Source organism: Ruegeria sp. HKCCD4884 (genome assembly GCF_013110855.1).
GTDB lineage: Bacteria > Pseudomonadota > Alphaproteobacteria > Rhodobacterales > Rhodobacteraceae > Ruegeria.
Genome location: NZ_WVRJ01000016.1, coordinates 1 through 55,138 on the forward strand (window position 1 = coordinate 1; position 55,138 = coordinate 55,138).

Consider the following 55,138-nt stretch of genomic DNA (forward strand, 5'->3'; position numbering starts at 1 on the left):
CAATCGTGCCGATGTTGACGTGCGGTTTTGTACGCTCAAACTTTTCCTTTGCCATTCCTCAGGCGCCCTTTTGCGATTTGGGGGACCCTTGGTCCCGTGGTTACATCTGCGCGCGCGAGATATTTGGTTCAGGGGGGAAAATCAAGCACATCCTGAGGGAAATACGCCGATCACGCCGGATTTTGCGTGACCTCGACAGATTCCAGCGGTTGGATCAAGTCGGGGCGCTTGTCGAACCAGCCTTGCTCAAGGTGTTCTTCGGCCAGCCATTCCTCGACGCGATCAGCAACTTTCAGGGCCAGACCGCTCATTTGTTCTTCCTTGGTGCGCTCATGCCCCGACCCTTTCAACGCACTTCCACCTGTCGTGTCTTCCAACACCTGAAATTGCTTTCCTTTGGCCAGGAACTCTTTTTTCTTAACATCATAGACATTGACCAACACAATCGCCGTGCTTTTGGGATTGTAGATCACGGGTATGCCGGGCGGGGCCAGCATATAGCCTTCCAGACTGATGCCGATGTCGTATTCCTGAGCCCCTTCATAACGTCCCAGGCGAATATCAACCGCATTCTGAATCGCCGCGGTCCATTCGTCCGGGGTAGCGTCCCGGCTGACCGGTCCCTGAACGGCCTTATCAGCGAACGCGTAGTTGACTCGCAGCTTGAATTCGCCCAACGACTCGGGCTCTTCGTATAACTGCGTCTGCGTGCAAGCGCCCATCAGGGCCAATCCGGTGATCAAGGTCAGAATGCGCAACATGGTCTCGTCTCGATGGGCCTGTTTTTCTTTGATCTAGCGCACCGATGCGGCTTGTGCCAACCCGTATCGGCAGATTTCCACTTTTGCGATCACGAGAACTTGTAATCCCGCGGGAAGCCGTAGGGCGGTTTTTTACCAACGCTGGCACGTTTCGACAGCCATTGGGACATGTCGGCCTCGTGCCGGGTTTTGTCGCCACCCATGGACCATTTCAGCCCCTCTTCCCAGTTGAAGGTGGTTATGTCGGACAACCCTCCATCCAGCTCCAGCGTACCCTGCCGCCCGCGCGCCATGTTGTATTTCTGCAGGCGCACGCCCTTGCCACGGGTCATCTCGGGCAGTTCTTCTGTTGGGAACACAAGGAACTTGCCGTTCTGAGACACGACAGCCACGTGATCTCCTGCGACCGGCTTGCAGATCATCGCCGTCTCGTCGCCTTTTACATTCAATACCTGTTTGCCGTTACGGGTCTGTGCCAGCACGTCATCTTCGGGCACCATGAATCCGTTGCCCGCATCCGAGGCCACCAGCAGCTTACGCCCCGGCTTATGGATCAGGATATCGATGATCTGCGCCTCGTTCGGAAGATCTACCATCAGGCGTAGTGGTTCGCCCATGCCCCGTCCACCGGGCAGATTGGCCGCACTGACAGTGTAGAATCGCCCATTCGAGGCAAACACCAGCAGGCGATCTGTGGTTTCAGCGTGGAAAATGAAACGCGGGCCATCACCATCTTTGAACTTCAATTCGCGCTTCAGGTCGATATGGCCTGTCATGGCGCGAATCCAGCCCATCTGAGAGCAGACGACCGTGATCGGCTCCTTATCGATCATTGCCTCAAGCGGAACTTCTTCGACTTGTCCGGCCTCGGCGAACATCGTGCGACGCGCGCCGCCGTCGTAGTCTTTGCCGAAGGTCTTCTTCGTCTCTTTCAACTGCTCGGCTATTTTCGCCCATTGCAGGGCGGGATCGGCCAGCAGGTCTTCAAGATTGGCGCGTTCCAGCATCAGCTCGTCGCGTTCGCGGACCAACTCCATCTCTTCCAGACGGCGCAAGCTGCGTAGGCGCATGTTCAGAATGGCGTCGACCTGAACCTCAGACAGTTCGCCCTCACCCAGCTTGGGCGTGACGTAGTCAGACTCATCGGTGGCACGGACGTGGTCGATGCCCCAATCCTCGCGCATCAGCGCGGCTTTGGGGTCGTCGTCATAGCGGATGATGTCGATCACACGATCAAGGTTCAGGAAGGCGACAATAAAGCCCTCCAAGACCTCCAACCGATGGTCGATTTTCGCCATGCGGTGACGTGAGCGTCGGATTAGCACCTCTTGTCTGTGATCAAGGAAGGCACGCAGCACTTCCTTCATCGAGCAAACCTTAGGCGTTACCCCGTCGATCAGCACGTTCATGTTCAGGCTGAACCGCACTTCAAGGTCCGAATTGCGATAGAGCATGCCCATCAGCACCTCGGGGTCCACGTTTTTAGATCGAGGCTCTAGGATCAACCGGATGTCATCTGCAGATTCGTCGCGCACATCGGCGAGAATCGGGATTTTCTTGGTCTGGATCAGCTCTGCGATCTTTTCGATCAGCTTGGATTTCTGAACCTGATACGGAATCTCAGTGACGATGATCTGCCACTGGCCGCGCCCCAGATCTTCAACCTCGTATTTGCAACGCAGCCGGAATGAGCCGCGCCCGGTGCGATAGGCCTGCGCGATGTTCTCGGGCGGCTCAACAATGACGCCACCGGTCGGAAAGTCCGGTCCAGGCACGTAATTCAGCAACGTATCGTCGCGGGCATCCGGCGTCTTGATCAGATGCAGGCAGGCATCGCACAGCTCCGCAATGTTGTGCGGCGGAATGTTCGTCGCCATACCCACAGCGATTCCGCTGGCACCATTGGCCAAAAGGTTGGGGAATTGCGCAGGCAACACCACCGGCTCGGTCAGCGTGCCGTCATAGTTGTCGCGGAAATCGACAGCGTCTTCGTTCAACCCTTCAAGCAGCGCTTCGGCGACGATGGTCATCCGCGCCTCGGTGTATCGCGAAGCAGCCGGGTTATCCCCGTCGATATTGCCGAAGTTCCCTTGCCCGTCGACCAACGGGTAACGGACGTTGAAGTCCTGCGCCAATCGCGCCATCGCGTCGTAGATCGCAGCGTCGCCATGTGGGTGATAGTTACCCATCACATCGCCCGAGATCTTGGCGGACTTCCGAAAACCTCCGGTTGCACTGAGTCGCAATTCCCTCATCGCATAGAGGATTCGCCGGTGAACCGGCTTCAGCCCGTCGCGCGCGTCAGGCAGGGCGCGATGCATGATGGTAGAGAGCGCATAGGTCAGATAGCGCTCACCTATCGCGCGGCGCAGCGGTTCGGCTACCTCGCCCCCACCTTCGGGGGCCTCCATGTTGGGGTCGTCGATGGTATCGTTCATATATGATGTGATACGACGCAAGCGCGCCTTGGTAAAGCAAGCAGCAAGTATTTTGCTGGGGACAAGTCGCGCTTTTTGCAACAGGGGGAGGCAAGTGTGTGTTTTCCCCGAATTTTCGACTCGGCGTTACAATTATGCTACCATTCCAACAATTGAATAATTGCTGCCTAATATTGTTGTTACGATTACCTTGGGGGACGGCCACTATGCGCCTGATACTTGTTACTTTTGCCGCTCTCGGCTGGACCTTTTACGTGATGAGCGGAGGTCCGGACTTTGAACCGCGCGGTGTGCGCGACGCCAAGCCGGAACGTGTTGCTGTTGCACCGAAACCGGCTGCGCCGGCGGTCGAACCTGCGCCTGTTGAAAACCTTGTCACACAAGCGGTCATCAAATCTGAACCTGTCGTGCCGGCGACTGCCGAGGCGGTGCAAGTGACTGCCGAACCTGTCGCCGAGCTGGGCGAAGAAGAAACCAAAGCGCTGCTATCGCAGGTGGCTGCGGGTCTAAAGGCAAACCCATCGTTGTTTAGCGACGAGAATGTTACTCTTACCTTGGCGTCGCTGGAACAAGGCGTCGCCTCGCTTGAACAGGTCACCACAGATGCCGAACTGCCAACAGTGGACCTGTCCTCGACCGTTGAAACACCCAAGGACATTCGCGAGATTTCGGGCACCCGCGTCAACCTGCGGGACGGCCCCGGAACAATCTATCCGATCATTGGCAAAGCCGGTCTTGGCCAGCAAGTCGAGGTATTGAGCGAATCGGGCACCGGCTGGCTGCGCCTGCGCGTGTTGCCGGGGCAACAGGTTGGGTGGATTTCCGCATCACTGGTCCGGAAAACAACAAACTGACGCCAGAGTGTCATTGCCCTGCCGCAAACCCCGCCATAGCTATTGGCGGTGTAAAGGTGCGGAAGGCTTATGCAGAAATCGATTCTAATTACGGGATGCTCTTCGGGCATCGGCCTGGATGCGGCACACGGAATGCGTGCACGTGGATGGCGTGTCTTCGCATCTTGCCGCCAGCAGCGCGATTGTGATCGTTTGCGCGCACAAGGCTTTGAAAGTCCGAGAATCGACTATACCGACCACCAGAGCATAACATCAGGTGTGTCATCCATACTTGAGGAGACGGGTGGTACTCTGGATGCGCTGTTCAACAACGGTGCCCACGGCCTGCCCGGGGCAGTCGAAGACGTGCCGACCGATGGATTGCGCCATATCTTCGAAACCAATGTCTTCGGATGGCATGAGCTGACGCGCCAAGTAATTCCCGTTATGCGGGAACAAGGTCACGGCCGAATTGTTCAATGCTCTTCGGTTTTGGGCCTTGTCGCCTTTCCCTGGAGAGGCGCTTATGTTGCAACTAAATATGCCATCGAGGGTCTGACCGATACGATGCGGCTGGAATTGCGCGACACCGACATCCATGTGGTTCTGATCGAGCCCGGACCCATTACGTCGAAGCTGCGGGAAAAGGCGATTCCGATGTTCGAAAAGTACATCGACTGGGAAAACTCGGCTCTGCGGTCAAAGTACGAAGCCTCTTTGCTGAAACGTCTTTATGAAAGCAGCGGACCCGACAAGTTCGAGCTACCGGCCTCTGCTGTGACAAACAAACTGGCCCACGCGGTCGAAGCGCGACGCCCCAAACCCCGTTATTACGTGACGACGCCCACATATGTGGCCGGAGTTCTGCGGCGGATTTTGCCCACAAAAGCCACTGACCGGATCCTCTCAGATATCTGAGGTGAAATTTCCCGTTCGCTTTTTGACCTCTCAACGCTAGATGGGTCATAATCGAAAAAACCGGACGGTGACTTAAAATGGACCTTTTGATGGTCGTACTGCTTTTGGCTATGGCGGCGGTTGTCGTTGTGCTGACCTTGGGCATTGCGAATTTCGGCAAAAGCGGCATGGAAGCCGCAAAGAAAAGCAACAAGATGATGCGGCTGCGTATCCTCTTTCAGTTCATTGCCGTGGTGCTGATCGTTCTATTCGTCTATCTGCGCGGACAAGGGGTGCAATAAATGGTCGTTCTCAACAAGATTTACACTCGCACGGGCGACGACGGCAAAACGGCTCTGGGCAATGGCGAGCGCGTTGCCAAATACGCAGGCCGCGTTGCCGCATATGGCACAGTAGACGAATTGAACGCCTTTGTCGGTGTAGCCAGAAGCGAGGCTGAGGGCGAAACGGACGCGGCACTATCGCGCATTCAGAATGACCTGTTCGACCTGGGTGCAGATTTCTGCCGCCCGGACATGGATAAGGACGCCGAGGCCGACTACCCGCCCCTGCGCATAGTGCCATCTCAGATCGATCGGCTCGAAGCCGAAATCGATGTAATGAACGAACATCTCGAACCGCTGCGCAGTTTCATCCTGCCGGGCGGATCGCGTCTGGCTGCACATTTGCACGTGTGCCGTACCGTGTCGCGCCGCGCAGAACGGCTGGCAGTTGAATTGACGAATATGGAGCCGGTCAACGACGTTGCGGTCAAATACCTCAACCGCCTGAGCGACTGGTTCTTTGTCGCCGCACGTTGCGCAAATAACAACGGCAAAGATGACGTTTTGTGGGTTCCTGGCGCGAACCGCTGATCCCGAATTGCAGAGGATTCAGGCGGCAGCGCCCGCCCCTCTGCGAAAAAAACCGCAAAACGCGACGTCCCAACGCCATGACGTGACGATTTTGCTCTGTTGTGCCACTGCCGCAGGCGCTATCTAGTCCGTCGAGAGCATTGGTGGAGTCGCCACAGCGGCTTGCCGTTTTTTTGAGGAGCATACGCAAAAATGAAGGTACTGGTGCCTGTCAAGCGCGTGATTGACTACAACGTTAAGGTCCGCGTGAAAGCGGATGGGAGCGGTGTTGATCTCGCCAATGTGAAAATGTCGATGAACCCGTTCGACGAGATTGCTGTCGAAGAAGCGATCCGCCTGAAAGAAGCGGGCAAAGCCGACGAAGTTGTTGCCGTTTCGATCGGCGTCAAGCAAGCACAGGAAACGCTGCGCACCGCGCTGGCGATGGGCGCAGACCGCGCGATCCTGGTTGTGGCCGCTGATGACGTGCACACCGACATCGAACCTCTGTCCGTTGCCAAGATCCTGGCCAAAGTGGTCGAGGAAGAGCAGCCGGGCATCGTTCTGGCGGGCAAGCAGGCGATCGACAACGACATGAACGCCACCGGTCAGATGCTGTCGGCTCTGCTGGGCTGGTCGCAAGGTACCTTCGCGTCCGAGTTGGACATCGAAGGCGACAGCGCCAAGATCACCCGTGAAGTGGACGGCGGTCTGCAGACCATCAGCGTCAAGATGCCGACCATCGTAACCGTTGACCTGCGCCTGAACGAGCCGCGCTATGCGTCGCTGCCGAACATCATGAAGGCGAAGAAAAAGCCGCTGGATGAAAAAACCGCCGCCGATTACGGCGTCGACGTCACCCCGCGTCTGGAGATTGTCAAAACTGACGAGCCACCGGCACGTGCCGCTGGTATCGTCGTGGGCTCGGTCGACGAGCTGGTCGAGAAACTCAAAGAAGCGGGGGCTGTGTAATGGCTGTACTTCTGCTGGCTGAAGTTAACAATGGTGAGCTGTCGATGGACGCCACCGCCAAGGCCGTCAACGCTGCGAAAGCTCTGGGCGATGTGACCGTTCTGGCCGCAGGTGGTTCCGCTGCCGCTGCCGGTGAGGCCGCCGCCAAGATCGACGGTGTGTCGAAGGTTCTGGTCGCCGAAGATGCCTCGCTGGGTCACCGCCTGGCGGAATCGACTGCGGCGCTGATCGTGTCGCTGGCTGATGGCTACGAGCACATCGTGGCCCCTGCGACCACCGACGCCAAGAACGTGATGCCGCGCGTTGCCGCGCTGCTGGACGTGATGGTGATCTCGGATGCGTCCGGCGTAGTTGACGGCTCGACCTTCGAGCGTCCGATCTATGCGGGCAACGCGATCCAGACCGTGAAATCCTCCGACGCCAAGAAGGTTGTCACCCTGCGGACCGCAAGCTTTGACGCCGCAGGCGAAGGCGGCTCGGCCCCGGTCGAAACCATCTCGGTTCCGGCCTCCGAAGGTCTGTCGTCGTGGGTCGAGGACAAGGTTGCCGAGAGCGATCGTCCTGAATTGACCTCGGCAGGTGTTGTTGTCTCGGGCGGCCGTGGCGTCGGCTCGGAAGAGGACTTCAAACTGATCGAAACCCTGGCCGACAAGCTGGGCGCGGCAGTTGGCGCCTCGCGCGCGGCTGTGGACTCGGGCTATGCCCCGAACGACTGGCAGGTGGGTCAGACCGGTAAGGTTGTTGCCCCCGATCTGTATGTCGCTGTCGGCATCTCGGGCGCGATCCAGCACCTTGCTGGTATGAAAGACTCGAAGGTCATCGTTGCGATCAACAAGGACGAAGAAGCCCCGATCTTCCAGGTCGCCGACTTCGGACTGGTCGCAGACCTTTTCCAGGCCGTCCCGGAACTGACAGAGAAACTCGGCTAAAGCCAAAGTTTTTCGTCGACACATCTTTGAAGGCCCGCCAATAGGCGGGCCTTTTTCAGTTCAAGTCCCGCAAAACAGGCAATAGTTTCCCGGCAATCTCTCTGTGCGCGGACGGGCCAATGACATGCTCGGCCATCGGCTGCTGCAGCGTCCCAAACAACACATCCTCTAACGTGTCTGACACTGCCGTCACGCAAACCGGACATTCAACGACGCCGCTACAGAAGGGTCGAAGCCGTTCGATCATCGCGGCATCCGGCAAGACAGGATCGCTATGCATACCGGCTTGCCTTTGCACATGAAGCCAAAGCAGTATGACCGGCGGCTCTATGCGGCGCACCAGCTTTGAGCAAGCGCGCAAAGAAGATTCTTGCAGCTCTTGCACGACAATTTCGAAACGAGCGTCTTGTTCGGCGCGCAGCCGATCCAACAGATGCCGCACGAAGTGGATTTCCGTGAAATCGACCTCTGGATATAACTGTACCAGATCGAACGTAGGTTCCACGAAACGATCATTGCGGCGCGGATGCACCCGGTAGAATCGGTTCGACTGGCACGGCAGATCGGGGACCTGCAATACGCAAACTTCAGACGCATTCACCAGATCCAAAAGCGCCGGGTCACCCAGCATGGCCTCAACACCACAAAACAGGCTGCCGAAATTGATGCAGGGCAGCTTTAACCGCTTGCCAAGCTCAACTGGAAACGGACTCTCAACAAACCGGCCAAAGGTTTCCTTTCCGCCCAGACAGGCCACATAGGGCTTGCTCAGATCGCCCGGCGGGCCTCGAAACCACAGTTTGGACCCCATGTATTGACAGGCGGCGTCTCCCCCACCGCCAGATTGATGAAAGCTCATATCAAGCCCCCCATTTTCTCACCCGGTTGCCATCTTGCGGCCGCAGATGTTGAGAATTTCCTAATGCGCGCATTTGAAGCAAAATTGACAGGTTCGATCCCCTTGCCGCCTGCCCCGCTCTGCCGATACTGTCGCGATAACCTTCAGGGCAAAGGCAGCTGGACATGGAAATCAAATCGGTCGGAGTTATTGGCGCGGGTCAGATGGGAAATGGGATTGCCCATGTCCTGGCCTTGGCGGGATACGAGGTCTTGCTGAACGATGTCAGCCAGGGCGCGCTGACTAAAGCTGTGTCTGTTATCGAAGGCAACATGGCGCGCCAAGCCTCTCGCGGTAAGATCACCGACGACGATATGCAGGGTGCCTTGACACGTATCACGACGACGTTGGAACTGCCCCGTCTTGGTCAAACAGATCTGGTCATCGAAGCCGCAACCGAGCGGGAGACGATCAAGCAGGCAATCTTTGAGGACCTGCAGCCGCATCTGCTGCCGCATACAATCTTGACGTCGAATACGTCATCCATCTCGATTACGCGCCTAGCCAGCCGCACCGACCGGCCAGAGCGGTTTATGGGCTTTCACTTCATGAACCCGGTGCCGGTCATGCAGCTGGTAGAACTGATCCGGGGCATCGCCACGGACGAAGAGACATTCAGCGCTTGCAAGGCAGTGGTCGATCGCCTTGGTAAAACCGCCGCAAGCGCCGAAGATTTCCCGGCCTTTATCGTTAACCGGATCTTGATGCCGATGATCAACGAAGCCGTTTATACCCTGTATGAAGGCGTCGGCAGCGTTCAATCCATCGACCAGTCGATGAAGCTGGGCGCGAATCATCCGATGGGGCCGCTGGAACTGGCGGACTTTATCGGGCTGGATACCTGCCTGGCGATCATGAACGTCTTGCACGACGGTCTGGCAGACACCAAATACCGCCCCTGCCCGCTGTTGACGAAATATGTCGAGGCTGGCTGGCTGGGCCGCAAGACCGAGCGCGGGTTCTATGACTATCGCGGAGAGGTTCCGGTACCAACACGTTGAAAGGGGGCCAGCCCCCTCGCCCGGATTTCATCCGGGCTCACCCCCGAGGTACTTTTGGCCAGATGAAGACGCGGATCAGGCTTTGTTTGACTGGCCCAAGGACATTGTGCGATCCCGTAGCCATGCCATGAAGCCGCGTGGGTCGCGCTCGAGCAGTTCCATGTCTTCATCACCGATCGGCTCGCCGATAACCGGCGATTGCGGTTTGTTGCAGGATCGGACGATTTCATGCAGCAGCAAACCCTGGCGCAGGATCGGCGACAGTTTATTGGCAATCTGGTACCAGCGCGAGTTGCTGCCCGGAAAGAAAATCGGCAACACTTGCGCGCCCGAGCGACGGATCATTTTGGCGGTGAAAACGTTCCATTCCCGCTCGATAGCTGGACCAAACCAGTCATCCGATGACATCACCACGCCTGACGGGAACAAGGCCACTACACCGCCATTCTTCAGGTGCTCCATGGCCTTGCCGCGCATCTCCAGCATCTTGGCTTGCGCCTCGGGGTCGTGCGGGAAAGGCACCGGGATCATGAAGGATGTCGCGGCCTCATCCAGCCCGGTTAGAACTGAGCGGGTTAGAATGCGGTAATCGCTGCGGACCCGTCCAATCAGCTCGGCCAGGATCATACCATCGACCATACCGTGCGGATGGTTGGCAACCACAACGACGGGACCGGTTTTGGGAATCCGGGCAATCTGTTCCTGAGGTGTGGTCAGGTCGATTCCCATAGTCGTAAGGGCACCGCCCCAGAACCGCTGGCCGCGATAGTATTCGTTCTTTTTTTCGAATTTGTTGACCATGCGCAGAATGGTCAGCTTGCCAGTGCACCATTCGATGGCCCGAATGGCGGTCGAAGTCCAGGCATCGTCAAACGAGTTCGCATAGGTCAGGGTTCTACGGTCGTAGATTTCGCCCTCATCCGCGGTCCCATCCACCACCGGGCTTGTCTTGGTTTCGTGCGTCGTTTCCGCCAATTCCTGGTCTTCCCGTTTTCATGTCCCGGCGGGGCGGATTAGAACCCCTCTCCGAACTTGTCATTCACAAGCGCTTCCAGAGCTTCCGCCAATGCCTCAGCATCCGGCCCCGACGTCTCGACGTCAATAGTTGTTCCGCGCGAAGCTGCCAACATCAAAAGACCCATAATACTGTCGCCTGAGGCAGAAAGTCCGTCTTTTGACACCTCGGCGCGAGCATCGAACCCTTCTACGACCTCGACCAGCTTTGCCGAGGCGCGGGCATGCAGGCCCTTTTCATTGATAATTTTAAGGCTTCGGTTGGTCATAGTCGTCAATCCGGTCTTATTCCAATGTCACATTTTGTGCATTTATGTATTTCCGTCCAGCCTCCATCGCCTGTCGCACGGCATCGCCGATAGGCAGGTGGCGGCTTTTGGCCAATTTGATCAGCATAGGAAGGTTGGCGCCATAAAGAATGCGCCGGTCCTGAGGCGCACAGGCCCTCAGGCTGAGATTCGACGGGCTTCCGCCGAACAGATCGGTGACAACAACGACACCATCGCCCATGTCTACGCTGTCCGCTGCCTGGCAGATCTCGGCCTGTTTGGCATCACGATCGTGTTCAGCTTCGATTGCAATGGCCACCAGACCGGGTTGCGGCCCGACGACATGCTGTGTGGCTGACAGGTATTCCTGAGCCAACCCCCCATGCGCAACGATCACAATTCCGATCAATCCGACCTCACATTCAACGTCCGGCGTTCCATTTCGCGATGCCTAATTGCCACTTGCTGGCCACCTTCGGCAAGGGCCTTTGCCACGGCTTCGGCCATTGCAACAGAGCGGTGTTGCCCCCCGGTACATCCAAAGGCCACAGACAGATGCGCTTTACCTTCGGCCCGAAATGCGGGCAACAAAAGATTTAGCAGATCCATGACACGTTCAAAAAACGGCAAATAGGTCGTGTCCGATTGCACATAGTGCGCGACATCCGGGTGTCGACCATCCGCTGCACGCAACTCGGGGCGCCAGTAGGGATTGGCAAGGAACCGGCAGTCGAACACCATATCCAGCCCGCGCGGCAGCCCGCGCTTATACGAGAAAGATTCGATCGAAACCGCCAGGTGCCGCCCATCCTTGGGGGCAAACCAGGTTTCAACCTCTTCGCGTAACTGATGCACGTTCAAAAGACTGGTGTCGATCAGCGTATCGGCAATCTCGCGGATCGGGGCCAGAAGTTCCTTTTCACGCCGGATACCGGTTTCCGGGCTAGCATCTCTTGCGACCGGGTGACGGCGACGGGTTTCCGAAAACCTGCGCAGCAGAATGTCATCACTGCAATCCAGATACAGAACCGTCAGATCCACTTGCGCCATGCGGCCCAGTTTTTCGGCCAACTCGATAAATCCGATTGTCGAAAAATCCCGATTGCGGGCATCAACGCCCAACGCCATTGGACGGTCGCTATCGGCGCTATCGAGCAGGCGCAGCAACAACCCCATCGGCAGGTTATCAATCGCCTCGAAGCCAAGATCTTCAAGTACGTGGATCGCGGTGGACCGGCCTGCGCCTGATGGGCCAGTGACCAATACGATCCGCCGTTGTGAAGTCATGTGTTCGGCCATTCCGCGTCTACACGCCCATACTTTAGCAACTGCACTAATGCTGCTGCCAAATTGGGGACGCCAGCGCCCCGAAGCAAGGGAACAGTTTGCCTCAGGACTTGAACGGTGATCTGTTCGGGAAAACGCGCGGGCTCGCGCTGAGACAGATCCACGACATAAGATACCGTAGTTGACTCGACCGCCGGGGTCTTGAGCAGGCCGATGTGGCGCGCTTCGATCAAGCCGCGCAAGTGTGGAACGGCAGACGCAATGACCCGCTCTTCGACCATTTCAAGGATCACACGATCATCTGCAACCAAGTCTGTCCCAAAGGCCATCATCTGCAAGGCCAACCCGGATTTACCTGTTCCAGAGGCACCGATGATCAACACGCCGCGCCCTTCAACCGAAACACAGGAGGCATGAACGCACGCCTTGTCCAGGTTTTTGGCGTCTGACAGCAAGTTTGTTTGCATCGGTTAAACGGGCAGCCCCACCACAAAACGCGCGCCCAGAGGATCCGAGGTGATGTCGGCCTCGGTCGGGCGTATGTTTTCGGCCCAGATCACACCGCCATGGGCCTCGACAATCTGCTTTGAGATCGCAAGACCAAGACCCGAGTTATTGCCGAAATGCTCGGCCGGGCGCTGCGAGTAGAAACGCTTGAACACTTTGGTCAGCGCCTGTTCGGGAATGCCGGGGCCCGTATCCTCAACTACGACCAAAACGCGATTGTCGCGCTGACGAACCCAAACGCGAATGGCATCGCTTTCCTCGCAGAACGAAATGGCGTTGGTGATGAGGTTGACGAAAACCTGCGCCAGTCGGGCTTCGAGACCGTTGATGATGATCGGTTCAGATGGAAGGTCTGTGATGTAGTCGATGCCTTTGGAGCGTGCATCCTCGCCCAAATACTGACCCAGATTGCCCAGCAGCTTGAGAAGGTCAAAAGGTTGCTCTTCTTCTTTGACCAGCTCCGCATCGAGACGCGAGGCGTTCGAGATATCGCTGACCAGACGGTCCAGACGCCGGACGTCATGTTCAATCACATCCAGCAACTTGTCGCGCTGATCCTCGCGTTTGACCATACGCAGCGTGCCAACGGCGGATTGCAGGCTGGCCAAGGGGTTTTTGATTTCATGGGCCACGTCAGCGGCGAACTGTTCATTCGCGTCAATCCGATTGTAGAGCGCTGTCACCATACCCCGCAGCGCACGGCTGAGACGCCCAATTTCGTCCGGGCGCGCGCTAAGATCCGGAATGCGGATACGACCGGGGTTGACCCCTGTACCGCGGTCCTTGCCCATTTCAGCAGCCGCCGCCAGATCCGCCAGAGGGTTGGCGATTGTCGAGGCCAGCACAAGGCTCAGACCTACGGAAACCAGAAGGGCTACCACAAACATCTGAAGAATGCGTTCCTGTTCGCGGCGGGCCAGCGCGTCGATTTCCCCGGCTGGGCCGGTAATGGCAACCGCACCGGCTGGACTATCCGCATACAGGATCGGTGCGGCAGCAACGATCACCGTGTCCCCCGCGCTGTCTTGCACCGCTTGGACCTGCGCTTGCCCTTCCAGCGCCTGTGGAATAATCGCCTGAACCCGCTGCGCCAGCGTCGGAGATTCCGTCTCGGTCGACCAGTTGAACAGGTTGGACAGGCCAATCCACACCGCATGCAGCGTATCGCTGATGACAGTGCTGCCAGTTTGCACTTCGGACTCCGAACGAAGAAGCACGGGCATGTCAGAGATTTGTGGTGCGCCACGCGTCCAACCGATCAGAGTGCCGCTTGCGTCATAGACAAAGACTTCGCCGCCTTCGGGAAGTGTGAGCCCTGAAAGCGTATCCTTGACGTCCAAGTTGCCGGCATTTTGCGCCGAGGTTTGAGCGCCCTGTCGCAGCTGAGTTTCAAAGACATTGCTGACCAGCTGCGCGTCGCCCAGCAGATTGCGCGCGGTCTGCTGCACCTTTTCTTTACGCGAATCGTCCAGATACAGCAGCCCGGTGACCAGAATCACCAAGGCGATCAGATTGAAGGTGATGATCTTGCGGGCCAAAGGCGATCCACGCAGAGAAAACAGGTTCCTCCGGGATCGCTTTTCCCTCAGCTCGGCAGACTCGGGATCCTGGGGAATGACCCAGTCATCCCCAAGAACGACGTCGCCGTCGCGCAGTTCTCTGGCTTCTTCGGTGTCGCGCACGAGAGCCCATTACCTCTTGCAGGCGTCGCGCCTATTCTTCGTTGTACCGGTAACCGATACCATACAGGGTTTCGATCGCCGAGAACTCGGGGTCGGCTGCGCGCATTTTCTTGCGTAGGCGCTTAATGTGGCTGTCGATTGTCCTGTCGTCCACATAAACTTGATCGTCGTAAGCCACATCCATCAGCTGGTCACGGCTTTTGACAAAGCCCGGACGCTGGGCAAGCGCTTGTAACAACAAGAACTCTGTCACGGTCAGGGACACGTCATTCCCTTTCCAGCTTACTGCATGGCGCAGAGGATCCATCCGCAGGTCACCGCGTTCCATAACCTTGGTGTCACTGCTGTTGGCGGCCACTGCGTCGCCGCTTGTTGCCTCTTGCCGGCGCAACAACGCGCGGATGCGTTCAACCAGCAACCGCTGCGAGAACGGCTTTTTTACATAATCATCTGCGCCCATGCGCAGGCCAAGAACCTCGTCGATCTCGTCATCTTTCGAGGTCAGGAAGATCACTGGCATCTGCGTTTTCTGACGCAGCCGCTGCAGCAGATCCATGCCATCCATCCGAGGCATTTTTATATCGAGCACAGCCATATCCGGCAGCTTTTTGTTGAACGCATCCAACGCGGCCTGGCCATCATTATAAGTTTCAACCTCAAAACCTTCGGCTTCAAGAGTCATGGATACGGACGTCAGAATGTTTCTATCGTCATCCACCAGTGCAATCTTTGACATCGGGCTCACCCCTATTCCTGCTCACTCGCGCAATAATTCGCTTATTTGTAAGGCATTGTTGGCGGTTTTAAGACGCCGAATCAATCCGTAACCTCGAATCGTGCCTTTGTTGCGGCAGGTCTGCGGCATATTTGCCTTTTTGCCCGCAAAAATCTGCCCGCTTTTCGAACATTGAATTTGTGGTGGCGCTAAACTCGGACTTGGTTGCGCTAACTGCGTCAACCCGCCTGTTCATGCCCCAAATGACCGTGATAAGACGCGCCCAGCCGCCGGTTTGCCCGGCTCACTGCCCCAATGGCGCTAACGGCCAAAGCCACGCGCCGCCACAGGAGAAGACACACATGACATCTGGACGGGTTAACCCGCAATTCCGCCTCGAAGATCAGGGCATCGAGGGTCTGGGCAATGTCTATTACAACTTCATGGAACCGGCGCTGATCGAAGAGGCGCTGAAGCGCGGCGAAGGGACACTTGGCAACGGCGGTGCGTTTCTGGTCACCACTGGCAAGTTCACCGGCCGCTCACCCAAGGACAAGCACGTCGTTAAAACCGACAGTGTCGTCGACACCATCTGGTGGGAAAACAACGCCGAAATGAGCCCCGAAGGCTTTGAAGCGCTGTACCAAGACATGCTGGCCCATATGAAAGGCCGCGACTACTTCGTGCAGGATCTCGTCGGCGGTGCTGACCCCGCATACGCGATCAACGTGCGTATGGTCACCGAGCTCGCCTGGCATAATCTTTTCATCCGCCACTTGCTGCGCCGCCCGGATCGCGAGGATCTGGATGATTTCACAGCCGACTTCACCATTATCAACTGCCCCAGTTTCCAGGCCGACCCGGCCAAGCACGGCTGCCGCAGTGAAACGGTGATTGCGCTGAACTTTGATCGTAAGCTGATTCTGATCGGTGGCACCGAATACGCGGGTGAAAACAAGAAATCCGTCTTCACTCTGCTGAACTACATGTTGCCGGAAAAAGGTGTGATGCCGATGCATTGCTCGGCCAACCATGCCGTTGGCAACCCGGTTGATACCGCCGTGTTCTTCGGACTGTCAGGTACAGGCAAGACAACTCTGTCCGCTGACCCCGCCCGAGTGTTGATCGGCGACGACGAACATGGCTGGTCGGATCGCGGCACCTTCAATTTTGAGGGCGGCTGTTATGCCAAGACAATCAACCTCAACGCCGAGGCCGAGCCGGAAATCTACGCGACCACCAGTAAATTCGGCACTGTCATCGAGAACATGGTTTTCGACCCCGAGACCAAAGAGCTGGATTTCGACGACGATTCACTGACTGCCAACATGCGCTGCGCCTATCCGTTGGAGTATATCTCGAACGCATCCAGCAGCGCTTTGGGTGGTCACCCGAAGAACATCATCATGCTGACCTGTGATGCCTTTGGTGTTCTGCCTCCGATCGCGCGGCTGACCCCGGCGCAGGCGATGTATCACTTCCTGTCGGGCTTCACTTCGAAGGTTGCGGGTACCGAACGTGGTGTGACTGAGCCTCAGCCCACGTTCTCGACCTGCTTTGGCGCGCCGTTCATGCCGCGCCGTCCGGAAGAATACGGTAATCTGTTGCGGGATAAGATCGCCCAGCATGGCGCGACCTGCTGGCTGGTGAACACCGGCTGGACCGGTGGTGCGTATGGCGTAGGAAGCCGGATGCCGATCAAGGCGACCCGCGCATTGCTGACGGCAGCCCTGGATGGTTCGCTGCGCGATGCTGAATTCCGCAAAGACGCCAATTTCGGCTTTGATGTACCGGTTTCCGTACCCGGTGTCGCCGAGGTGCTGTTGGACCCGCGCCGCACTTGGGACGATCAGGCCGCGTTCGACAAACAAGCCGAGAAACTGGTTCAAATGTTTGCCGAAAACTTCGAACAATACCTGCCGTTCATCGACGACGATATCAAAGCCGTAGCGATTGGCTAACGCGGTACCGGATACAGAAACAAGGGGCCTGCGGGCCCCTTTTTCAATTCAGAAACCGCTCGTACAATCTACTCTTAGTTGTATGTTGCAAAAAGCACATACAAGTGCGTTGTTTCAAATTGCGATCTGGGGTACCTGTTAGTTTCGATAAGACGAAAAAGCCCGGCACATCAGCGCCGGGCATTGACTGAAAGGACTTTGTGGAAGCTCACTTGCGTACACTCACAACGCTGGGTTGAGCAACCTAATCAGGCACCTAGTCTAGGTAAAAGGGGATGAGTGTCAACATGGGACTCGCTGGTTTCTGAAAGGACTGGTGTGGCTCATATGGTCGCAGACCGGCGGCAGTTGGCTCAGGAAATTGCAGGTAAGAACATGACAGAAATCTCGAAACTCACCGAACTCCGCAAATTGATGCAAAGCATGGAGCGGACGCTTGGCCTGGAAAAACTATCTCCGGTTGAGCGCGACATTTATTACGCAGCGGAAGAACTCTCAAAATCTGATCAAGAAGTACGCACATTCGGTTTGATCGAACACACATTGGTCCAAAGCGTGTCGCGCCCGACCTTTTTCCGCGCGCTGAAGTCACTGGTTCAAAAAGGCTATCTTTCGCAAAGCGGCAGCGCCAACCGGGGACGGTATATCGTTAATGCTCCCAGATGACGCCTGTTCAGCACGCACGGCCCAATAATGTCCGTGCGCGCTTGGGCAATTGATACATTTGCGGCCTCATCGGCCTATGTGGCGGCGTCATTCCTGACATTCGCCGTTCTGATGCCTCTTCAGAATATGTATTTCCCGGAATACCCAAGCCGGGCGAGCCTGCTGTTTCTGCCTCATGGCGTGCGGGTTCTTTCCGCATGGCTTTTAGGGTGGCGGGCGATCTTTGCCCTGTTACCAGGGGTATTCATAGTCTTTGCTTATCTGGGGGGCACTGACGTTTTCCTACCCAGCCGCCTATTGGCCATTGCCATAGCTGTCACCACAGTTCCGGCAGTGTTCTATCTGTGCAAGGCCGTCGGATGGGACCTGTTCCCGCGTCCTGATCGCAAACCCTGCTGGGCCTGCGTCATGGGTGTCGGCATCATCACATCTTTTCTGGTCTCGGGCCTGACCAATCTGGCTTTCGGCAGTGCAACCGTCGAGTACATTGCCTTTTTGATCGGCGATATCTCGGGCTTGTTCTTCCTGATGCTGGGACTTTACTTTGCGTTCCGCTTCGCCGACAAACGTCGCGGCTGAGACATCAGCCCATCAGCCCGCGTCGCAGCAAGTTTAGTCCAGCCACCAACAACACAAACAGGGTCGCCTTGCGAAAGCTGGCCTGATCGATTCGATCCTGCAGCCTGATGCCGACCCACATCCCCACCAAGGCAGGAAGGATCAGGATAGCGGAAAACGGAAGCGTTTCTGCCCGCAAGATACCTGACCCCAAATGAGCGGCCAGCAACAGCACTGCGCCAAGACCATAAATAACGCCCTGAATGCGGATCTGTTCCTTTTTGGGTGTGTTGAAAGCCATCAGATAAGCAACAGTTGGCGGCCCCCAAACACCGGACATACCGCCAGCGAAACCTGCAACTCCGCCCACAGCAGCCTCTATACGCGCGGATGGCTGGTTCAATACCAGCCGAACCCCCAAAACCTGAAACAAGCAAAAAACCGAAACCAAACCACCGATCAGAAGCAACGAAACCGAACTGGGGATCATGGTGACAAGCTGCGCGCTGAGAACCAACATGAGGCCCCCGACAATCAGAAAAACCCGAAAGCGCAGGATTGAAGAATACGCGGCCGTTGCGCCGCCGCGCAAAGCTTGCAGCCCGTTTGTCACGAGAGTTGGCAGGATAAGTCCGGCCAGGGTCAACTCGGGGGTCAGGAATGAATTCAACCCTGACACCATGACCATAGGCATGGCGAAACCAACAATGCCCTTGATCCAACCGGCAGCAAAAGCCACGGCCATAGCAAGCATCAGGTCTTGCGGAGAAAGAATGGAAAACAGGGACATACCCCCTAGATACCATTTAAGATTCCTTCTGCATTGCAAAAATGATCAGGTAATTTTTGAACTTTTTCGTAGCGTAATAAGTATTTTTGTTGCGCTGCACGTGCAGCATGATATGACCAGACGACCGAGGAAAGGACGCGATTCATGGCCCACGACGGACAAGATATGACCGAGATGACAAAAGCTGCAGTATTGCCCGATCTTCTGGAATTGACCCGTACCGCTGTGCCTGCGGTGGAGGCGGTATTTGAAAAAGCCCGCGAGTCCGTACGCTCTATGGTTACTGCAGATGGGCGCGTCTCTGGCGCGCTGATCGAAGCGAACCAGACGGCTGCGCATGGCCTGGCTTGGCTGGCCACCTACGCTCAATCGCTGCAACAGATGCAACGCTGGGCCGAAGCGCTGCAAGCCGAAGGTAAATTCGGCGAGGTTGAGCAGCTGCTGCACCAGGTCGCTTTTGGCGAATATCTGCATCAGGTCGCTGGCGGCATTCCGATGAACCAGGGCGAAGTTGTACGCCTTCAGGATATGGGGCTGGGCTGGGACGCGCTGTCGGGCTTTCAATCGACCGAAGTTCAAACCCTGATGGCGCAGGCCAATTCTCAGGCTGCGCGCAGCCGCCTGGTTGAACTGATGCAGGACCAGGCCGGTGCCACCATGTTCGGCGCCTCTGGTCTGGACGAAGAACTTGAGATGATCCGCGATCAATTCCGCCGCTATGCGCAGGAAAAGGTCGAACCGCATGCGCATGAATGGCACCTGAAGGATGAGCTGATCCCGCTGGAGATCATCGAGGAACTGGCAGAAATGGGCGTTTTTGGCCTGACCATCCCCGAGGAATTCGGCGGGTTCGGCCTGTCCAAAGCCTCAATGTGCGTGGTGTCCGAAGAATTGTCACGCGGTTATATCGGCGTGGGCTCACTGGGCACCCGGTCCGAGATCGCGGCTGAGCTGATCATCGCAGGCGGCACGGATGAACAGAAAGCCAACTGGTTGCCTAGACTGGCCAGCGCCGAGATCCTGCCCACCGCCGTCTTCACAGAGCCCAACACCGGGTCGGACCTTGGCAGCCTGCGCACGCGCGCTGTGAAGGATGAAAACGGTGACTATAAGATCACCGGCAACAAAACATGGATCACACATGCAGCCCGGACCCATGTAATGACTCTGCTGGCGCGGACAAACCCAGACAGCACCGACCACCGCGGCCTGTCGATGTTCCTGGCAGAAAAGACCCCTGGCACCGACGAGAACCCATTCCCCACCCCCGGTATGACTGGTGGAGAGATCGAAGTTCTGGGCTATCGCGGCATGAAAGAATACGAGCTGGGCTTTGATGGCTTCCACGTCAAAGGTGAGAACCTGTTGGGCGGCGAAGAAGGCAAAGGTTTCAAGCAGTTGATGGAAACCTTCGAATCTGCCCGCATCCAAACCGCTGCCCGCGCCATCGGCGTGGCGCAAAGCGCGCTGGATATCGCCATGCAATACGCGATCGACCGCAAACAGTTCGGCAAGTCTCTGATCAACTTCCCGCGCGTCTCGGGCAAGCTGGCAATGATGGCGGTGGAAATCATGATTGCACGTCAGCTGACCTATTTCAGCGCGTGGGAAAAAGACCACGGCCAGCGTTGTGACCTGGAAGCTGGTATGGCCAAGCTTCTGGGCGCCCGTGTGGCCTGGGCCGCTGCCGATAACGGGCTGCAGATTCATGGCGGCAACGGTTTTGCACTGGAATACAAGATCAGTCGCGTTCTGTGTGACGCGCGCATTCTGAATATTTTCGAAGGGGCTGCCGAGATTCAAGCGCAGGTCATCGCACGCCGGCTGCTTGGCTAACGGTTTACGGCACCCCGTTTCCCCAACTGACCCGGCCATTGTGCCGGGTCTTTTTCTTTGAGTGGTGACTTTCCTGACGACACCGTCCACAATTCTTCAATGAGCACAAAACGGAATGCATACGGCGCACCACCGCGCACAGGTTCACAACTCTGCAAACTTCCCCTTTGCATCTGTTTTGGTCGCCAGTAGAGCACCGATCGAAACCAAACCCATCCGAGTGAGAGTGAACAAAAAATGACCCAACGGATTTTTGCGCTTTGGGCGATCCTTGCGGCGCTTGTGCTGGGTGGTTGCACCGTCAGTCAGCCAACCGCCACCCAGAGCGATATCGATGCGCTGGCAGAAGTCATCCTTTCACTCGGGCCTCAGGTTAGTCCCGTCGAAGCGCAACAGGCCGCCGCGATCTCGTACACCTATTCTCAGCAGTTGGCGCGGGAATGGAATATCACGGATCCAGCCATCATCCACAACGCCAAGATCGCAAACGGCTTTCGCGAGTATGGCTTGTGCAATGACTGGGCGCAGGCCATGACCGCGCGGTTGCGGCAGGAAAATTTCGACTCGCTTGATTTGCATTGGGTCACGTCTCCGCCGACGCAGTTTCGCATTATACACCATTCGGCGTTGATCAGCGCCAAGGGGGATTCGATGCATGACGGGATCATCCTGGATCCCTGGCGAAACAGCGGCGCGCTGTATTGGGCACCCGTGCGTGAGGACACTAAATACAACTGGAGGCCACGCCTTGAGGTGCGACAGGAATTGTTGAGCGGCGCGATCCCCTATTGAGGTTTTCCCACCCAATAAAATTGATTAAGACCCCATAATGACCCGCCTTATCCTTACGTTGCCCCTGCTCGCCTTGTTCCAATGCGAAAAGGATGAAACCGTCGCCGCCTATGGCGCGGCGGGGCAAACATGGGTCCTGCAGGAAATCGATGGGCAGCCCTATGAAGCCAGCGCGTTGCTCCGGTTTCCCGAAGAAGGGAAAATCAACGGAAACGCACCCTGCAATAGTTACAACGGCACACTGAATGCGCCCTACCCATGGTTCGAGATCCAAGACCTGAGCGCTACGCGGGCCGCTTGTGCCGGGCTTGAAGCCGAAGGTATCTATTTTGCCGCCCTGATGGCCATGACCCAGTCCGAAGTATCGGGCAACGTGCTGATCCTACGCAATGAGGCGGGGCACGAGATGGTTTTCAAAGCCGCCGAGTGACCTGATCCACAAACCGCGCCCTGGCTTCGGGCAAAGGATTGTGCCCAAGCGACGGTGCAACACGATTTTCCAGGAAATAGCCCGTCGTGCGCAGGGCTTCCGCGACCTCAAGATCGGGTGCCATACCCTCGCCCCTTAGGCAGGGTGGCAGCGGCAAAAGCTTGTCTGCCCACTCCCCGGCCCCATTTGCACTCACAGCGCGGCCCGTCTTAGGTGATACGTAAACCAGACCTTCGGTCGCGCCAGTCACGGCACAGGCCGTCAGATCAAGGCCAAAACCCAGTTCGTCCAGCAACGCCAATTCCCATCTCAGATATGCCAATGGCCAGATCTCATCCTGACCCAGCAGGTCCATCAACAGTTCCGTCCTCGCATAAAGCTCCGGATGTGGTTCGCGTTCAGGCAGACAAAATGACAATAGTGAAACAACTGCATTGAGCCCGGACAAGGCTAGCCGCCCTGAAAACGCCGCCGCCGCGCGGGACCGCAAAGGTTCGACTTGAAAGGTGCCGATGTGTTCTTCCAAACGAGCGCGCCACAGTACGTCCAGTTGCGCGCCAGGTTGCAGGATGGGCGCGATCTTGCGACTGGTTCCGCCGCGCACCACACCGGCGTGACGACCGTGCGCCTCGGTGAAGACCTCGATTATCGCCGCTGTTTCACCATGGCGTCGAGAAGTCAGGAGTATGCCGTGATCGCGCCAGTCCAAAAATCGACCTTCCTTCTGGTTAAGTTGGACCGCAGAAAATCCCAAGCGGGAAAGGCACGCAAGGGCGTAAACTCTTCTAAATCTCCTGAGACGGATGTTCTTTTTTTCAAACCGCCATAGTTTTGCGACTTCGCGCCAGACGGCTTGTACGTGATCACCCACGCCCCACTTGCAGTTCAAACAGAAGGGGCCGCGCTATGACTGATGACGAACCACAACCCGTCGCCTTTTACGACGAACACAAAATCTGGACGCCTGATCCAACAGCTGCCGATATGCAGGTGTATGACACCTTTGCCTCGGCTGTTGTGGATCTATTGCAGGTGTTGGATGACAACAAACCCATGTTGTCGAGGGACGTCTACGCACGCTTTTTTGCGTCTCTTCTGCATCTGTCCAGAGTGTTGGGCGAATATGAAGATGGATGGAGCCGGGGAAAATAGCTCAGTCAGTGACATTGAATAAACTGTTGGGCTAATACCCAGGGTCGTACTGCGCCTGTGGCATTTCAAGAAACACGTTGCACCAGCGTAACTCGGGCATTAATGTTCTCTATATGTTCTATTAGAGGATTTCAGCAATGTCACTTAACTATGTCATGATCGGTTCTAACGACGTTGTTAACGCGCGCACGTATTATGACGCGGTAGTGTCCAGCATAGGCGGCAAAGTCGTCGCCGAATATATGCCTCATGCCGTCTGCTACGAACTGCGAGGCGGTGGATGCATGTGGGTAGCGACGCCGTTCAACCAACAGGCCGCCACTGTTGGAAATGGCAATATGATTGGCCTTGCGTGCCAAAGCAAAGAAGAAGTGAAAGAAGCACATGCAGCCGCTTTGGCCAATGGCGGAACAAACGAAGGTGATCCGGGTGATCGCCCGCGATATGGCCCCAATTTCTTTGGCGCCTACGCGCGCGACCCGGACGGAAACAAGATGAGTTTTGTTTACCTTGGTGAAGACGGCTGACTGCTCAAACCAAGTTTTGCATCGGCTTTACAGTCTGGCAGGGAGTTTACTCCAACCCATCTTCATCCAGTAAATGCCGTCCTTGCCGGTCTTCGACCTCGATCACCCAGAGGTCAGGATCAAAGCTGCGTTGTTTGGCAATGGCGGCATCCACATCCGTCTCAGTCCCGCTGGACAGTTCGACCCATTTGCGCGCGCCGGACATCAGGTCAAAGCTGCGTTGAAAAGCAATTGCCTGCCCGTCCAGCGTATTGAGCTTCACCAGAACGGCCCCAGCGGTGTCGTCACCATGGGCCACAACAAACGCCGGGATTTCCTGAAACCCAAGCCGCGCCAGATAGGCATGGACCCAGAATTCAGCAGTTAGCCGGGTCATGCGTTGCCGTCTTTGAAGTCCAGACCCATTTCTGAATACCGCTCGGACTCTTCCAACCAGTTGGGCCGGACTTTCACTTGCAGAAACAGGTGAATCTTACGGTCCAGGAATTCTTCCAACTCGGCCCGCGCCGCTTGACTGACCGCTTTGATTGTCTCGCCGCGCTTGCCCAGAACGATGCCCTTGTGGCCGTCGCGCATGACGTAGATGACTTGATCGATCTTTGCCGAACCGTCTTTACGCTCTTCCCAGTTTTCAGTCTCGACAGTCAGCTGGTACGGCAGTTCCTGATGCAGGCGCAGAGTCAGTTTTTCGCGCGTCATTTCAGCCGCGATCATGCGCAAAGGCAGATCGGCGATCTGATCTTCGGGATAAAGCCACGGACCTTCGGGCAGCTCCCCGGCCAGCCATTTGCGCAAATCGTCTACACCATGGCCCTTTTCGGCCGAGATCATGAAGGTCTCGGCAAACGGATAGCGGGCGTTCAGGTCGCTGGTCAGCGCCAGCAGTTTTTCGGACGGCACCTTGTCGATCTTGTTGATCGCCAGCGCGATGGTCCGGCCCTGCCCGATCTCGTCCAGACCTTCGAGGATGCGTTCAACCCCTTCGGTGATACCGCGATGCGCCTCGACCATAAGCACAACAACATCCGCATCCGCGGCCCCACCCCAGGCAGCCGCGACCATGGCGCGGTCCAAGCGGCGGCGGGGCTTGAACAGACCCGGCGTGTCGACAAACACCAGCTGCGCGTCACCCTCCATCGCGACGCCACGAATGCGCGCGCGCGTGGTTTGCACCTTATGCGTCACGATCGAGACCTTGGCCCCGACCATGCGGTTCAAAAGGGTGGATTTGCCCGCATTGGGCTCTCCGATCAGGGCGATAAATCCGGCGCGTGTGGTCATATATCTGGCGTTCCTGTGTGCAATTGCGCTCTGCTATAGCAGAAAGGGCCTGCGGGCCAGAGGGATTTGTCGCATTGCAGCCATGCATCAGTAGTGGCAGGACTTGCACCGACACCCAGCCGTTCCCAGCCCGGTGACACATCCGTTCAGTGAGGTCCTTATGAAACGTCGCGAGTTTCTTCTTGGAAGCGGTGCTGCCGCTGGCGTGGCCGGTTTAGGCGGTTTGTCCATGGCAGCCACTGGGTCCGCGGAAGAGCTGGTGCTGCAGCCTGCCAGCTACAGGTTGCGCGATCAACTGACCACCGGGATGGTCAGCTTGTCGCCGGACGCACCGCCACAGGTTCTTTATGGAAAGCAGGGTCAGAGGATGCGGCTGACGGTGCGCAATACTCTGCCCGACTATACCGCGATGCACTGGCACGGATTGCGCATCGCCAACGAAATGGACGGCGTGCCCTACCTGACCCAAATGCCCATCGGCGAAGGCGAGAGCTTTGCCTATGAATTCACGCCACCGGACGCCGGGACGTACTGGTACCACCCGCATTGCATGACGATGGACCAGATGGCCCACGGCCTGACCGGTGTCATGGTGATTGCCGAGCCCGAAAACCCCGGCTTTGACAGTGAGCAAGTGATCAATCTGCGCGATTTCCGGCTGGATGAAGAGGGTGCGTTTCTGCCCGCTTACACAGCGCGCGGCGCTGCGCGTAGCGGTACGTTTGGCAATATACAGACTGCAAATTGGCTGACAAAAGCCGTGTATGATCATGCGGCGGGCAGTCTTGTGCGGCTGCGCGTGGTCAACACTGACACAACCCGCATCTACAAACTGCATCTTGAAGGGGCTGAGGCCCGGATCATCGCATGGGACGGGCATCCGGTTGAGGTTGACCTGGCTCTACCCACAGCGGACGCGCCCCTTTGGATGGGGCCCGGACAGCGTGTGGATCTAGCGGTCCGGATGCCTGATGGAGAAGGTCAATCTGCAGCCTTGATGGCGAAGTTTCCCGGACAAAAGCCCCGAGCCATGGCGCGTTTGCGGGCAACAGGTCAATCAGAATCCCGCACCTTGGAAGAGCTGCATCCTTTGCCTGCAAACCCTGTACAACGACCCAATCTGGATCAGGCAAAACTGCACGAGTTCGTATTCGGTTGGACGCCCGAAGGAGGTGCCCCAAACGACGGGTTTTGCGGGTCGCTGGGTTATAGCTTTTGGTCCATCAACCGCACACCGTGGCCCGGGGATGCAGCACAGGGGACCGGACCTTTGGCCGTGCTGAAGCAGGGTAAAAGTTATGTTCTGCGAATGCGCAATGAATCACCGAACCTGCATCCGATCCACCTGCACGGGTTGGCGTTTGTGCCGTTGAAGTCGAACCTGCGCAAGCTGCCGCCATTGATGACCGATACGTTTCTTCTGTTGAAAGATGAGGTGGTCGAGATTGCGCTGGTTGCCGACAATCCTGGCGACTGGGCGTTTCATTGCCATGTGATCGAGCATCAGAAAACCGGGCTGGCCGGGTTCATCCGGGTGGTTTAAGGACAAGGTAAGTGTTGCCAGTCTGAAAGAAAAGGGGGCCAGCCCCCTCGCCCGGATTTCTTCCGGGCTCACCCCCGAGATATTTTTGGCCAGATGAAGTGGATCCGGTCAGGCGCGGCAGATCACTGCGGCAGGGAGGACAACAAAGCCTTAGCCGCCGCCTGCTCGGCTTGCCGTTTGGATCCCGCAGTGGCTTGTGCCTCGGTTCCGTCCTGAAGACGGGCAGCAATGGTGAAGATCGGCGCATGGTCAGGGCCGCTGCGTTTGATCTCGACATATGAGGGCGGTTTTTGACCACGGGCCTGCGCCCATTCCTGCAACGACGTTTTGGCGTCGCGCGCGTCAGCCTCGACCGTGTGGATCCGGTCGCCCCAAAGGGCCAGGATGACATCGCGCGCGGCCTCGAACCCTGCGTCGCGGTAAATTGCGGCAATCACGGCTTCCATTGCGTCGCCCAACAGGGCCAGTTTGCGGCGGCCACCGGATAACATCTCGGACCGGCCCAGCTTCAGCACCCCGCCAAGATCGATCTGGCGGGCCACATCGGCGCAGGCCTCTTTCCGGACCAGCGCGTTGAACCGGGGGGCCAATTGGCCTTCGGATGCCGTTTTGTCGGCCTCAAGCAAAGCCGTTGCCATGACAAGGCCCAGAACGCGGTCGCCCAGAAATTCGAGCCGTTGATTATCGGGCCGAGTGGACGACGAGACCGAACCATGTGTCAGCGCACGTACCAGCAATTCAGGATTGGCGAACTCATACCCCAAACGCTGCTGGAATGCCTTTATTTCAGCCGAAAGCTTCAATTGACCGCCTTGAAGAACCGGTCACCGCGCCAGGTCCAGAAGAACAGCATCGACCGGCCAGCAGATGAGAACATGATGCGATCAGCCCGACCAATCAGGTTTTCGTAAGGCACGTAGCCTACGCCACCCGCAGATTGGGGAAGGCGGCTGTCGGCAGAGTTGTCGCGGTTGTCACCCATAAAGAAGTAGTGGCCTTCGGGCACGTTGTAGATGCCGGTGTTGTCCGACCCCTGATTCCCGATATTCAGCACGTCATACGAGACGCCGTTGGGCAAAGTTTCAATCAGGCGCGATTTTTCGCATGCGCCACCAATGCCAACGGGCCCATTTTCACAGCGCGGACGCAGACGTTGCGGGCCTTGCGGCTCGGCAACTTCAGTGAAGACGCCATCGGGCTGCTGTGGAACCGGAACATCGTTCAGTATGATCTGACCTTCCCGAACCTGGATACGATCACCCGGCAGACCAATCAGACGCTTGATATAGTCGCGGCCCGTGACCGGATGGCGGAAAACGATGACATCGCCGCGCTCGGGCTCACCGCCCCAAATGCGGCTGTCACCGTCACCCTGCATCCAACCGCAGATATCTTCGGCATCCACATTCAGACCCACGCTGGGGATGATCAAGCTGGGACAGGACGCGTAGGAATAACCATAGGTCATTTTGTTGACGAAAAGGAAATCACCGATCAGCAGCGTTTCCTTCATCGAGCCCGAGGGGATCCAGAAAGGCTGAAAGAAGAGGGTGCGGAATACGCCCGCAATCAGCAGAGCATAGACGATGGTTTTAATCGTCTCCCAAACGGGATTTCCGGTTTTGGCTTCCTCGGCCATACTGCTCTCTCCAGTCTATGCGTGGTTGGGGTGCTACATGCGGGTCAGGTGGGGGCAAGTCAAGGCTGCGCGGGCGCTTCTTGAAGCGGACGGGCCTCGATCACCACAAAGGCTTGCGCCCAGGGATGGTCATCGGTCAGCGTCACGTGGATGATCGCCTCGTGCCCGTCTGGGGTCATTTCCTTAAGACGCTCGGCAGCCCAGCCGGTGACATGCATAACAGGCTGGCCTGTACGTAGATTGGTGACAGCCATATCCTTCCATGCGATGCCCATGCGCAGTCCGGTGCCCAGCGCCTTAGAGCACGCCTCTTTCGCCGCCCAGCGCTTGGCATAGGTGCCAGCTGTATCGTGGCGGCGCTCGGCTTTGCGCTGTTCGGTATCAGTAAAGACACGATTGCGGAACCGGTCGCCGAAGCGATCAAGCGTGCCTTGGATGCGGTCGATGTTTGCGAGGTCTGTGCCGATGCCAAGGATCATGACAACCGCACCGTCAATATCTTGTAGCTCGCCACCCCAAAGAAACCCGCAAAGGCGAAATCGAACCAGCGGCGGGCGCGGCGGTAGGCGCGGACCATACGCTCGGATGAAAACAGAAACGCGTACCCGATGAAAATCAGCAGCGATCCGGCATAAAGCATGGCGAAATAGCCCAGCAGCATCGACAGGCTGGCATCATTGGGCGCGACAATGGCATAGATGGAGCCCCAGCTTAGGATCGCTTTGGGATTGGTCAGGTGGATCGCAGCGCCTTTGGCAAAGATCGTCGGCAGTGAACCAGTGACCGGTTTGCCCAAAGCGACTTCGTCCGAGGTCATCGCGCGGCGCAGGGCCTTGAAGGCCAGCCAGCCAAGATAGGCCACACCGATGTACCGGATCACTTCGAACACCCAGACATTGGCCAGCATGATCGCCGACAAACCCAGCGCAGCGGCTATGCCCCAAGCGGCGGATCCGGCACAGATGCCCAGCGCAAAGACCAGACCGGCGCGGCGGCCTTCGTTCATCGCAGTTCCGGCAATACCCATCGTGGCAGGCCCCGGAGAGCCGCCAGCCATCAGCCAGGCCAGCCAGATGGCGACGAAGCCGGGCGTGATCACGCGCGGGCCTCGTCCATCAGGCGGCGCATTTCTTGAATGGCGGGGGTGAGGCCCAGAAAGATCGATTCACCAATCAGGAAGTGACCGATATTCAGCTCTTTCACCTCGGGGAAGGCGGCAATCGGTTGTACGGTGTCATAGGTCAGGCCGTGACCCGCATGAACCTCAAGCCCCAGAGAGTGGGCAAAGGTGGACATTTGGCGCAGCGCTTCAAGCTCGCGGGCGGCGTCTTCCATACGACCTTCGGCATGTGCATCGCAATAAGCGCCTGTGTGCAGCTCGATCACCTCTACACCAATGCGATGTGCAGCCTCGATCTGGCGTTGATCGGCAGCAATGAAGATCGACACGCGGCAGCCGACGTCGCGCAGGGGCGCGATGAAATGGGCCAGTTTGTTTTCCTCGCGCGCAACTTCCAGACCGCCTTCTGTGGTGCGCTCCTCGCGCTTTTCCGGGACGATGCAAACCGCATGGGGTTTGTGGCGCAGAGCAATTTTCTGCATCTCGTCTGTTGCGGCCATTTCAAAGTTCAATGGCACCGACAGAACTTCCATCAGCCCGTCGATGTCAGCGTCCGAGATATGGCGACGGTCTTCGCGCAGGTGGGCGGTGATGCCGTCGGCTCCTGCCTCTTCCGCCAGTTTGGCGGCGCGCAGCGGATCGGGATAAGCCCCACCCCGTGCATTTCGCACGGTGGCGACGTGATCGATGTTCACACCCAGACGCAGATCGTTCTCAGACATCTCTCGATTCCTTTTTCAGTTTCGCGGCGGAGCCTAGTGGCTTTGCCTCAGGAACGGCAGTCGATTTTTCAGCCAAACGTTTGATTTCCTCAAACTTCGCTTTGATCCTGGCGCGGCGGCGTTGTTGATAGGTAAGGATCAGCGGCAGGCTGAGGTAATAGCAAATCACACCGGCCACAATGCCGGGAATGATGCCGCCAATCATGTAGGGGAAAAAGACGTCATCGTAGAACTGGTCCAGCCCACGCCAGTCTGCCACGCGGTCGGTGAACAAGGCCAGAAAGTTGTTCTTGAGGTCACCGATAGCATCGGCGAACTTCCCCATCAGCCCCTGAGTGTCACCTTCTTCGTATTTGGTGCCCAAAAGAAAATGCCCGGTTTGAAGGCAGATGACACCGATTGGCACGTAAGTCAGTGGATTTCCAAAAAACGTACCGCTGAGCGCCGCCAAGATATTCCCTTTGATCAGGCGTGCACCAATGGCTGCGACCAGAAAATGCAGCCCATAGAACGGGGTAAAGGCTGCGAAGACCCCCGCGCCGATACCACGCGCAATTCGGTCAGGGGTGTCCGGCAAACGGCGGACACGATGTTTGACATAGTGAAAAGCGCGGGTCCACCCGCCACGCGGATAGACAAACTCCGACGCGACTTGGACAGCAGAGCGTCGGTCTCGGCGCTTGAATACCACGCGTGATCACCCCTTCTCAGCCAGCCGCGGTTGCGGTCTTGGTCCGGTCTCTGTGCCGTTCGACGGCTGCAACGTCGCTTTCTGCCTCAAGCATCAGCATCAGTGAGTGCAGCTGTTCAAGGTCGCGCAGTTCGACATTGATCAACAGACGGTAAAAATCCGGTTTGCGGTCAACAAATTCCAGGTTCGAAATATTGGCCTTTTTCTCACCGATCAATGTGCAAATTCGCCCCAGAACCCCGGCATCGTTGCCGATGGTCAGATCCAGCGTCGCCCCGTACACGGCTGGGTGGGTGCCCGAATGCCAGTGCAGATCGACCCAGCGGTCGGGTTCACCTTCGAATTCGCTTAGCCGGTTGCAGTCGATGGCATGTACCACCACGCCTTTGCCCCGGTAGGTGATGCCAACGATCCGCTCGCCAGGCAGAGGCTGACAACACGGCGCACGGTCGAATTTCTGCCCCGGCTCAAGGCCGATCACGGCACGACGCAGCGGAATGGCATCACCGTCGTCCTTGGCCAGTTCCGGATAGACGGCTTCGACCACCTCATGCGCCGTCAATTCCGCGCTGCCCAGACGGGCCAACAGCTCGTGCCGATCTTTCAGACGCAGGTGTTTGGCAGCCGTATCCAGCGCCTTGTCCGTTGCCTTGCGGCCAACATGTTCGAAACCGGAACGGGCCAGTTCCTTGCCCAACTTGATGAACCGCTCTCTGTCGACCTCACGCAAAGCGCGACGGATGGCAGTACGGGCCTTGCCGGTGACAGCGATCTCAAGCCAAGTGACCTGCGGTGTCTGACCGTCAGCCGTAATAATGTCCACCGACTGACCGTTCTTTAGCCGTGTCCACAGCGGCACACGAATGCCGTCTACCTTGGCCCCGACACAGGCATGGCCGATCCGGGTGTGGATGGCATAAGCAAAATCAATCGGTGTTGCCCCACGGGGCAGCTTCACCACATCCCCTTTGGGTGTGAAGCAGAACACCTGGTCGGAATACATTTCCAGCTTGACCGCTTCGAGGAAGTCTTCGTGATCTTCTTCGTTGTCGAACTGCTCAGTCAGGTTCGAAATCCACTTGGCCGGGTCGACCGCAAAAGGGTTCTCGGTGCGAACACCGTCGCGATAGGACCAATGCGCCGCAACGCCGGTTTCAGCCACGTCGTGCATCTGACGAGTGCGAATCTGAACTTCGACCCGTTTACCATCGCGCCCCGACACAGTGGTGTGGATCGAGCGGTAGCCATTTGATTTTGGCTGACTGATGTAATCCTTGAACCGCCCAGGCACCGCGCGCCAGCGCTGGTGGATCGCGCCGAGGGTGCGGTAACAGTCTTCTTCCGTCTGAGTAATGATGCGGAAACCATAGATGTCGGACAGGCGTGAAAAACCTTGGTCCTTTTCCTGCATCTTACGCCAGATCGAATAGGGTTTTTTAGCGCGGCCAAAGACCTCGGCCTCGATGCCTGCCTTTTCCAGCTCGTGCCGCATATCGCCGGTGATGCGGTGGATCACGTCACCGGTTTCGCGTTGCAGCGTGATAAAACGCCGGATGATCGACTGGCGGCCTTCGGGGTTCAGCACGCGGAAGGCAAGGTCTTCCAGCTCTTCGCGCATCCATTGCATACCCATTCGGCCAGCGAGCGGAGCGTAGATGTCCATCGTCTCGCGCGCTTTGACCACCTGCTTTTCGGGGCGCATGGCCTTGATCGTGCGCATATTGTGCAGACGGTCCGCCAACTTGACCAAAATGACCCGCAGGTCCTTGGACATGGCCATGAACAACTTACGGAAGTTTTCAGCCTGCTTGGTCTCGCGGCTGGACAGTTGCAGGTTGGTCAGCTTGGTGACGCCATCGACCAGCTTGGCGACCTCATCCCCAAACAGTTCGGCAACCTTGCCATAGTTGGCTTTGGTATCTTCGATCGTGTCGTGCAGAAGCGCTGTTATGATAGTCGCGTCATCCAAACGCTGTTCGGTCAGGATGGCGGCAACTGCAACGGGGTGGGTAAAATAAGGCTCGCCGGAATGGCGGAACTGCCCCTCATGCATCTGCTGGCCGAACTCATAGGCCAGCGTAATGCGATCAGCATTTGTCTTCGGATTGTAGTTGCGGACCAGCGCAATCAGGTCGTCTTCAGAAATCATCCGGTCCGCACCTTCGTTTTTAGGGCTTACCCCTGTCCCTGAGCCTCCATCAGAGCGCGCAGGAGTTTTTCTTCGGACATGTCGTCCATGGCAGGCTTGTCCGATTCGGCACCCATCAGCAGCGCCATCTGGTCTTCTTCCGGCTCATCGACCTCGATCTGGGTCTGGTTGGCCTCGATCAGACGCTCGCGCAGGTCATCCGCGCTTTGCGTTTCGTCGGCGATTTCGCGCAGGGATACGACAGGGTTTTTGTCGTTGTCACGGTCAACGGTAATCGCAGCACCAGCGGAGATTTCGCGCGCCCGATGGGCGGCAAGCATCACCAGCTCGAACCGGTTTGGAACCTTATCTACGCAATCTTCAACCGTCACGCGGGCCATGGGGCGCTCTCCGTTTCTGAATCCATGTCAGGAAGAGGTTTATCTAAGCGCGAATCCGCGCCTTGACAAGCAGGAAATGCTGCATTTGCAAGGATCACAGCGGCGTGACCGCCTCAACCTCAGCTAAAGGCAAGTCAGCGACCATCTGCGTAACCGAGCGCTCCAGAACCGGATGGCACCAATCCGGCGCGATATCTGCCATGGGAACCAATACGAAAGCACGGTCCTGCAGGCGTGGATGGGGCAGTATCAGTTGATCGGGCGCCTCATTCTGCTGTGCGTCAGAGGGTAATGTCAGCCAGCGATCAAACACAGCCTGATCTGGCAACACCAGATCGTCAAAGCACACAAGATCCAGATCCAGTGTCCGCATACCCCAGCGTTGGATCCGTTCGCGCCCGAACTCATGCTCAACTGCATGCAACACGCGCAAAAGCTCGGTCGGTGACTTTTCGGTAGCGATCAGAGCCGCCGCATTCACATAGTCAGGACCCGCACCCACGGGGAAACAGGGAGTTGCAAAAAATCGGCTGACTGACCGAATCACCACCTCCTGACGCGCAATAGCGTCAAGTGCATTTCGAAGTGTCATTGCGGGCTCATTTCCTCTCAAGTTGAGATTTGCACCCAGCGCAACAACGGCATTTGACAACGAATTGCTCATCTAGCACCCTATATTCGACACATTGCATACTTGCGATAACCGGCAAAAGTTCTAATTATAGACCGACAGAACGCGCCAATTCATCACTCACTCACTCATCTAGCGGTGCGGTCTGTATTATACCGGAAGGGACTATTTATGTTTTATAAGGACGAACGGCTAGCGCTGTTCATCGACGGCTCGAATCTTTATGCCGCGGCAAAAGCACTCGGTTTCGACATAGACTACAAACTTCTGCGGCAGGAATTCATGCGCCGCGGCAAGTTGCTTCGGGCTTTCTATTACACAGCGCTCCTGGAAAACGACGAGTATTCGCCAATACGCCCATTGGTCGACTGGCTGCATTACAACGGCTTCACCATGGTCACGAAACCGGCCAAGGAATACACCGACAGCATGGGGCGTCGGAAAGTCAAAGGAAACATGGACATCGAACTTACAGTTGATGCCATGGAACTTGCGCCGCGTGTGGATCATATCGTGCTGTTCTCTGGCGATGGGGATTTCCGCCCGCTGATCGCCAGCCTGCAACGCCAGGGCGTGCGTGTTTCCGTTGTGTCGACCATCCGCAGTCAGCCACCGATGATTTCGGACGAACTGCGTCGTCAGGCCGACAACTTCATCGAATTGGAAGATCTGCGTGACGTGATCGGACGCCCGCCACGTGAAATGCCGGCCGAGCCGCGCAACGTTGCGATGGCTGGCAACAGCTGATCAGGCATACGCCTTTTTTGATGGGGAAAAATTCGCGCGGTCAGGACCAGGGTCCTGGCCGCGCTTCTTTAACAATGAACAGGTGCTGAAACATAACTTGGCTAGCATCGATTCGTGTCAGTTGAATGACGATCTCCTGTCTGGACCAAGGCCGGGAAAAGACTTACCTGTGCCCTAAGGAGACAGCCTAATGACAAAGCCACCACTGACACTTTACCTTGCCGCTCCCCGGGGTTTCTGCGCCGGTGTGGATCGCGCCATCAAAATCGTTGAAATGGCCCTGCAGAAATGGGGCGCTCCGGTTTACGTGCGCCACGAGATTGTCCACAACAAGTTTGTCGTCGACGGGCTGCGGGCAAAAGGGGCCGTTTTTGTCGAAGAACTGCACGAATGCCCCGATGATCGTCCGGTGATCTTTTCCGCCCATGGCGTACCGAAATCGGTTCCTGCCGAGGCCGCCAAGCGCGAAATGATCTATGTCGACGCGACCTGCCCACTGGTCTCTAAAGTGCATGTCGAAGCACAGCGCCATGCGGATGCAGGGTTGCAGATGATCATGATCGGCCACAAGGGTCATCCCGAAACCGTTGGCACTATGGGACAGTTGCCCGAAGGCGATGTTCTGTTGGTTGAAACCGTCGAAGATGTGGCCACGGTTGATGTGCGTGACCCCGAAAAACTTGCCTTTGTCACCCAGACAACCCTGTCGGTTGATGACACCAAAGACATCATAGCTGCGCTTCAGGCCAGGTTCCCGGCCATTGTCGGGCCGCACAAGGAAGACATCTGCTATGCCACCACGAACCGGCAAGAGGCCGTCAAGGCAGTGGCCCCCAAGGCAGACGCCCTGCTGGTTGTAGGCGCGCCGAACTCATCAAACTCGCGCCGTCTGGTTGAGGTCGCCTCGCGCGAGGGCTGCAAATACGCGCAACTGGTACAGCGCGCCACCGAGATCGACTGGCGTGCGCTCAAGGGCATCTCATCCGTGGCCGTCACCGCCGGCGCATCGGCCCCCGAGCTTTTGGTTGACGAAGTGATCGACGCCTTCCGCGCGCATTACGATGTCACTGTGGAATTGGTTGAAACCGCCACCGAAAACGTCGAGTTCAAAGTGCCGCGCGTCCTGAGGCAACCAGCGTGATCGGAGTACCAAAGGCACCGTTTTATCTGGGGTTGGCAGGGCTGATCCCTTTTGTCTGGGGTGCGTTGACCTATCTGAACGGCGACCTGAACGCTTGGGGCGCACAGAACCTTGGCGCGCGGTTTGTGGGTCCATACGTGCAGCTGTTCTATGGCTCGGTGATCCTGAGCTTCATGTCCGGTGTTCTTTGGGGGTTTGCCACTAAGACCTCGGGCAGCAAGGCAGGTCTGTGTTACACATTGTCGGTCCTGCCCGCGCTTTGGGCCTTTTTCATGACGGGCGGCGGGCCGGTGCAGGCGGGCACAAACCTGATGTACGGGTTTGCCGGCCTGTTGGTGCTGGATGCCCTGTTTTCTTATTGGCGGCTGACACCGGTTTGGTGGATGCGGTTACGCGTCCTGCTGACCGCCGTTGTTCTGGCCAGCCTTGCCGTCGGAGTATACCTGTGACCGATAAACGCACGATCGACGCATATACCAACAGGGTGGCCGAATACCTGAACGTTCCCCTGCCCGAAGCACAGCTTGAGGCCAGACAAGCATTTGTAGATGCAGTCGTCGCAGGTGGATATGTTCTGGATCTGGGATCCGGGCCGGGTTCAGATAGCAGTTTCCTGATGCGTCAAGGATTGACGGTAAAGGCGCTGGATGCGACGCCTGCCTTCGTGGATCACGCCCGGCAGAACGGAGTGGACGCGTATCTGGGCACGTTCGATGACGTCACCGAAACCGCTATCTTTGACGGTGTCTACGCCAGCTTTTCCCTGCTGCACGCGCCACGCGCAGATTTCCCGCGACACCTGAAGGCGATTCACTCTGCTCTGAAGCCTAAGGGGCAGCTTTTTCTCGGCATGAAGCTGGGTACAGGTGAGCACAGGGACGAGTTGGATCGGTATTACACCTATTATACCGAAGCCGAGATCGAAGACGCGCTGACCCAAACCGGCTTCACAATTGATCGCTCGGTCAAAGGGATGGGGAAAGGTCTGGCAGGCTCTTACGACGGTTTTATTCTGGTGTTCGCCCATGCCTGACTTGTTTGCCTATACCGATGGTGCTTGTTCCGGCAATCCCGGACCCGGAGGCTGGGGTGTTTTGCTACGCGCGATGGACGGGGGCACCGTTTTGAAAGAGCGTGAGCTGAATGGCGGCGAGGCCGAGACAACCAATAACCGAATGGAACTGCTGGCCGCCATTTCCGCGTTAGAGACGCTGGAGCGCCCGTCGAAAATCACCATCGTGACCGACAGCGCCTATGTGAAGAACGGCGTCACCGGCTGGATCTTTGGCTGGAAGCGTAACGGCTGGAAAACCTCGAACAAGAAGCCGGTCAAGAACGTCGATCTGTGGCAACGCCTGGACGAGGCGCAGGGGCGACATGATGTGACCTGGGAATGGGTCAAGGGTCACGCGGGTCACCCCGAGAATGAAAAGGCCGACGAACTGGCCCGTTCTGGCATGGCCCCATTCAAACCTAAAAAGGCACAGGCGTGACCGCGCTGACGCTGCTGGATTATGCCTCGGTCCTGATCTTTGCACTGACCGGAGCCTTGGTGGCAAGCCGCGCGCAGCTGGATCTGGTAGGGTTTGCCTTCATGGCCTGCTTGACGGCAGTCGGGGGCGGTACTGTGCGTGATCTGTTGTTGGACCGGCACCCAATCTTTTGGGTCGGTCAGCCGGATTACATTCTGATCGCCGTCGCCGCTGCGGTATTGGTTTTTTTCACCGCACATCTAATGGAAAGCCGTTACAATTGGCTGATCTGGCTGGACAGTTTCGCTCTGTCGGTGGCAGTCGCCGCCGGTACCGGCGCGGCACTGTCGTTGGATCAATCCGGCGTCATAGTTGTGTTGATGGGCGTGACGACCGGATGTCTGGGCGGGTTGATGCGCGATGTCGTCTGCAACGAGGTTCCGCTGGTGCTGAAACAGGGCGAGCTTTATGTTTCATGCGCATTTACCGGCGCGCTGACAGCTGTGATTGCTGTCCGGCTGGGGTTGGAACCAGCGCTCTCACTGGCTCTTTGTGCGTTGGTTTGCTGGGCGTTGCGGGCTGGTTCTTTGACGTTTGGATGGCAGCTGCCCGTCTACAAAAGCCGCCCGCCGCGCAGCTAAGCCAGCCGGTGGACGCAACAGAACTGTGCTGATACCTCTTTGGGCAGTACAGTTCGGCGAGGCACGCGATGACCTTCAGATTCACATCCATATCAGCTTGTCTGGCTCTGCTCGCCTCGTGTGGCGAGTACTATACACCTGTCAGTTTCGTTGCACAGGGCGACCAGATCATTGCGTCAGGCACGATTGATGAAACAACGCTATCGGCATTTGAGGAAGTCGTTGCCGAAAACCCCGAGGCCCGAACTCTGGTTCTGCAATACATCGAAGGATCAGTGGATGACGATGCCAATGTCATCTTCAGCCGCGAGGTGCACAAGGCTGGTTTCGATACAGTCGTACCCTCAGATGGTCTGGTTGCGAGCGGGGGCACCGATCTGTTTCTGGCCGGAAACCGGCGCATCTTGCAACCGGGGGCCTGTGTCGGCGTTCACAGCTGGGCCGGATCGGGACTGGTAGCGACCGAGTTGCCCGAAGACGACCCGGAACATGACCGATACCTGGACTATTTCAAAGACATCGGCGTGGATGAGGAATTTTACTGGTATACCCTCTTCGCAGCCCCGGCTGAAAGCATGCACTGGATGACCGCCGCTGAAGCGAACCGGTACGATATGACCACAAAGGGTGCACCGGCCCTTGGTTCAGCCACGGTGTGCGACGCGCGGTGAATCAACGCGACAGCAAGCGCGCACCGATCTCTTTGACGAATTTTGCGGCCACCATTGCGGTCATACCGTATGGGTCGCGATGCGGGTTCAGTTCAACAATATCCGCGCCGACCAATTGGCCCTCGAAACGATGGATCAGGTTGATGACCTCGCGGGTGCTCAGCCCGCCGGGTTCGTGATGTGAGACGCCGGGGGCAAAGGCCGGATCAAGTGCATCCAAATCCAGTGACAGATAGACGGGGCCATCAAAAGAAATCTGCAGATCGGCACTCCAGTTGCGCATGTCGATCACTTCGACTCCGAACCTGTCGGCTTGCGCGCGCTGATGGGCGTTCATGGTTCGGATTCCGACCTGTACCAATCGCTTGACCGGGCAGTTCTCCATCACCCGCGCAAAGGGGCAGCCATGGCCCAATGGGCCGATATCTTGCTCGTCATACAGATCGGGATGGCTGTCGACATGCAGAATGTTCAGCCCTGCGTATCGGTCCGCATGGGCTTTGATCAACGGATAGGCTACGGAATGATCCCCGCCCAGAGACAACAGGCGCGCGCTGGTTGCGATCCGCTTGGCTGCTTCGGTTTCGATCCGGTCAATCGGCTCCTGACCGCGCATTTCAAACACGTCCAAATCGCCGGTATCACGAAACCGCTCGGTCGCGCCCAGATCAGTGCCGTCCTCGGCCGTCAGATTGGCAGCGCCCGAATGCAGCGCCTCGCGAATTCGTCCGGGCGCGAAAGCCGGACCTTGCAGGAAAGAGGAATGCAGATCCAGCGGCACACCCATCAGGGCGACATCACCCGGTTTCAGATCGTGCAGCATCGGCATCCTCCCAAATCGTTTGGACGCGATCTGGGCGGACAAAAGACCCAAGGTCAAGCAGTTATCGGCGCAGATAGGTTTGCCAGATCCAGATCACCAGTAACGCGCCAAGGACTGCGCCAACAAATCCAGACAGCCAGCCCATGACTGTTATCAAAAACCGCAGCAGAAACCCTCCGATCAGAGCGCCAACAATCCCAATCAACATGGTCGTCGGGATATCTGCTTCGATCCGCATCAGCCGGGTGGCCAAAAAACCGGCAGCTGCTCCAATGATGATCAGGGCGACGACGGGCATCTTACTTCCTCCAATGGGTCGGCACGATGATCAAGGCCCCGACAGATGAAATCACCGCGTCCAATCCCGGCGGGCCAAAGCTGATCCCAAACATGATGCGGACAAAATAAAACAAGAACGCTCCGCCCACGCAAATGATGATCGAGGGCAGATAGCCGTTATGAGTAAAACCGGATTTCTCGGACAGGTACCCCACAATCCCGGCAATCACGACGGTGCCCATCATCACCATGAACATATGGCTTTACTCCGAAGACAGCTGAGTGCCGGTAGGTATTGCCCAGCCCCGCAGAAACGTTTCCCTATCCTGCGCGCCTTTGCCTGCCCTTTGCAAGCGCAGCAGTTCGACAGCACCCTGCCCGCAGGCCACGTGCAGATCGCCATTCAAAACCTCGCCAGAGGCGCCCTGCCCCTCTGTAACGCGCGACGCAAGCACCTTGATCCGCTCACCGTCCACTTCGGTCCAGGCTCCGGGAAAAGGCGACAGGCCACGGATCTGCCGATCAACCTCGACCGCCGGGCGCTTCCAGTCAATGCGCGCCTCGGACTTGTCGATCTTAGCGGCATAAGTCACGCCGTCCTCGGGCTGAGGTTCAGGTGCAAGGTTCGGCAGATTGGCCAGTGCATCGACGATCAACGCGGCCCCCATGGTCGACAGGCGATCGTGTAGCTTCGCAGTGGTTTCTTCGGGCTCGATCGCAGTTACCTGCCGCAACAGAACGGGGCCAGTGTCCAGACCTGCCTCCATCTGCATAATGCAGATCCCGGTCTCGGCGTCGCCTGACATGATCGCCCGATGGATCGGCGCGGCCCCGCGCCAACGCGGCAACAGGCTGGCATGGATGTTCAGGCAACCCTGTTTGGGCGCATCTAGTACGGGTTGCGGTAGGATCAGGCCGTAAGCCACGACAACAGCCACATCCGCGTTTAACTCGGCAAAGGCGTATTGTTCTTCGGCTGATTTCAACGAAACCGGATGGCGGACAGAAAGGCCCAGCCCCTCGGCCCGGGCGTGAACGGGCGTGGGGCGGTCTTTCTTGCCGCGACCAGCAGGGCGCGGCGGCTGACAATAGACGGCAGCAATTTCGTGCCCAGCCTCAACCAGCGCATCCAACACCGGGACTGAGAATTCGGGGGTTCCCATGAAGATGACACGCATGCTCGTCTCCGGAGTTTTTCAGGTGCCGGGCTGAAACCCGACTTACGTCAATTTCTTTGCTTTACGCAGCAGCATGTCGCGTTTGACCTTACTGAGCCGGTCGAAATACATCTTCCCGTTCAGATGATCGATCTGATGCTGCACGCTGGTGGCGTCGATCCCGACAAAGTCGCGACGGTCCACCATGCCCTGTTCGTTCACGTATTTCACAGTCACTGCACGCGGGCGTTTGATCTTGGCTGACACACCGGGCAAGTTCGGGCTGGCTTCTTCATGTTCGCGCAGCTCAATCGAGCTGTGCAGGATTTCCGGGTTGGCCAGACGCACGGCCTTGCCCCGCTCAGCCGATCCATCAACCACGGCCAGACGCAACATCACACCAATCTGCGTCGCAGCAAGGCCAACACCGGGCATTGCCTCCATCGTGTCGATCATATCGTCCCAGATCGTCCGAATTTCATCGGTGATTTCTGTCACCTCATCCGCTTCGGTTCGCAGACGTTTGTCGGGCCAGGGCAAGCAGGTGCGCACTGTCATGAGCGCGCTTTCTCGCGTTTCAGCTTTTGCATCTTGCGCGTGATCATCTGCCGTTTCAGTGGTTTGAGATAGTCGATGAACAGCTTGCCGTTCAAATGATCGATCTCATGTTGCACGCAGGTGGCCCAAAGCCCATCAAAGGTTTCCTGCTGCAGATTACCATTCTGATCCATCCAGGTGACATCCACCACCTTGGGGCGGGTCACTTCGGCGTATTGATCGGGGATGGACAGGCACCCTTCCTCATAGACATTGGTTTCATCCGATGATGCGATGACCTCGGGGTTGAACATGATCAGGGGACGCGGGGTTTCACCTTCTTCCTTGACACAATCCAGAACAATCAACCGATCCAGCACACCGATCTGCGGCGCGGCCAGGCCGATGCCGGGCGCGTCATACATGGTTTCCAGCATGTCGTCAGCCAGTTTGCGCAGCTCGTCCGTAAGGTCGCCTACGGGCGCGCAGACCTTCTTCAGGCGGGGGTCGGGATGGATCAGGATATTGCGTTTCATGAGGCTGATTTAGGCCATCCCGTCCCGCGCCGCAACGCCCCCCTTGCACCTGCCCGATTTGCGGTTAGCTTTCGACCAACAGAACGGAGCAGACATGACTTTCAACGACCTGATCGACCGCCGGGGCACCAACAGTTCCAAATGGGACAAGATGGAGATGTTGTACGGCGTCTCACCCAATGACGGGCTGGCCATGTGGACGGCCGATTCCGATTACCAAACAGCGCCTTGCGTAATCGATGCGGTGCGCAAAGCCGCTGATCATGGCGTGTTCGGGTATTCCTGGATGCACCCGGATTATCTGGCTTCCGTCCAGTGGTGGATGAAGACCCGCCATGACTGGGAAATCGATACAGATTGGATTCTGACAACCCAAGGTCTGGGCAATGCAATCGCGCTGTCGCTGGATGTCTGGACCGAACCCGACGATGGCATCGTGATTTTCACCCCCGTCTATCATGAGTTTGCGCATAAGGTGAACAAATCAGGCCGCCGGGTCGTCGAATGCCCGCTGGTGCGGGAAGGCGACAGCTATGGGCTTGATCTGGACGACGCGCAGTCGCGGCTGGACGGGTCCGAGAAGATGTTGCTGTGGTGTTCGCCGCAGAATCCGTCGGGGCGTGTCTGGACACCAGACGAACTGCGTGCCGTGGCCGCGTTTGCCGAGCGGAACGGTTTGATCCTGGTGTCGGACGAGATCCACCACGATCTGGTCTATCCCGGTGCCAAGTTCGTGCCGATGGACGTAGCCGCCCCGGATGCGCGACCCTGGACAGTGACGCTGACCGCTGCGTCAAAGACTTTCAACATCGCCGGACAGCGGACCGGCAACATGATCATTCCCGATCCCAAACTGCGCGCGGCCATGAAGCATCGGTTGCAAACACTGGACTATGACCCCAGCGCTTTGGGTGTGGCGATGATCACCGCGGCCTACAGCCCTGAAGGGGCCAAATGGGTGGATGCGCAGATTGCACATCTGGAAGGCAATAAGCGCTTGTTCGATCAGACCATCGCCGAAATTCCAGGTCTGTGGTCGATGCCTTTACAAGCAACCTATCTGGCCTGGGTCGATTTCTCGGGCACGGGCATGGATCACGCAGAATTTGTCCGCCGCCTGCGCGAGGACGCGCGGATCGCCACATCGTCTGGCCCCGGCTTCGGCACAGGTGGAGAGACGTTCGAACGCTTCAACCTCGCCACGCAGCGCGCGCGGGTAGAGGAAGCTTGTAACCGACTGAAACGGGCTTTTGGCGATTTGCAGTAAGGCATGCGGCGGCTGGGGCTGATAGGTCTAGCTCTGTTGATCGCGGGTGCCGGCTGGGCTGGCTGGCACCGCTTCGGCCCGCGCCCGCCTGCGCCGCCAATGGCACCCGAAGCCACGCGCATCGACCATATCCTGATCGAGAAATCTGCCCGCCGCCTGACGGCCACGCTGGACGGGGCAGTGGTGATGAAGGCTGACATTGCACTGGGCTTTGCTCCGGATGGGAACAAAGAGATCGAAGGGGACGGTAAAACGCCCGTCGGGCTGTTCAGGATCGATCGGCGCAATCCAAACAGCGCCTTTCATCTGTCGCTGGGCATTGACTACCCACAACCCGACGACATCAAACGCGCACGCCAACAGGGTACGGACCCCGGAGGAGACATCTTCATCCATGGCCAACCCAATGGGGTGGCCGGTTTTACGCTGCCCGGAGACTGGACCTTGGGCTGTATTGCGCTGTCAAACGCCGAAATGGCGCAGCTTTGGACTCTGACTGAAACCGGAACGACCGTCGAAATCCGGCCCTAGTCCTCGCGCCCCAACAGGGCAATCGGTGCATCCGGCGCGCGATAGAAATCCAGCGGAGCCTTGTCATGGGCCGCAGTGCTGCGCTTGAACTCATACCGCATCTCACCGCCCTCATCCTCATCCGCGACGATCAGGCATTGGTAGAGGTGGTTGGCCCCATCGTAGATATCGACCAGCCCACGCAGGCGCGGTGTCGTTTCGGCCTCAACAGTGAAGCCGTCCTTCCACAATTTGAGGATTTTATAGGTATTGTTGCCCATTTCCACCCGCAAACGGCTGGCTTTCTTCAACGTGGCGATTCGGGCCGCGTCCAACTCGGCGCGTATTTCCTTTGAAACATAGGTACTCATTAATCCGTTCCCCCGTGAATGACATCTATTGTGCGGGAACAGTTGTAAAAATCCAGTGAACCACATCATAGAATTCAGCGCGGTTGCGAATTGTTGCACAGAAATCCCAGCCCCGATTGTGCGCGAATGCAGAGCAGTTGCGCAGGCGTTCGGATAGGCACAGGGCAGGCTTGGACCTATCTTTGGTCAAACGCCTACGCGGAGGAAAAGAAATGGGCCTGCTGGTCGACGGAACATGGCATGACACTTGGTATGACACAAAGTCTACGGGAGGCGCGTTCAAACGCAGCGCGGCGCAATTTCGCAACTGGTTAACGGCTGATGGAAGCGCGGGGCCGTCCGGCAAGAGCGGATTCAAGGCAGAACCCGGGCGCTATCATCTCTATGTCAGTCACGCCTGCCCCTGGGCGCACCGCACCCTGATCTTTCGCGAATTGAAAGGGCTGACTGACCTGATCTCTGTCTCGGTTGTGCACCCTGACATGCTGGACAAAGGCTGGACCTTTGTGACCGACGATCATGGCGCAACAGGTGACGATCTTTACGGCATGGACTTCGCGCATCAAATCTATACCAAGGCCGATCCGTCCTATTCCGGTCGGGTCACGGTGCCGATCCTGTGGGACAAGCAGCAGGAAACCATTGTCTCGAACGAAAGTTCGGAAATCATCCGCATGTTCAATTCGGCCTTCAACGGGATCACCGGCAACACCGATGACTACTGGCCCGAGGCGATGCGGGACGAAATCGAAGAGGTCAACGCCCGCATCTATTCAGACGTGAACAACGGCGTCTACAAATCGGGCTTTGCCACCTCACAAGAAGCCTATGACGCAGCGGTGGGCCCGCTGTTCGACACACTGGACTGGCTGGAGGACCGCCTGTCCCGCAATCGCTATCTGATGGGCGATCGGATCACCGAGGCTGACTGGCGTCTGTTCACGACATTGATCCGCTTTGATCCGGTCTATCACTTGCATTTCAAGTGCAACAAACGGCGTCTGATCGATTACCCCAATCTTTGGGCCTATACGCGCGAGTTGTATCAATGGCCCGGCGTCGCGCCCACGGTGAACATGAACCATATCGTGCGCCACTATCACTACAGCCATGACAGCATCAATCCGCACCGGATCATCCCGACCAATCCGGTTCTGGAATACATGGAACCGCACGGACGCGATCAACGCCCTGCTGCGTAATGCTCCACCATCGCCGCCAGATCCTCTGGCGGCGTTTCACTTTGTACATAGGCACAGGCATTAGGGCTGTGGGCAAAGATCGACCCGTCCGAAAAGAAGGTGGTGTTGGTGACAAAGATCACCCGCGCCTCGGGGCGGCGATAGCTTGCGAAATCGGCCACCGCTAATGCGCTTCCGCTTTCCAAAACCAGATCCAGCACGATGATTTCAAAATCCGTGCCATACAACGCCAGAATGGCGGCCTCCTGCGTCTCGACCAGCGTGACCTCGGCGCCTTGCCGCTCCAGATGCCTTTTCCAGACCCGACCAAGGTCGGGGTTACTCTCAACAATCAGAACTTTCATTTGCAACAACCTCGGCACTTGATATGGTGAGTGGTGCCGACCCCCGTGGTCCGTGATCTCGTTATTTCCTTAACAAAGTGTTAACAGCGGCCCCACAGGTCCGTGATCACACGGATTTGCTTGTGTAAGAGGCGAAAATCCGCTTGAAACGCGCCAAAATCGGTCATTTCCCACAGAGAGAGCAGATGAGCACATTGGATCACGGTCTGGACCCACGCGCCGTGCGCGACCACGGCGGCGGACTGGACAGGGCGATTGTCAAACATGGCGGTCAACGCGCCAACTGGATCGATCTGTCGACCGGCATCAACCCGCACCCATATGAGATATCTGGGCTTACAGCAGCGGATTGGACGGAACTGCCAGACCACGGGGCTTTTGAACGCCTGAGCGAGGCCGCGCGCCGGTTCTGGAACGTGCCGGATGGGGCAGCGATCCTTCCCGCACCAGGAGCATCCGCCATCATCGCTCGTATCCCGGCGCTGGCCACATCCGGCACAGTTCAAATCACGCCACCCACCTATAACGAACATGCGGCCGCCTTTTCAGCTCAGGGTTGGAATGTTCAGGCCGACACAGCCGGAGACGCCCGTGTGATCGTGCATCCGAACAACCCCGACGGGCGTATCTGGCAGGAAAGCGATGTCACTGCGCCGTTGAATGTGATTGATGAAAGCTTCTGCGACGTCACGCCGGATGCGTCTCTGATCCATCTGGCGGACCGCTCCGGTGTGATCGTGCTGAAAAGCTTTGGCAAGTTCTGGGGGCTGGCTGGAATGCGTCTCGGATTTGCCATCGGGCGGCCAGACCTGATCAACCGGCTAAACGATTTGACCGGTCCGTGGTCCGTGTCGGGCCCTGCCCTGCGCATTGGAACCCAAGCCTTGTCAGACAAGGGTTGGGCTGACGCCACACGCGTGCGTCTGACTGCTGAGGCCGCGCGGCTGGATACTCTGATTACGGCCAAGGGTGCTCAGATCGTTGGTGGCACCAGCCTGTTCCGCCTGTACAAGGTCGACGACGCCGCCAATTGGCAGGACAGACTGGCACAGAGCCACATCTGGAGCCGCATTTTCCCCTATTCAACCACCTATCTACGCCTGGGCCTGCCACCCAAGAATGGCTGGGACAGATTGGCGGCCGCGCTGTGAGCGTTGGCCTGATGCTGGTCTGCGCCATGTGCCTGGACGCCGCACTGGGAGAGCCTGACTGGCTCTGGTCTCGCGTCAAACACCCCGCTGTGATGATAGGCAATCTGATTGGCTGGTTGGACAAACGGCTGAATCACGGGAATACGCGACGATTGAAAGGCGTTTTTGTGCTAGTCCTGTTGCTTTGCGGCGCATGGGGGCTTGGCTGGGCGCTTTCGTTGCTGGGACCGGTGGTCGAGATTCTGGTTTGCGCGATCCTGTTGGCACAGAAGTCTCTGGTCGCGCATGTGCGTGCTGTGGGTGACGGGCTGTTGACTTCGCTGACCGAGGGGCGGGCACAGGTGGCGATGATCGTCTCACGCGATACCCGCGACATGACCGAGGCGCAGGTGGCACGGTCGGCCATCGAAAGCGCGGCGGAAAACCTCAGCGACGGGGTCACTGCACCCGCTTTCTGGTTTCTGGTCGCCGGGTTGCCGGGGCTGCTGGTCTACAAAGCCGTGAACACCGCCGACAGCATGATCGGGTATCGCAACGAAAAGTACCTTGAGTTCGGCTGGGCTTCGGCCCGGTTCGATGACCTGCTGAACCTGATCCCCGCCCGGCTGACCTGTGTGCTGATCGTGGCGCTCTCAGGCCAACGGTCGCGCTGGCGCGAAATTGTTGGGGATGCGCGCCGCCATATCTCACCCAATGCAGGCTGGCCCGAGGCCGCGATGGCCCGCGCGCTGAACATCGCCCTCGCCGGGCCACGCAGCTATGATGGAAAGCTGCGGGACCTGGCCTGGGTCAATGGCGACGCACCGCGCGAGATCGGGGCGGCGGAGGTTTTCCGCGCATGTCACATGTTGTGGAGCGTTTGGGGGCTTGCGCTTGGGCTCGTGTCGGTGTGGGTTGGGGTCAATCTGATTTTCTGAAGGGTCCCTTCATGCGTTTTCTTTCCGGCCTGGTTGCCGCCGCTTTGCTTGCTTCTCCTGCCTTTGCCCAATGTGGGGGTGGGTTCAATTCCTTTGTCAAAGGCTTGAAGACCGAAGCCATGCAACAAGGCTTTGACAAATCCACCGTGAACGCATTTTTCAAAGGTGTGCAGCAAGACAATGCGGTGCTCAGGGCCGACCGGGCGCAAGGGGTGTTTCAGAAACCGTTCATCGAGTTTTCGCGCCGCCTGATCTCGGCCAACCGGATTGAACGCGGGCAGGCCATGTCGCGCAAATATGATGCGGTCTTTGACCGGATCGAACAGGAATACGGTATCTCACGCGGGGTGCTGCTGGCCTTCTGGGCGTTCGAGACTGACTATGGCTCGTTCCAGGGGGACTTCAACACCCGCAACGCGCTGGTGACTTTGGCGCACGACTGCCGCAGGCCCGAATTGTTTCGCCCACAAATCTTCGCCGCTATCGAGCTGTATCAAAACGGCGATTTCGACCCGGCCCGCACGACAGGTGCATGGGCCGGAGAGATCGGCATGGTCCAAATGCTACCGCGCGACATTTTGGAAAACGGCGTCGATGGTGATGGTGACGGGCATGTCCGCCTGAAAACCTCGGCCGCTGATGCGCTGATGTCCGGGGGCAAAATGCTGTCGCATCTGGGCTGGCGCGCGGGCGAGCCATGGTTGCAAGAGGTCACGGTGCCCGCTCAGATGGACTGGTCCCTGTCCGGCCCGGGTAAACCCCGCTCGGTGGCCGATTGGCAAGCCATGGGCGTGCAGGCGCGCAGCGGGTCGTTGGCCAACCTGCCTGCCTCGCTGATCCTGCCGCAAGGGCGCAATGGTCCGGCCTTTCTGGCCTACCCGAATTTCGACGTCTATTTCGAATGGAATCAAAGCTTTGTCTACGTTCTGACCGCCGCCTATTTTGGTACAAGACTGGAAGGCGCGCAGATCTATGATGCGGGCAATCCGGCGCAAGGTTTGAACGGAGCGCAGATGAAAGAGCTGCAAACCAAACTGCAAGCCAAAGGGTATAACGTGGGCAAGATCGACGGGATTCTGGGGGCCGGAACACGCGCTGCGGTGCAGGCCGAACAGGCCCGCTTGGGCTTGCCTGCAGATGCCTGGCCAACGGTCGACTTACTGAACCGGCTTTAACCTGACACGCCGCGCTTAACTGTCGTCGAACACCGGGCGCGGCGCACCGTTGTCGTCCAAAGCGACGAACACGAACTCGGCTTCCGTAACCTTTTTTCCATTCTGCGATTGCCTCGGGCGTGCCCAGACATCCACGTGAACACGAATGGATGTGCGCCCAACATGCGTCAGCGTCGCATACAGCGTCACTTCGTCCCCAACCTTGACCGGGTGCAAGAACTGCATCGCCTCGACGGAAACGGTCGCTGTTCGCCCCTGCGCCACGCGCGCCGCCATATTGCCTGCCGCCAAATCCATTTGCGACATCAGCCAACCGCCAAAAATGTCACCGGCCGGATTGGTGTCTGCGGGCATCGCTATCGTGCGAATAACCAGAACACCCTCGTCCTGTTGGCGGCCATGTGACCCGCGTTTTTTACCTAAAGCGAGCCGGTCGTCGGTGTCTTCTGCCACGGGTTCAATCCCCTCCTAAGCCATTGACTGGAATGGTCGTGTGTTCAGTCTGGCAAGATTTCTCACCAAAATGAAGAGAACACCAGCTTTGCGCTTAGGTTATGCATCTCAATCTCGAAAAGCTTTACTCAGGCCGGACGGGATAGCGGTCTCCTTTCTGATCAATCAGGATCAGCCGCTCACCGCTTCTTACATAAAGATCACACCGGCTGAATCCGTTGCGATAGGCGATACAGACGCTGCCGTCCTCGGCGATGGAATATGTGCCAAAAGCCGAGTCTCCGCTGGCATACGTGTAGGAATAGGCCCCACCGGCCGAGAATTTGGCCTGACCATCATCGTAGAAGGTGAATGTTTGGCCTGCCAAAGCGTCAAGCTCTGCTGAAGTCAGAGGAATGTCCCCGGACTTTAAAGGCCAGTCCGCAGCATAAGCTGAGCTGGCTACGAACAGGGCGGGGATTAGAAATCGTGTCATGCGCCCAAGTTAGCGCGATCCGAGCGCAAACGTCATAAACTTGCAGTGAGCGGTCACGCGACCATCTGTTCGGCCTTTTTCAGATCAACCGAGACCAACTGGCTTACGCCTTGCTCCTGCATCGTGACGCCGAACAGCCGGTCCATTCGCGCCATTGTCACTGCGTGGTGCGTGATGATCAGGAACCGCGTGTCGGTCTGGCGGCACATCTCGTCCAGCAGGTCGCAGAAGCGTGTAACGTTGGCGTCGTCCAGCGGCGCATCGACCTCGTCCAACACACAGATCGGTGCGGGATTGGCCAGGAATACACCAAAGATCAACGCGGTCGCGGTCAAGGTCTGCTCTCCGCCAGACAACAGGCTGAGGGTCGACAGTTTCTTGCCCGGCGGCTGGCACATGATCTCAAGACCTGCATCCAGCGGATCGTCGCTTTCGACCATGACAAGATTGGCCTCACCACCCCCAAACAGGTGCTTGAACAACATAGCGAAGTTCGAGTTCACCTGTTCAAACGCGGTCAACAACCGTTCGCGTCCTTCGCGGTTGAGGCTGGCGATGCCGCTGCGCAGGGCTTTGATCGCCTCTTCCAGATCGGCCTTTTCGCTGCTGAGCGTGTCGAACTCTTCCTGAACTTCTTTGCTGTCTTCTTCCGCCCGCAAGTTCACTGCACCCATTGCGTCGCGTTGACGCTTGTGGCGGTTCACCTCGGATTCCAGAACATCCGCAGCAGGCATCTGGTCGGGGTTCACATCCAACTGATTCAGCAACTGGTTCGGGGTCAATTGTTGATCCTCGGCGATCCGTTCTGCCGCAGCGACCACACTTTCCTTTGCCGCATCACAGCGCGCCTCGGCCGCCGCGCGGCTTTCGCGCGCTTCCGAAGCCAGGCGTTCCGCTTCACGTTCTGCCAGAACAACCTCACGCTGCTGGGTCTCAGCCTCGGCCAGCTTGTCCGCAGCCTCTGCCCGGCGCGCTTCGGCGGCTTCGATCAGTTCGTTCAGCTCTTCCCGCGCTTCGGCAATCTCACCGGGGGCGGCCATGGCGTCGGTCAGCTCCTCTTCCGAGCTTTCCTTGCGCTCAGCCAGTTCCGAGATCCGTTTTTCAGCGGTTTCCAGTCTATGCCGCCACCCGCTGAGGTCTTTTGTGACCTCCTGCGAGCGGCGGGTGCGCGCGTCCCCCTCACGACGCAGCTCATCATGTGTCGAACGGTGGGTCAGCATCGTGATCCGCGCCGCCTCGACAGTTTGTTTGATGTCTTCGACCTCGGCACGTGCACTGTCGAGATCGCCCAAGCCGCTCAATGCGCCCTCGGCTTCGCGCAGCTGCGCGCGGGCCGCCATGGCGTCTTCCTTGTGACGATCTACGGCAAGGGTCAGGGTCTCCAGTTTACCCTGCGCCAGATTACGATCCGCTTCGGCCCGGCTAAGCAGTCGCGCGGTTTCGGCCATGCGCTGATCCGCAGCACGGCGGGTTTCTCGCGCACGGCGGTCGGCCTCGGTCACATCCGCCAATTGCCGCGACAGAGCCTCATGCGCGGCACGGGCGCCATCTGCCTGCGCCTCGGTGCGTGTCAGTTCCTGCTTGAGTGCTTCCAGCTTGTTGAGTTGCTCTAAACGCAGTGCAGCTGCGCTTGGGGCATCCTCGGCCCATGCACGGAAGCCGTCCCAGCGCCACAAATCACCCGAACGGGACACCAACCGTTGGCCCGGTTTCAGCGCTGCTTGCAAACGCGCGCCCTGATCGGCATCCACAAGACCGATCTGTGCAATCCGACGGCTGAGACGATCCGGACCCGAGACGTGAAGCGCCAGCGGTTCGACCCCATCCGACAAAGGCTGATCGCTGTCATATCCTGCCACCTGCACCCAGCCAGAAGGGCCATCGCCCTCGACCAAGGGCGCGCGCAGATCATCGGCCAGGGCCGCGCCCAGAGCCTTTTCAAAGCCTGGCGCGACGCGCAGCAGATCCAGCACTTGACCACCTTCGGCAGTGTCGCGTTCCACCAGCTTGGCCAGCGCCGTGGTTTCGGCCCGGATCGCGCCAAGCTCACCTTCGGCCTCAGAACGCTGCGCGCGTGCTTCGGCCTCGCGCGCTTGTGTTTCATTGCGCAGCTCATCCGCAGCTGCCAGAGCCTCTTCGGCGGCTTCAGCGGCTTCGCGGGCTTCTTCCTCACCTTCCTGGGCGGCTTCAAACGCCTCGCTGGCGCGGGTCAAGGCGGTTTTGGCCTCATCCACTGCCTGCCGTGCCTTTTCCTCTTCACCCTCAGACCGGGCCAATGTCTTGCGGCTGTCTTCGACCAAACGTTGGGCTGACTGGTGCCGGGCGACCAGACGGGCCATGTCCTCGGTTTGTTGTGACAGGTGGTCTTCGCGGTTTTGCAGGATCGAGGCTGCCTCACGCGCGATTTCTGCCGCCTCAGCCACTTTCTCGTCATGGCCTTCAGCGGCCTTTGCCAGCTCGCGCGCTTCCCATTCCAGACGCTCAATCATTTGACCTGCGTCTCGATTCAGACCGGTTTCACGCTCAATATCGTGGCCAAGCTGCTGAATACGGTTTGTCAGCGTCTCAATGGTCTGCCGCGCGCGGGTTTCCTGATCGGAAAGTTGATCGCGCTGCACCTGCTGACGTTGCAGAACCGCAGCTGCGATTGCCTCTTCTTCACGAAGTGGCGGCAAAGTTTCTTCGATCTCGGCACGTTTTGCAGCGGCAGCGCGCGCCTCGGCCTCGGCACGGGAAGCTTCGGTGATACGTTCGCGCAGCTTTTCCTCTGCCTGCTGGCGGGCCATATCGGCCTCTTTCCAGCGTCGATACAGCAGCATCCCTTCGGCCTGACGCAGCTGCTCGCCGATTTCACGGTATCGCGCGGCCTGACGGGCTTGGCGCGCCAGTTGAGCCAATTGCCCACCAAGCTGTTCCAGAACGTCATCGACGCGAGTCAGGTTCGCCTCGGTGCCTTTCAGCTTTAGCTCAGCTTCGTGCCGACGCTGATACAGACCCGAGATCCCGGCAGCTTCTTCCAGAATGCGGCGGCGCGCGCGGGGTTTGGCGTTGATCAATTCGGCGATGCGGTTCTGCCCGACCAGCGCAGGCGAATGCGCCCCCGTCGAAGCATCGGCGAACAGCATCTGTACATCGCGCGCGCGCACATCCTTGCCGTTGGTCTTGTAAGCGCTGCCAACATCGCGGGTGATGCGCCGTACGATCTCCAACTGATCGCTGTCGTTGAATCCAGATGGCGCAAGACGTTCCGAGTTGTCCATGGTCAGGACGACCTCAGCAAAATTGCGTGCAGGACGCGTGGCAGCACCTGCGAAAATCACGTCTTCCATCGCGCCACCACGCATGGATTTGGGCCGGTTTTCACCCATCACCCAACGCAATGCTTCCAGAAGATTGGACTTGCCACAGCCATTTGGCCCCACCACACCGGTCAACCCGTCTGCGATGATCAGATCGGTTGGATCAACAAAGCTTTTGAAGCCGGTCAGTTTGAGCTTGCTGAAACGCAATGGCAGCGTGTCCCGTGATTCCTATGAGTTGAAAGTCTGCGCAAGGGATAGGGTCCGAGTCAACGGAGTTGCGCAGGATATGGGATATCATTTTGAGTTATCCACAATATCTTGCCGAAATACCCAAAAACAAGCGTATATCAATATGGGGTGCACTCAAAGACCTGATAGCCGTAGTCATCCCCTACGTTTTCGTAGATGCCATAGTCAATGCATTCATAATTGGGCGTAGAAACAGCGGTTAACAGCAACCGCTCGCCCGCGTCTCGATCACACCCCAAAACCCCAACCGTTACCGCCGCATCGCCCAGCACATCCAGAATCGGACACCCCGAAACCTGAGCCATCGCAAGGGCGGCCCGGTCTCGGACCGGACCCAGCCGTGGCGCGTATTGCGCGTTGACCCGAACCGCTTCGGCCAGCTCACCGCGCACGCGCACGTCGAACACGCTGCCATTCACCGATACACGCGTGGCAGGCACGTCGCGGAAATGAGGGGTTCCGGCCGCACAGGCGGCCAACAACAAAGGGGCAAGACACCGGATCATGCCGCAGAGTTGCAGCATTTTGGTTAACAGATCCTTTCTGCGTATCAGGCCCGCAGTACTTCACCCAACCGACGAATACCTTCGCGGATTGCTGCCTCGTCAGAATTTGAAAAACTCAGGCGAATGGTATTTGCGCCGCTGCCATCCGGGAAGAATGCCTGACCCGGCACAAAGGCCACTTTCACCGTGTCCAACGCACGCGCCAGCAATTCAGACCCACTAGCCTCAGCAGGCAGCGTGACCCAAATGAACATACCGCCCTCGGGCCGGGTCCACTCGACCCCGTCGGGCATATGCTGTTCCAACGCGTCCAGCATCACATCACGACGGTTTTGATAAACCGCACGCACTTGGGGAATATGGCTGTCAAAGCACGCTTGCGCCACGTCATGAACGGCCATTTGGTTTATGGTCGCCGAATGCAGGTCCGCCGCCTGCTTCAACAAAACCAACTGAGATATGATCGGCTTGGGTGCCACAACCCATCCCATGCGCAGCCCCGGAGACAGGGTTTTTGAAAAGCTACCGCAATAGATCGTCCGACAGTCTTCAATTGAACCTTTACGAGCCAGCTCCAAAGACAGGATTGGTGGGATCGGATCCCCGTCATAGCGCAACGCCTGATAGGCCCCGTCTTCGATTATGGCGCAATCCAACTCTTCTGCCAGATCCAACAAAGCTTCCCTGCCTTGCAGATCCAGAGTTTCGCCGGTTGGATTGGCAAAGTCCGCCGACAAGTAAGCGAATTTCACCGCCCCATCCCCGGCTGCTGCCTTGTATTCTTCGGCCCCGCTGTTGCCGTTCAGCCGATCAAACCGGGGTTCATACGCGTTGAACGCTGCAAGCGCGCCCAGATAGGTGGGCCAGCCAACCAGGGCGGTGTCGCCGGGCGACAAAAACAGCTTGCCAAGATAATCCAGCGCCTGCTGCGATCCCGACGTGATCAGAATGTTGTCGATGTCACACGCCACTCCGATTTCACGCATGTGCTGCGCCAGCCATTTGCGCAGCGGGACATAACCTTCGCTGACCGAATATTGCAGTGCCTGCGCTTGTGTCTCTGGCCCCAGCGCTGCTTGAAACGCCTGTGCAAACGCATCGGCGGGAAACAACGCTGGATCCGGAATGCCGCCTGCAAAGGAAATGATCCCTGGTTGGTCGAGCAGTTTCAGCAGCTCTCGGATTTCTGATGCCTTCATCCGGGAAGCCCGGGTGGCAAACAAGGGATGTTGGGACATGAGGCTCCTCCGATCTCAGTTTCGGGCAGCCTATTGCCAGATGATTTAA

The 55,138-nt window shown here is 57.8% G+C and carries 65 protein-coding genes; 29 read left to right on the top strand and 36 right to left on the bottom strand.

The features are described from left to right. Positions 1-170 precede the first annotated feature (170 nt). Together GS636_RS19265 and parC are read right to left on the bottom strand one after the other, a co-directional pair. Positions 171-761, bottom strand: a complete 591-nt coding sequence (locus GS636_RS19265) for a hypothetical protein (RefSeq protein ID WP_171188974.1) — start codon at positions 759-761, stop codon at positions 171-173. A gap of 89 nt (positions 762-850) precedes the next feature. Next, on the bottom strand, positions 851-3,199 hold the full coding sequence (gene parC / locus GS636_RS19270; protein WP_171671752.1) for a DNA topoisomerase IV subunit A: 2,349 nt from the start codon (positions 3,197-3,199) through the stop codon (positions 851-853). A 206-nt stretch (positions 3,200-3,405) separates the two neighbouring features. Here parC and GS636_RS19275 point away from each other — a divergent pair, with 206 nt between their 5' ends. The 6 genes from GS636_RS19275 to GS636_RS19300 all read left to right on the top strand — a co-directional run bounded on the left by GS636_RS19275 (position 3,406) and on the right by GS636_RS19300 (position 7,684). Continuing rightward, positions 3,406-4,053, top strand: a complete 648-nt coding sequence (locus GS636_RS19275) for an SH3 domain-containing protein (RefSeq protein WP_253762903.1) — start codon at positions 3,406-3,408, stop codon at positions 4,051-4,053. 69 nt (positions 4,054-4,122) lie between these two features. After that, the gene (locus GS636_RS19280; RefSeq protein ID WP_171188970.1) at positions 4,123-4,950 is read left to right on the top strand and encodes an SDR family NAD(P)-dependent oxidoreductase; all 828 of its coding nucleotides are present in this window, start codon (positions 4,123-4,125) and stop codon (positions 4,948-4,950) included. 77 nt (positions 4,951-5,027) lie between these two features. Further along, the gene (locus tag GS636_RS19285; RefSeq protein WP_171180728.1) at positions 5,028-5,231 is read left to right on the top strand and encodes a twin transmembrane helix small protein; all 204 of its coding nucleotides are present in this window, start codon (positions 5,028-5,030) and stop codon (positions 5,229-5,231) included. After that, positions 5,232-5,804, top strand: coding sequence for a cob(I)yrinic acid a,c-diamide adenosyltransferase (locus GS636_RS19290; protein WP_171096051.1), 573 nt, complete (start codon positions 5,232-5,234; stop codon positions 5,802-5,804). A gap of 192 nt (positions 5,805-5,996) precedes the next feature. After that, the gene (locus GS636_RS19295; RefSeq protein WP_171671754.1) at positions 5,997-6,755 is read left to right on the top strand and encodes an electron transfer flavoprotein subunit beta/FixA family protein; all 759 of its coding nucleotides are present in this window, start codon (positions 5,997-5,999) and stop codon (positions 6,753-6,755) included. Further along, on the top strand, positions 6,755-7,684 hold the full coding sequence (locus GS636_RS19300; protein ID WP_171188966.1) for an electron transfer flavoprotein subunit alpha/FixB family protein: 930 nt from the start codon (positions 6,755-6,757) through the stop codon (positions 7,682-7,684). The genes GS636_RS19295 and GS636_RS19300 overlap by 1 nt, the downstream gene beginning before the upstream one ends. Positions 7,685-7,739: 55 nt before the next feature. Here GS636_RS19300 and GS636_RS19305 read toward each other — a convergent pair whose 3' ends face one another. After that, positions 7,740-8,543 carry a DUF6473 family protein gene (locus GS636_RS19305; RefSeq protein ID WP_253762905.1) on the bottom strand — a complete coding sequence of 268 codons (804 nt, stop codon included), beginning with the start codon at positions 8,541-8,543 and terminating at the stop codon, positions 7,740-7,742. 164 nt (positions 8,544-8,707) lie between these two features. On the opposite strand from GS636_RS19305, the gene GS636_RS19310 reads away from it, so the two are divergent. Continuing rightward, positions 8,708-9,583 carry a 3-hydroxybutyryl-CoA dehydrogenase gene (locus GS636_RS19310; protein ID WP_171671756.1) on the top strand — a complete coding sequence of 292 codons (876 nt, stop codon included), beginning with the start codon at positions 8,708-8,710 and terminating at the stop codon, positions 9,581-9,583. A 75-nt stretch (positions 9,584-9,658) separates the two neighbouring features. Here the strand turns inward: GS636_RS19310 and GS636_RS19315 are convergent, their stop codons facing one another. From GS636_RS19315 to GS636_RS19345, 7 genes are read right to left on the bottom strand one after another with little or no spacing between them, the layout of a single operon-like run. Beyond that, positions 9,659-10,558 (bottom strand): lysophospholipid acyltransferase family protein, encoded by a 900-nt coding sequence (locus tag GS636_RS19315; RefSeq protein ID WP_171180739.1) that lies wholly within the window; start codon positions 10,556-10,558, stop codon positions 9,659-9,661. 38 nt (positions 10,559-10,596) lie between these two features. After that, positions 10,597-10,866, bottom strand: coding sequence for an HPr family phosphocarrier protein (locus GS636_RS19320; protein ID WP_171096062.1), 270 nt, complete (start codon positions 10,864-10,866; stop codon positions 10,597-10,599). A gap of 16 nt (positions 10,867-10,882) precedes the next feature. Next, positions 10,883-11,275 carry a PTS sugar transporter subunit IIA gene (locus tag GS636_RS19325; protein WP_171096064.1) on the bottom strand — a complete coding sequence of 131 codons (393 nt, stop codon included), beginning with the start codon at positions 11,273-11,275 and terminating at the stop codon, positions 10,883-10,885. Then, entirely contained in the window at positions 11,272-12,153 is an 882-nt protein-coding gene (gene rapZ, locus GS636_RS19330) for an RNase adapter RapZ (protein ID WP_171671759.1), read from the bottom strand. Before rapZ ends, GS636_RS19325 begins: the two co-directional genes overlap by 4 nt. Continuing rightward, a complete protein-coding gene (locus GS636_RS19335; RefSeq protein ID WP_171671761.1) occupies positions 12,150-12,620 on the bottom strand; it encodes an HPr kinase/phosphorylase in 471 nt (156 codons plus the stop codon). Before GS636_RS19335 ends, rapZ begins: the two co-directional genes overlap by 4 nt. A 3-nt stretch (positions 12,621-12,623) precedes the next feature. Then, entirely contained in the window at positions 12,624-14,342 is a 1,719-nt protein-coding gene (locus GS636_RS19340) for an ATP-binding protein (RefSeq protein WP_171671764.1), read from the bottom strand. A gap of 31 nt (positions 14,343-14,373) precedes the next feature. Further along, positions 14,374-15,078: a response regulator transcription factor gene (locus GS636_RS19345; RefSeq protein ID WP_171096072.1), complete on the bottom strand. Its 705-nt coding sequence runs from the start codon at positions 15,076-15,078 to the stop codon at positions 14,374-14,376. 341 nt (positions 15,079-15,419) lie between these two features. Here GS636_RS19345 and GS636_RS19350 point away from each other — a divergent pair, with 341 nt between their 5' ends. The 3 genes from GS636_RS19350 to GS636_RS19360 all read left to right on the top strand — a co-directional run bounded on the left by GS636_RS19350 (position 15,420) and on the right by GS636_RS19360 (position 18,263). Beyond that, positions 15,420-17,018 (top strand): phosphoenolpyruvate carboxykinase, encoded by a 1,599-nt coding sequence (locus GS636_RS19350; protein WP_171096074.1) that lies wholly within the window; start codon positions 15,420-15,422, stop codon positions 17,016-17,018. A 279-nt stretch (positions 17,019-17,297) separates the two neighbouring features. Beyond that, positions 17,298-17,684: a hypothetical protein gene (locus GS636_RS19355; RefSeq protein ID WP_256367976.1), complete on the top strand. Its 387-nt coding sequence runs from the start codon at positions 17,298-17,300 to the stop codon at positions 17,682-17,684. 27 nt (positions 17,685-17,711) lie between these two features. Then, positions 17,712-18,263, top strand: a complete 552-nt coding sequence (locus tag GS636_RS19360; RefSeq protein ID WP_171096076.1) for a hypothetical protein — start codon at positions 17,712-17,714, stop codon at positions 18,261-18,263. A 4-nt stretch (positions 18,264-18,267) separates the two neighbouring features. On the opposite strand, the gene GS636_RS19365 is transcribed toward GS636_RS19360, so the two are convergent. After that, the gene (locus tag GS636_RS19365; RefSeq protein WP_171671766.1) at positions 18,268-19,032 is read right to left on the bottom strand and encodes a sulfite exporter TauE/SafE family protein; all 765 of its coding nucleotides are present in this window, start codon (positions 19,030-19,032) and stop codon (positions 18,268-18,270) included. 144 nt (positions 19,033-19,176) lie between these two features. Here GS636_RS19365 and GS636_RS19370 point away from each other — a divergent pair, with 144 nt between their 5' ends. The 3 genes from GS636_RS19370 to GS636_RS19380 all read left to right on the top strand — a co-directional run bounded on the left by GS636_RS19370 (position 19,177) and on the right by GS636_RS19380 (position 22,090). Then, positions 19,177-20,868, top strand: coding sequence for an acyl-CoA dehydrogenase family protein (locus GS636_RS19370; protein ID WP_171671769.1), 1,692 nt, complete (start codon positions 19,177-19,179; stop codon positions 20,866-20,868). 237 nt (positions 20,869-21,105) lie between these two features. Beyond that, entirely contained in the window at positions 21,106-21,660 is a 555-nt protein-coding gene (locus GS636_RS19375; RefSeq protein WP_174839962.1) for a hypothetical protein, read from the top strand. Positions 21,661-21,697: 37 nt separating this feature from the next. After that, complete coding sequence (locus GS636_RS19380; RefSeq protein ID WP_171096084.1) at positions 21,698-22,090, top strand: META domain-containing protein; 393 nt, start codon at positions 21,698-21,700, stop codon at positions 22,088-22,090. Here GS636_RS19380 and recO read toward each other — a convergent pair. Next, positions 22,074-22,799: a DNA repair protein RecO gene (gene recO, locus GS636_RS19385; RefSeq protein ID WP_171671771.1), complete on the bottom strand. Its 726-nt coding sequence runs from the start codon at positions 22,797-22,799 to the stop codon at positions 22,074-22,076. The two genes, GS636_RS19380 and recO, sit on opposite strands and share 17 nt — an antisense overlap. 197 nt (positions 22,800-22,996) lie before the next feature. Here recO and GS636_RS19390 point away from each other — a divergent pair, with 197 nt between their 5' ends. Beyond that, complete coding sequence (locus GS636_RS19390; RefSeq protein WP_171096088.1) at positions 22,997-23,242, top strand: hypothetical protein; 246 nt, start codon at positions 22,997-22,999, stop codon at positions 23,240-23,242. 137 nt (positions 23,243-23,379) lie between these two features. After that, positions 23,380-23,769 (top strand): VOC family protein, encoded by a 390-nt coding sequence (locus GS636_RS19395; protein WP_171096090.1) that lies wholly within the window; start codon positions 23,380-23,382, stop codon positions 23,767-23,769. A gap of 46 nt (positions 23,770-23,815) precedes the next feature. Here the strand turns inward: GS636_RS19395 and GS636_RS19400 are convergent, their stop codons facing one another. Both GS636_RS19400 and era read right to left on the bottom strand, forming a co-directional pair. Further along, complete coding sequence (locus GS636_RS19400) at positions 23,816-24,145, bottom strand: DUF1491 family protein (RefSeq protein WP_171671773.1); 330 nt, start codon at positions 24,143-24,145, stop codon at positions 23,816-23,818. Continuing rightward, positions 24,142-25,050, bottom strand: coding sequence for a GTPase Era (gene era, locus GS636_RS19405; protein ID WP_171096095.1), 909 nt, complete (start codon positions 25,048-25,050; stop codon positions 24,142-24,144). Before era ends, GS636_RS19400 begins: the two co-directional genes overlap by 4 nt. Positions 25,051-25,210: 160 nt before the next feature. On the opposite strand from era, the gene GS636_RS19410 reads away from it, so the two are divergent. Further along, the gene (locus tag GS636_RS19410; protein ID WP_171671776.1) at positions 25,211-26,593 is read left to right on the top strand and encodes a multicopper oxidase family protein; all 1,383 of its coding nucleotides are present in this window, start codon (positions 25,211-25,213) and stop codon (positions 26,591-26,593) included. A gap of 122 nt (positions 26,594-26,715) precedes the next feature. On the opposite strand, the gene rnc is transcribed toward GS636_RS19410, so the two are convergent. The 9 genes from rnc to folK all read right to left on the bottom strand — a co-directional run bounded on the left by rnc (position 26,716) and on the right by folK (position 33,958). Continuing rightward, positions 26,716-27,396, bottom strand: coding sequence for a ribonuclease III (gene rnc, locus GS636_RS19415; RefSeq protein WP_171671778.1), 681 nt, complete (start codon positions 27,394-27,396; stop codon positions 26,716-26,718). After that, on the bottom strand, positions 27,393-28,232 hold the full coding sequence (gene lepB, locus GS636_RS19420; protein ID WP_171188936.1) for a signal peptidase I: 840 nt from the start codon (positions 28,230-28,232) through the stop codon (positions 27,393-27,395). Before lepB ends, rnc begins: the two co-directional genes overlap by 4 nt. Positions 28,233-28,291: 59 nt before the next feature. After that, complete coding sequence (gene acpS / locus GS636_RS19425; RefSeq protein WP_171096103.1) at positions 28,292-28,711, bottom strand: holo-ACP synthase; 420 nt, start codon at positions 28,709-28,711, stop codon at positions 28,292-28,294. Next, positions 28,708-29,331, bottom strand: coding sequence for a LysE family transporter (locus tag GS636_RS19430; RefSeq protein ID WP_171671780.1), 624 nt, complete (start codon positions 29,329-29,331; stop codon positions 28,708-28,710). The genes acpS and GS636_RS19430 overlap by 4 nt, the downstream gene beginning before the upstream one ends. After that, positions 29,328-30,074 carry a pyridoxine 5'-phosphate synthase gene (locus GS636_RS19435; RefSeq protein ID WP_171671782.1) on the bottom strand — a complete coding sequence of 249 codons (747 nt, stop codon included), beginning with the start codon at positions 30,072-30,074 and terminating at the stop codon, positions 29,328-29,330. The genes GS636_RS19430 and GS636_RS19435 overlap by 4 nt, the downstream gene beginning before the upstream one ends. Then, complete coding sequence (locus GS636_RS19440) at positions 30,067-30,765, bottom strand: DUF2062 domain-containing protein (protein ID WP_171096108.1); 699 nt, start codon at positions 30,763-30,765, stop codon at positions 30,067-30,069. The genes GS636_RS19435 and GS636_RS19440 overlap by 8 nt, the downstream gene beginning before the upstream one ends. A gap of 16 nt (positions 30,766-30,781) precedes the next feature. Then, positions 30,782-32,914: a bifunctional (p)ppGpp synthetase/guanosine-3',5'-bis(diphosphate) 3'-pyrophosphohydrolase gene (locus tag GS636_RS19445; RefSeq protein WP_171671785.1), complete on the bottom strand. Its 2,133-nt coding sequence runs from the start codon at positions 32,912-32,914 to the stop codon at positions 30,782-30,784. A 26-nt stretch (positions 32,915-32,940) separates the two neighbouring features. Further along, positions 32,941-33,294: a DNA-directed RNA polymerase subunit omega gene (gene rpoZ / locus GS636_RS19450; RefSeq protein ID WP_171096112.1), complete on the bottom strand. Its 354-nt coding sequence runs from the start codon at positions 33,292-33,294 to the stop codon at positions 32,941-32,943. 94 nt (positions 33,295-33,388) lie between these two features. Beyond that, a complete protein-coding gene (gene folK / locus GS636_RS19455; protein WP_171188927.1) occupies positions 33,389-33,958 on the bottom strand; it encodes a 2-amino-4-hydroxy-6-hydroxymethyldihydropteridine diphosphokinase in 570 nt (189 codons plus the stop codon). Between the two features lie 138 nt (positions 33,959-34,096). Here folK and GS636_RS19460 point away from each other — a divergent pair, with 138 nt between their 5' ends. The 7 genes from GS636_RS19460 to GS636_RS19490 all read left to right on the top strand — a co-directional run bounded on the left by GS636_RS19460 (position 34,097) and on the right by GS636_RS19490 (position 38,597). After that, positions 34,097-34,672 carry an NYN domain-containing protein gene (locus GS636_RS19460; RefSeq protein WP_171096116.1) on the top strand — a complete coding sequence of 192 codons (576 nt, stop codon included), beginning with the start codon at positions 34,097-34,099 and terminating at the stop codon, positions 34,670-34,672. Positions 34,673-34,862: 190 nt separating this feature from the next. Further along, positions 34,863-35,813 (top strand): 4-hydroxy-3-methylbut-2-enyl diphosphate reductase, encoded by a 951-nt coding sequence (ispH, locus tag GS636_RS19465; protein WP_171188925.1) that lies wholly within the window; start codon positions 34,863-34,865, stop codon positions 35,811-35,813. Further along, entirely contained in the window at positions 35,810-36,262 is a 453-nt protein-coding gene (locus GS636_RS19470) for a DUF3429 family protein (RefSeq protein ID WP_171671787.1), read from the top strand. Before ispH ends, GS636_RS19470 begins: the two co-directional genes overlap by 4 nt. Beyond that, positions 36,259-36,846 (top strand): methyltransferase domain-containing protein, encoded by a 588-nt coding sequence (locus GS636_RS19475; protein ID WP_171671789.1) that lies wholly within the window; start codon positions 36,259-36,261, stop codon positions 36,844-36,846. The genes GS636_RS19470 and GS636_RS19475 overlap by 4 nt, the downstream gene beginning before the upstream one ends. Then, entirely contained in the window at positions 36,839-37,306 is a 468-nt protein-coding gene (rnhA, locus tag GS636_RS19480) for a ribonuclease HI (RefSeq protein WP_171648471.1), read from the top strand. Before GS636_RS19475 ends, rnhA begins: the two co-directional genes overlap by 8 nt. Next, complete coding sequence (locus GS636_RS19485; protein WP_171096126.1) at positions 37,303-37,926, top strand: trimeric intracellular cation channel family protein; 624 nt, start codon at positions 37,303-37,305, stop codon at positions 37,924-37,926. Before rnhA ends, GS636_RS19485 begins: the two co-directional genes overlap by 4 nt. Positions 37,927-37,994: 68 nt before the next feature. After that, positions 37,995-38,597 carry an alpha/beta hydrolase gene (locus tag GS636_RS19490; protein WP_171648473.1) on the top strand — a complete coding sequence of 201 codons (603 nt, stop codon included), beginning with the start codon at positions 37,995-37,997 and terminating at the stop codon, positions 38,595-38,597. A 1-nt stretch (position 38,598) separates the two neighbouring features. On the opposite strand, the gene speB is transcribed toward GS636_RS19490, so the two are convergent. From speB to def (GS636_RS19520), 6 genes are all read right to left on the bottom strand, one after another. Further along, entirely contained in the window at positions 38,599-39,420 is an 822-nt protein-coding gene (gene speB / locus GS636_RS19495) for an agmatinase (RefSeq protein WP_171671791.1), read from the bottom strand. Positions 39,421-39,481: 61 nt separating this feature from the next. Continuing rightward, positions 39,482-39,718, bottom strand: a complete 237-nt coding sequence (locus tag GS636_RS19500) for a GlsB/YeaQ/YmgE family stress response membrane protein (RefSeq protein WP_171671794.1) — start codon at positions 39,716-39,718, stop codon at positions 39,482-39,484. A gap of 1 nt (position 39,719) precedes the next feature. Continuing rightward, complete coding sequence (locus GS636_RS19505) at positions 39,720-39,956, bottom strand: hypothetical protein (RefSeq protein ID WP_171096133.1); 237 nt, start codon at positions 39,954-39,956, stop codon at positions 39,720-39,722. Between the two features lie 6 nt (positions 39,957-39,962). Further along, positions 39,963-40,877, bottom strand: coding sequence for a methionyl-tRNA formyltransferase (fmt, locus tag GS636_RS19510; RefSeq protein WP_171671796.1), 915 nt, complete (start codon positions 40,875-40,877; stop codon positions 39,963-39,965). A gap of 42 nt (positions 40,878-40,919) precedes the next feature. Further along, the gene (gene def, locus GS636_RS19515) at positions 40,920-41,414 is read right to left on the bottom strand and encodes a peptide deformylase (protein ID WP_171671799.1); all 495 of its coding nucleotides are present in this window, start codon (positions 41,412-41,414) and stop codon (positions 40,920-40,922) included. Beyond that, on the bottom strand, positions 41,411-41,929 hold the full coding sequence (gene def, locus GS636_RS19520) for a peptide deformylase (protein ID WP_171096140.1): 519 nt from the start codon (positions 41,927-41,929) through the stop codon (positions 41,411-41,413). Before def (GS636_RS19520) ends, def (GS636_RS19515) begins: the two co-directional genes overlap by 4 nt. A gap of 94 nt (positions 41,930-42,023) precedes the next feature. Between def (GS636_RS19520) and GS636_RS19525 the strand changes: the two genes are divergently transcribed. Further along, a complete protein-coding gene (locus GS636_RS19525; protein ID WP_171671801.1) occupies positions 42,024-43,196 on the top strand; it encodes a MalY/PatB family protein in 1,173 nt (390 codons plus the stop codon). A gap of 3 nt (positions 43,197-43,199) precedes the next feature. Next, on the top strand, positions 43,200-43,727 hold the full coding sequence (locus GS636_RS19530) for a murein L,D-transpeptidase family protein (protein WP_171671804.1): 528 nt from the start codon (positions 43,200-43,202) through the stop codon (positions 43,725-43,727). Here the strand turns inward: GS636_RS19530 and GS636_RS19535 are convergent. Further along, positions 43,724-44,077, bottom strand: a complete 354-nt coding sequence (locus GS636_RS19535) for a hypothetical protein (protein WP_171188906.1) — start codon at positions 44,075-44,077, stop codon at positions 43,724-43,726. The genes GS636_RS19530 and GS636_RS19535 overlap by 4 nt on opposite strands. Before the next feature lie 212 nt (positions 44,078-44,289). Between GS636_RS19535 and GS636_RS19540 the strand changes: the two genes are divergently transcribed. Beyond that, positions 44,290-45,279, top strand: a complete 990-nt coding sequence (locus GS636_RS19540) for a glutathione S-transferase family protein (RefSeq protein WP_171671806.1) — start codon at positions 44,290-44,292, stop codon at positions 45,277-45,279. On the opposite strand, the gene GS636_RS19545 is transcribed toward GS636_RS19540, so the two are convergent. Next, a complete protein-coding gene (locus GS636_RS19545; protein WP_171096153.1) occupies positions 45,261-45,623 on the bottom strand; it encodes a response regulator transcription factor in 363 nt (120 codons plus the stop codon). The two genes, GS636_RS19540 and GS636_RS19545, sit on opposite strands and share 19 nt — an antisense overlap. Positions 45,624-45,808: 185 nt before the next feature. Between GS636_RS19545 and GS636_RS19550 the strand changes: the two genes are divergently transcribed. The 3 genes from GS636_RS19550 to GS636_RS19560 are packed head-to-tail and all read left to right on the top strand — an operon-like array spanning position 45,809 to position 48,866. Continuing rightward, entirely contained in the window at positions 45,809-46,774 is a 966-nt protein-coding gene (locus GS636_RS19550) for a threonine-phosphate decarboxylase (RefSeq protein WP_171671807.1), read from the top strand. Next, complete coding sequence (cbiB, locus tag GS636_RS19555; RefSeq protein ID WP_171671808.1) at positions 46,771-47,691, top strand: adenosylcobinamide-phosphate synthase CbiB; 921 nt, start codon at positions 46,771-46,773, stop codon at positions 47,689-47,691. The genes GS636_RS19550 and cbiB overlap by 4 nt, the downstream gene beginning before the upstream one ends. An 11-nt stretch (positions 47,692-47,702) precedes the next feature. Further along, positions 47,703-48,866: a lytic murein transglycosylase gene (locus GS636_RS19560; protein ID WP_171671809.1), complete on the top strand. Its 1,164-nt coding sequence runs from the start codon at positions 47,703-47,705 to the stop codon at positions 48,864-48,866. Positions 48,867-48,881: 15 nt separating this feature from the next. On the opposite strand, the gene GS636_RS19565 is transcribed toward GS636_RS19560, so the two are convergent. The 5 genes from GS636_RS19565 to GS636_RS19585 all read right to left on the bottom strand — a co-directional run bounded on the left by GS636_RS19565 (position 48,882) and on the right by GS636_RS19585 (position 55,089). Further along, positions 48,882-49,220 carry an acyl-CoA thioesterase gene (locus GS636_RS19565; protein ID WP_171671958.1) on the bottom strand — a complete coding sequence of 113 codons (339 nt, stop codon included), beginning with the start codon at positions 49,218-49,220 and terminating at the stop codon, positions 48,882-48,884. A gap of 223 nt (positions 49,221-49,443) precedes the next feature. Then, on the bottom strand, positions 49,444-49,794 hold the full coding sequence (locus tag GS636_RS19570; protein ID WP_171188896.1) for a hypothetical protein: 351 nt from the start codon (positions 49,792-49,794) through the stop codon (positions 49,444-49,446). 53 nt (positions 49,795-49,847) lie between these two features. Next, positions 49,848-53,303, bottom strand: coding sequence for a chromosome segregation SMC family protein (locus GS636_RS19575; RefSeq protein WP_171671810.1), 3,456 nt, complete (start codon positions 53,301-53,303; stop codon positions 49,848-49,850). Between the two features lie 140 nt (positions 53,304-53,443). Further along, positions 53,444-53,869: a hypothetical protein gene (locus GS636_RS19580; RefSeq protein ID WP_253284813.1), complete on the bottom strand. Its 426-nt coding sequence runs from the start codon at positions 53,867-53,869 to the stop codon at positions 53,444-53,446. A 26-nt stretch (positions 53,870-53,895) separates the two neighbouring features. After that, positions 53,896-55,089, bottom strand: a complete 1,194-nt coding sequence (locus tag GS636_RS19585; RefSeq protein WP_171671811.1) for a PLP-dependent aminotransferase family protein — start codon at positions 55,087-55,089, stop codon at positions 53,896-53,898. Between the last annotated feature and the right edge of the window lie 49 nt (positions 55,090-55,138).

Bases quoted from the DNA above. Each gene is read 5' to 3' on its own strand.
- GS636_RS19265 (WP_171188974.1), bottom strand. From the start codon at position 761: ATGTTGCGCATTCTGACCTTGATCACCGGATTGGCCCTGATGGGCGCT.
- parC (WP_171671752.1), bottom strand. From the start codon at position 3,199: ATGAACGATACCATCGACGACCCCAACATGGAGGCCCCCGAAGGTGGG.
- GS636_RS19275 (WP_253762903.1), top strand. From the start codon at position 3,406: ATGCGCCTGATACTTGTTACTTTTGCCGCTCTCGGCTGGACCTTTTAC.
- GS636_RS19280 (WP_171188970.1), top strand. From the start codon at position 4,123: ATGCAGAAATCGATTCTAATTACGGGATGCTCTTCGGGCATCGGCCTG.
- GS636_RS19285 (WP_171180728.1), top strand. From the start codon at position 5,028: ATGGACCTTTTGATGGTCGTACTGCTTTTGGCTATGGCGGCGGTTGTC.
- GS636_RS19290 (WP_171096051.1), top strand. From the start codon at position 5,232: ATGGTCGTTCTCAACAAGATTTACACTCGCACGGGCGACGACGGCAAA.
- GS636_RS19295 (WP_171671754.1), top strand. From the start codon at position 5,997: ATGAAGGTACTGGTGCCTGTCAAGCGCGTGATTGACTACAACGTTAAG.
- GS636_RS19300 (WP_171188966.1), top strand. From the start codon at position 6,755: ATGGCTGTACTTCTGCTGGCTGAAGTTAACAATGGTGAGCTGTCGATG.
- GS636_RS19305 (WP_253762905.1), bottom strand. From the start codon at position 8,543: ATGAGCTTTCATCAATCTGGCGGTGGGGGAGACGCCGCCTGTCAATAC.
- GS636_RS19310 (WP_171671756.1), top strand. From the start codon at position 8,708: ATGGAAATCAAATCGGTCGGAGTTATTGGCGCGGGTCAGATGGGAAAT.
- GS636_RS19320 (WP_171096062.1), bottom strand. From the start codon at position 10,866: ATGACCAACCGAAGCCTTAAAATTATCAATGAAAAGGGCCTGCATGCC.
- rapZ (WP_171671759.1), bottom strand. From the start codon at position 12,153: ATGACTTCACAACGGCGGATCGTATTGGTCACTGGCCCATCAGGCGCA.
- GS636_RS19335 (WP_171671761.1), bottom strand. From the start codon at position 12,620: ATGCAAACAAACTTGCTGTCAGACGCCAAAAACCTGGACAAGGCGTGC.
- GS636_RS19345 (WP_171096072.1), bottom strand. From the start codon at position 15,078: ATGTCAAAGATTGCACTGGTGGATGACGATAGAAACATTCTGACGTCC.
- GS636_RS19350 (WP_171096074.1), top strand. From the start codon at position 15,420: ATGACATCTGGACGGGTTAACCCGCAATTCCGCCTCGAAGATCAGGGC.
- GS636_RS19360 (WP_171096076.1), top strand. From the start codon at position 17,712: ATGTCCGTGCGCGCTTGGGCAATTGATACATTTGCGGCCTCATCGGCC.
- GS636_RS19365 (WP_171671766.1), bottom strand. From the start codon at position 19,032: ATGTCCCTGTTTTCCATTCTTTCTCCGCAAGACCTGATGCTTGCTATG.
- GS636_RS19370 (WP_171671769.1), top strand. From the start codon at position 19,177: ATGGCCCACGACGGACAAGATATGACCGAGATGACAAAAGCTGCAGTA.
- GS636_RS19375 (WP_174839962.1), top strand. From the start codon at position 21,106: ATGACCCAACGGATTTTTGCGCTTTGGGCGATCCTTGCGGCGCTTGTG.
- GS636_RS19380 (WP_171096084.1), top strand. From the start codon at position 21,698: ATGACCCGCCTTATCCTTACGTTGCCCCTGCTCGCCTTGTTCCAATGC.
- GS636_RS19390 (WP_171096088.1), top strand. From the start codon at position 22,997: ATGACTGATGACGAACCACAACCCGTCGCCTTTTACGACGAACACAAA.
- GS636_RS19395 (WP_171096090.1), top strand. From the start codon at position 23,380: ATGTCACTTAACTATGTCATGATCGGTTCTAACGACGTTGTTAACGCG.
- GS636_RS19400 (WP_171671773.1), bottom strand. From the start codon at position 24,145: ATGACCCGGCTAACTGCTGAATTCTGGGTCCATGCCTATCTGGCGCGG.
- era (WP_171096095.1), bottom strand. From the start codon at position 25,050: ATGACCACACGCGCCGGATTTATCGCCCTGATCGGAGAGCCCAATGCG.
- GS636_RS19410 (WP_171671776.1), top strand. From the start codon at position 25,211: ATGAAACGTCGCGAGTTTCTTCTTGGAAGCGGTGCTGCCGCTGGCGTG.
- lepB (WP_171188936.1), bottom strand. From the start codon at position 28,232: ATGGCCGAGGAAGCCAAAACCGGAAATCCCGTTTGGGAGACGATTAAA.
- acpS (WP_171096103.1), bottom strand. From the start codon at position 28,711: ATGATCCTTGGCATCGGCACAGACCTCGCAAACATCGACCGCATCCAA.
- GS636_RS19435 (WP_171671782.1), bottom strand. From the start codon at position 30,074: ATGTCTGAGAACGATCTGCGTCTGGGTGTGAACATCGATCACGTCGCC.
- GS636_RS19445 (WP_171671785.1), bottom strand. From the start codon at position 32,914: ATGATTTCTGAAGACGACCTGATTGCGCTGGTCCGCAACTACAATCCG.
- rpoZ (WP_171096112.1), bottom strand. From the start codon at position 33,294: ATGGCCCGCGTGACGGTTGAAGATTGCGTAGATAAGGTTCCAAACCGG.
- folK (WP_171188927.1), bottom strand. From the start codon at position 33,958: ATGAGCAATTCGTTGTCAAATGCCGTTGTTGCGCTGGGTGCAAATCTC.
- GS636_RS19460 (WP_171096116.1), top strand. From the start codon at position 34,097: ATGTTTTATAAGGACGAACGGCTAGCGCTGTTCATCGACGGCTCGAAT.
- ispH (WP_171188925.1), top strand. From the start codon at position 34,863: ATGACAAAGCCACCACTGACACTTTACCTTGCCGCTCCCCGGGGTTTC.
- rnhA (WP_171648471.1), top strand. From the start codon at position 36,839: ATGCCTGACTTGTTTGCCTATACCGATGGTGCTTGTTCCGGCAATCCC.
- GS636_RS19490 (WP_171648473.1), top strand. From the start codon at position 37,995: ATGACCTTCAGATTCACATCCATATCAGCTTGTCTGGCTCTGCTCGCC.
- speB (WP_171671791.1), bottom strand. From the start codon at position 39,420: ATGCTGCACGATCTGAAACCGGGTGATGTCGCCCTGATGGGTGTGCCG.
- GS636_RS19500 (WP_171671794.1), bottom strand. From the start codon at position 39,718: ATGCCCGTCGTCGCCCTGATCATCATTGGAGCAGCTGCCGGTTTTTTG.
- GS636_RS19505 (WP_171096133.1), bottom strand. From the start codon at position 39,956: ATGTTCATGGTGATGATGGGCACCGTCGTGATTGCCGGGATTGTGGGG.
- fmt (WP_171671796.1), bottom strand. From the start codon at position 40,877: ATGCGTGTCATCTTCATGGGAACCCCCGAATTCTCAGTCCCGGTGTTG.
- def (WP_171671799.1), bottom strand. From the start codon at position 41,414: ATGACAGTGCGCACCTGCTTGCCCTGGCCCGACAAACGTCTGCGAACC.
- def (WP_171096140.1), bottom strand. From the start codon at position 41,929: ATGAAACGCAATATCCTGATCCATCCCGACCCCCGCCTGAAGAAGGTC.
- GS636_RS19525 (WP_171671801.1), top strand. From the start codon at position 42,024: ATGACTTTCAACGACCTGATCGACCGCCGGGGCACCAACAGTTCCAAA.
- GS636_RS19530 (WP_171671804.1), top strand. From the start codon at position 43,200: ATGCGGCGGCTGGGGCTGATAGGTCTAGCTCTGTTGATCGCGGGTGCC.
- GS636_RS19535 (WP_171188906.1), bottom strand. From the start codon at position 44,077: ATGAGTACCTATGTTTCAAAGGAAATACGCGCCGAGTTGGACGCGGCC.
- GS636_RS19540 (WP_171671806.1), top strand. From the start codon at position 44,290: ATGGGCCTGCTGGTCGACGGAACATGGCATGACACTTGGTATGACACA.
- GS636_RS19545 (WP_171096153.1), bottom strand. From the start codon at position 45,623: ATGAAAGTTCTGATTGTTGAGAGTAACCCCGACCTTGGTCGGGTCTGG.
- GS636_RS19550 (WP_171671807.1), top strand. From the start codon at position 45,809: ATGAGCACATTGGATCACGGTCTGGACCCACGCGCCGTGCGCGACCAC.
- GS636_RS19560 (WP_171671809.1), top strand. From the start codon at position 47,703: ATGCGTTTTCTTTCCGGCCTGGTTGCCGCCGCTTTGCTTGCTTCTCCT.
- GS636_RS19565 (WP_171671958.1), bottom strand. From the start codon at position 49,220: ATGCCCGCAGACACCAATCCGGCCGGTGACATTTTTGGCGGTTGGCTG.
- GS636_RS19570 (WP_171188896.1), bottom strand. From the start codon at position 49,794: ATGACACGATTTCTAATCCCCGCCCTGTTCGTAGCCAGCTCAGCTTAT.
- GS636_RS19580 (WP_253284813.1), bottom strand. From the start codon at position 53,869: ATGCTGCAACTCTGCGGCATGATCCGGTGTCTTGCCCCTTTGTTGTTG.
- GS636_RS19585 (WP_171671811.1), bottom strand. From the start codon at position 55,089: ATGTCCCAACATCCCTTGTTTGCCACCCGGGCTTCCCGGATGAAGGCA.